Origin of the sequence: Microcoleus sp. T3_B1 (assembly GCF_036700445.1) — a bacterium.
Lineage (GTDB): Bacteria > Cyanobacteriota > Cyanobacteriia > Cyanobacteriales > Microcoleaceae > Microcoleus.
This window is the reverse complement of sequence record NZ_JAUBOX010000014.1, coordinates 43512-101182: the sequence shown is the minus strand read 5'-3', so window position 1 is coordinate 101182 and position 57671 is coordinate 43512. Positions and strand designations below refer to the sequence as shown.

53 protein-coding genes, 1 tRNA gene and 2 pseudogenes (1 of these 56 only partly in view) are annotated in these 57671 nt (G+C 45.4%); 28 read left to right on the top strand and 28 right to left on the bottom strand.

Annotated elements, in window-relative coordinates; all coding sequences use genetic code 11:
• A protein-coding gene (locus tag QT990_RS10510; RefSeq protein WP_333465215.1) for an AAA family ATPase crosses the window boundary here: on the top strand, nt 1–2101 show its 3' portion. Its footprint begins 185 nt before the window's first position; the window shows 2101 of its 2286 coding nt (coding positions 186–2286); the start codon falls outside the window, past its left edge; the stop codon is at nt 2099–2101.
• A gap of 463 nt (nt 2102–2564) precedes the next feature.
• Here the strand turns inward: QT990_RS10510 and QT990_RS10505 are convergent, their stop codons facing one another.
• On the bottom strand, nt 2565–2843 hold the full coding sequence (locus tag QT990_RS10505) for a hypothetical protein (RefSeq protein WP_333300336.1): 279 nt from the start codon (nt 2841–2843) through the stop codon (nt 2565–2567).
• A 445-nt stretch (nt 2844–3288) separates the two neighbouring features.
• Between QT990_RS10505 and lpdA the strand changes: the two genes are divergently transcribed.
• The 3 genes from lpdA to QT990_RS10490 all read left to right on the top strand — a co-directional run bounded on the left by lpdA (nt 3289) and on the right by QT990_RS10490 (nt 6081).
• Nucleotides 3289–4725 (top strand): dihydrolipoyl dehydrogenase, encoded by a 1437-nt coding sequence (gene lpdA, locus QT990_RS10500; protein WP_333141562.1) that lies wholly within the window; start codon nt 3289–3291, stop codon nt 4723–4725.
• Nucleotides 4726–5011: 286 nt separating this feature from the next.
• A complete protein-coding gene (locus QT990_RS10495; protein ID WP_333141564.1) occupies nt 5012–5503 on the top strand; it encodes a DUF4365 domain-containing protein in 492 nt (163 codons plus the stop codon).
• Entirely contained in the window at nt 5500–6081 is a 582-nt protein-coding gene (locus QT990_RS10490; RefSeq protein WP_333141567.1) for a hypothetical protein, read from the top strand. The genes QT990_RS10495 and QT990_RS10490 overlap by 4 nt, the downstream gene beginning before the upstream one ends.
• Before the next feature lie 4 nt (nt 6082–6085).
• Here the strand turns inward: QT990_RS10490 and QT990_RS10485 are convergent, their stop codons facing one another.
• Nucleotides 6086–6445: a nucleotidyltransferase domain-containing protein gene (locus tag QT990_RS10485; protein ID WP_333141569.1), complete on the bottom strand. Its 360-nt coding sequence runs from the start codon at nt 6443–6445 to the stop codon at nt 6086–6088.
• A gap of 89 nt (nt 6446–6534) precedes the next feature.
• Between QT990_RS10485 and QT990_RS10480 the strand changes: the two genes are divergently transcribed.
• Nucleotides 6535–6858 (top strand): hypothetical protein, encoded by a 324-nt coding sequence (locus QT990_RS10480; protein WP_333141572.1) that lies wholly within the window; start codon nt 6535–6537, stop codon nt 6856–6858.
• Between the two features lie 16 nt (nt 6859–6874).
• On the top strand, nt 6875–7264 hold the full coding sequence (locus tag QT990_RS10475) for an SCO4402 family protein (protein WP_333141574.1): 390 nt from the start codon (nt 6875–6877) through the stop codon (nt 7262–7264).
• A gap of 43 nt (nt 7265–7307) precedes the next feature.
• Here the strand turns inward: QT990_RS10475 and QT990_RS10470 are convergent, their stop codons facing one another.
• The 3 genes from QT990_RS10470 to QT990_RS10460 form a co-directional block, all read right to left on the bottom strand.
• A complete protein-coding gene (locus QT990_RS10470) occupies nt 7308–7748 on the bottom strand; it encodes a hypothetical protein (protein WP_333306614.1) in 441 nt (146 codons plus the stop codon).
• Nucleotides 7749–7763: 15 nt separating this feature from the next.
• Nucleotides 7764–8072, bottom strand: coding sequence for a hypothetical protein (locus QT990_RS10465; protein WP_333306616.1), 309 nt, complete (start codon nt 8070–8072; stop codon nt 7764–7766).
• Between the two features lie 91 nt (nt 8073–8163).
• Nucleotides 8164–8565, bottom strand: coding sequence for a prepilin-type N-terminal cleavage/methylation domain-containing protein (locus QT990_RS10460; RefSeq protein ID WP_333306618.1), 402 nt, complete (start codon nt 8563–8565; stop codon nt 8164–8166).
• A gap of 680 nt (nt 8566–9245) precedes the next feature.
• Between QT990_RS10460 and QT990_RS10455 the strand changes: the two genes are divergently transcribed.
• The gene (locus QT990_RS10455) at nt 9246–10727 is read left to right on the top strand and encodes an NB-ARC domain-containing protein (protein WP_333465214.1); all 1482 of its coding nucleotides are present in this window, start codon (nt 9246–9248) and stop codon (nt 10725–10727) included.
• A 254-nt stretch (nt 10728–10981) separates the two neighbouring features.
• Here the strand turns inward: QT990_RS10455 and QT990_RS10450 are convergent, their stop codons facing one another.
• The 4 genes from QT990_RS10450 to QT990_RS10435 form a co-directional block, all read right to left on the bottom strand.
• Nucleotides 10982–11341 carry a DUF5615 family PIN-like protein gene (locus QT990_RS10450; protein WP_333465213.1) on the bottom strand — a complete coding sequence of 120 codons (360 nt, stop codon included), beginning with the start codon at nt 11339–11341 and terminating at the stop codon, nt 10982–10984.
• A complete protein-coding gene (locus QT990_RS10445; RefSeq protein WP_333090952.1) occupies nt 11338–11673 on the bottom strand; it encodes a DUF433 domain-containing protein in 336 nt (111 codons plus the stop codon). The genes QT990_RS10450 and QT990_RS10445 overlap by 4 nt, the downstream gene beginning before the upstream one ends.
• A gap of 157 nt (nt 11674–11830) precedes the next feature.
• Nucleotides 11831–12223, bottom strand: a complete 393-nt coding sequence (locus QT990_RS10440; RefSeq protein WP_333141586.1) for a XisI protein — start codon at nt 12221–12223, stop codon at nt 11831–11833.
• Nucleotides 12208–12627 (bottom strand): element excision factor XisH family protein, encoded by a 420-nt coding sequence (locus tag QT990_RS10435; protein WP_333141588.1) that lies wholly within the window; start codon nt 12625–12627, stop codon nt 12208–12210. Before QT990_RS10435 ends, QT990_RS10440 begins: the two co-directional genes overlap by 16 nt.
• Before the next feature lie 147 nt (nt 12628–12774).
• Here QT990_RS10435 and trpC point away from each other — a divergent pair, with 147 nt between their 5' ends.
• The 3 genes from trpC (at nt 12775) to QT990_RS10420 (ending at nt 15510) form a co-directional block, all read left to right on the top strand.
• A complete protein-coding gene (trpC, locus tag QT990_RS10430) occupies nt 12775–13674 on the top strand; it encodes an indole-3-glycerol phosphate synthase TrpC (protein ID WP_333141590.1) in 900 nt (299 codons plus the stop codon).
• A gap of 349 nt (nt 13675–14023) precedes the next feature.
• Nucleotides 14024–14269 (top strand): DUF5340 domain-containing protein, encoded by a 246-nt coding sequence (locus tag QT990_RS10425; protein ID WP_333055069.1) that lies wholly within the window; start codon nt 14024–14026, stop codon nt 14267–14269.
• Between the two features lie 83 nt (nt 14270–14352).
• On the top strand, nt 14353–15510 hold the full coding sequence (locus QT990_RS10420) for an alanine--glyoxylate aminotransferase family protein (protein ID WP_333141592.1): 1158 nt from the start codon (nt 14353–14355) through the stop codon (nt 15508–15510).
• Between the two features lie 62 nt (nt 15511–15572).
• Here QT990_RS10420 and QT990_RS10415 read toward each other — a convergent pair whose 3' ends face one another.
• The 4 genes from QT990_RS10415 to nblR all read right to left on the bottom strand — a co-directional run bounded on the left by QT990_RS10415 (nt 15573) and on the right by nblR (nt 17942).
• On the bottom strand, nt 15573–15785 hold the full coding sequence (locus QT990_RS10415) for a DUF2949 domain-containing protein (RefSeq protein ID WP_333141594.1): 213 nt from the start codon (nt 15783–15785) through the stop codon (nt 15573–15575).
• A 115-nt stretch (nt 15786–15900) separates the two neighbouring features.
• On the bottom strand, nt 15901–16113 hold the full coding sequence (locus QT990_RS10410; RefSeq protein WP_333141596.1) for a hypothetical protein: 213 nt from the start codon (nt 16111–16113) through the stop codon (nt 15901–15903).
• A 493-nt stretch (nt 16114–16606) separates the two neighbouring features.
• Complete coding sequence (locus tag QT990_RS10405; protein ID WP_333141598.1) at nt 16607–17122, bottom strand: DUF192 domain-containing protein; 516 nt, start codon at nt 17120–17122, stop codon at nt 16607–16609.
• A gap of 124 nt (nt 17123–17246) precedes the next feature.
• Nucleotides 17247–17942: a response regulator transcription factor NblR gene (nblR, locus tag QT990_RS10400; RefSeq protein WP_333141600.1), complete on the bottom strand. Its 696-nt coding sequence runs from the start codon at nt 17940–17942 to the stop codon at nt 17247–17249.
• Between the two features lie 317 nt (nt 17943–18259).
• On the opposite strand from nblR, the gene rbsK reads away from it, so the two are divergent.
• The gene (rbsK, locus tag QT990_RS10395; protein ID WP_333141602.1) at nt 18260–19180 is read left to right on the top strand and encodes a ribokinase; all 921 of its coding nucleotides are present in this window, start codon (nt 18260–18262) and stop codon (nt 19178–19180) included.
• A gap of 68 nt (nt 19181–19248) precedes the next feature.
• Here rbsK and QT990_RS35805 read toward each other — a convergent pair.
• A pseudogene (locus tag QT990_RS35805) lies at nt 19249–19458 on the bottom strand (TRADD-N-associated membrane domain-containing protein); the annotation flags it as partial.
• 12 nt (nt 19459–19470) lie between these two features.
• Nucleotides 19471–19656, bottom strand: coding sequence for a hypothetical protein (locus tag QT990_RS10390; protein ID WP_333141606.1), 186 nt, complete (start codon nt 19654–19656; stop codon nt 19471–19473).
• On the opposite strand from QT990_RS10390, the gene QT990_RS10385 reads away from it, so the two are divergent.
• Together QT990_RS10385 and QT990_RS10380 are read left to right on the top strand one after the other, a co-directional pair.
• On the top strand, nt 19655–20728 hold the full coding sequence (locus QT990_RS10385; RefSeq protein WP_333141608.1) for an ATP-binding protein: 1074 nt from the start codon (nt 19655–19657) through the stop codon (nt 20726–20728). The genes QT990_RS10390 and QT990_RS10385 overlap by 2 nt on opposite strands.
• A 714-nt stretch (nt 20729–21442) precedes the next feature.
• Nucleotides 21443–22972: an AAA family ATPase gene (locus tag QT990_RS10380; RefSeq protein ID WP_333306626.1), complete on the top strand. Its 1530-nt coding sequence runs from the start codon at nt 21443–21445 to the stop codon at nt 22970–22972.
• A 400-nt stretch (nt 22973–23372) separates the two neighbouring features.
• Here QT990_RS10380 and QT990_RS10375 read toward each other — a convergent pair whose 3' ends face one another.
• Nucleotides 23373–24650 (bottom strand): ribulose bisphosphate carboxylase small subunit, encoded by a 1278-nt coding sequence (locus QT990_RS10375; RefSeq protein WP_333141612.1) that lies wholly within the window; start codon nt 24648–24650, stop codon nt 23373–23375.
• Nucleotides 24651–24778: 128 nt separating this feature from the next.
• Between QT990_RS10375 and QT990_RS10370 the strand changes: the two genes are divergently transcribed.
• The 3 genes from QT990_RS10370 (at nt 24779) to QT990_RS10360 (ending at nt 31702) form a co-directional block, all read left to right on the top strand.
• Entirely contained in the window at nt 24779–26050 is a 1272-nt protein-coding gene (locus tag QT990_RS10370; RefSeq protein WP_333465212.1) for an aspartate aminotransferase family protein, read from the top strand.
• A gap of 701 nt (nt 26051–26751) precedes the next feature.
• On the top strand, nt 26752–27981 hold the full coding sequence (locus QT990_RS10365; RefSeq protein WP_333465211.1) for an RNA-guided endonuclease TnpB family protein: 1230 nt from the start codon (nt 26752–26754) through the stop codon (nt 27979–27981).
• Nucleotides 27982–28021: 40 nt separating this feature from the next.
• The gene (locus QT990_RS10360; RefSeq protein WP_333465210.1) at nt 28022–31702 is read left to right on the top strand and encodes a CHAT domain-containing tetratricopeptide repeat protein; all 3681 of its coding nucleotides are present in this window, start codon (nt 28022–28024) and stop codon (nt 31700–31702) included.
• A 361-nt stretch (nt 31703–32063) separates the two neighbouring features.
• On the opposite strand, the gene QT990_RS10355 is transcribed toward QT990_RS10360, so the two are convergent.
• Nucleotides 32064–32498, bottom strand: a complete 435-nt coding sequence (locus tag QT990_RS10355) for a CAAD domain-containing protein (protein WP_333141683.1) — start codon at nt 32496–32498, stop codon at nt 32064–32066.
• A 348-nt stretch (nt 32499–32846) separates the two neighbouring features.
• Nucleotides 32847–34289, bottom strand: a pseudogene (gene gltX, locus QT990_RS10350) (glutamate--tRNA ligase); the annotation flags it as partial.
• Between the two features lie 351 nt (nt 34290–34640).
• Between gltX and QT990_RS10345 the strand changes: the two are divergent.
• The 3 genes from QT990_RS10345 to QT990_RS10335 all read left to right on the top strand — a co-directional run bounded on the left by QT990_RS10345 (nt 34641) and on the right by QT990_RS10335 (nt 36750).
• Nucleotides 34641–35138: a DUF393 domain-containing protein gene (locus QT990_RS10345; RefSeq protein ID WP_333465209.1), complete on the top strand. Its 498-nt coding sequence runs from the start codon at nt 34641–34643 to the stop codon at nt 35136–35138.
• A gap of 97 nt (nt 35139–35235) precedes the next feature.
• Nucleotides 35236–35445: a hypothetical protein gene (locus QT990_RS10340; RefSeq protein WP_190735803.1), complete on the top strand. Its 210-nt coding sequence runs from the start codon at nt 35236–35238 to the stop codon at nt 35443–35445.
• 108 nt (nt 35446–35553) lie between these two features.
• The gene (locus QT990_RS10335) at nt 35554–36750 is read left to right on the top strand and encodes a DNA cytosine methyltransferase (RefSeq protein ID WP_333465208.1); all 1197 of its coding nucleotides are present in this window, start codon (nt 35554–35556) and stop codon (nt 36748–36750) included.
• Nucleotide 36751: 1 nt separating this feature from the next.
• On the opposite strand, the gene QT990_RS10330 is transcribed toward QT990_RS10335, so the two are convergent.
• The 6 genes from QT990_RS10330 to QT990_RS10305 form a co-directional block, all read right to left on the bottom strand.
• On the bottom strand, nt 36752–37252 hold the full coding sequence (locus QT990_RS10330; RefSeq protein WP_333465207.1) for a phospholipase D family protein: 501 nt from the start codon (nt 37250–37252) through the stop codon (nt 36752–36754).
• A complete protein-coding gene (locus QT990_RS10325) occupies nt 37249–39090 on the bottom strand; it encodes a DUF1998 domain-containing protein (RefSeq protein ID WP_333465206.1) in 1842 nt (613 codons plus the stop codon). The genes QT990_RS10330 and QT990_RS10325 overlap by 4 nt, the downstream gene beginning before the upstream one ends.
• A gap of 3 nt (nt 39091–39093) precedes the next feature.
• Complete coding sequence (gene drmA / locus QT990_RS10320; RefSeq protein ID WP_333465205.1) at nt 39094–43077, bottom strand: DISARM system helicase DrmA; 3984 nt, start codon at nt 43075–43077, stop codon at nt 39094–39096.
• A gap of 124 nt (nt 43078–43201) precedes the next feature.
• Nucleotides 43202–43275, bottom strand: a tRNA-Asp gene (locus tag QT990_RS10315).
• Between the two features lie 56 nt (nt 43276–43331).
• On the bottom strand, nt 43332–44414 hold the full coding sequence (locus QT990_RS10310; protein WP_333306636.1) for an esterase-like activity of phytase family protein: 1083 nt from the start codon (nt 44412–44414) through the stop codon (nt 43332–43334).
• A gap of 258 nt (nt 44415–44672) precedes the next feature.
• Entirely contained in the window at nt 44673–46523 is a 1851-nt protein-coding gene (locus QT990_RS10305) for a TM0106 family RecB-like putative nuclease (RefSeq protein WP_333306638.1), read from the bottom strand.
• Nucleotides 46524–46618: 95 nt separating this feature from the next.
• Here QT990_RS10305 and QT990_RS10300 point away from each other — a divergent pair, with 95 nt between their 5' ends.
• The 3 genes from QT990_RS10300 to QT990_RS10290 all read left to right on the top strand — a co-directional run bounded on the left by QT990_RS10300 (nt 46619) and on the right by QT990_RS10290 (nt 48840).
• Nucleotides 46619–47974: an aminotransferase class V-fold PLP-dependent enzyme gene (locus QT990_RS10300; protein WP_333465204.1), complete on the top strand. Its 1356-nt coding sequence runs from the start codon at nt 46619–46621 to the stop codon at nt 47972–47974.
• Nucleotides 47975–48211: 237 nt separating this feature from the next.
• The gene (locus QT990_RS10295; protein ID WP_333141635.1) at nt 48212–48436 is read left to right on the top strand and encodes a DUF2281 domain-containing protein; all 225 of its coding nucleotides are present in this window, start codon (nt 48212–48214) and stop codon (nt 48434–48436) included.
• Entirely contained in the window at nt 48436–48840 is a 405-nt protein-coding gene (locus QT990_RS10290) for a type II toxin-antitoxin system VapC family toxin (protein WP_333141637.1), read from the top strand. Before QT990_RS10295 ends, QT990_RS10290 begins: the two co-directional genes overlap by 1 nt.
• Nucleotides 48841–48960: 120 nt before the next feature.
• Here the strand turns inward: QT990_RS10290 and QT990_RS10285 are convergent, their stop codons facing one another.
• Nucleotides 48961–49233, bottom strand: a complete 273-nt coding sequence (locus QT990_RS10285) for a hypothetical protein (RefSeq protein ID WP_333141639.1) — start codon at nt 49231–49233, stop codon at nt 48961–48963.
• A gap of 579 nt (nt 49234–49812) precedes the next feature.
• On the opposite strand from QT990_RS10285, the gene QT990_RS10280 reads away from it, so the two are divergent.
• The gene (locus tag QT990_RS10280) at nt 49813–50172 is read left to right on the top strand and encodes a hypothetical protein (protein WP_190744682.1); all 360 of its coding nucleotides are present in this window, start codon (nt 49813–49815) and stop codon (nt 50170–50172) included.
• Between the two features lie 924 nt (nt 50173–51096).
• Here QT990_RS10280 and QT990_RS10275 read toward each other — a convergent pair.
• On the bottom strand, nt 51097–52326 hold the full coding sequence (locus QT990_RS10275; RefSeq protein ID WP_333141645.1) for a ferrochelatase: 1230 nt from the start codon (nt 52324–52326) through the stop codon (nt 51097–51099).
• Between the two features lie 54 nt (nt 52327–52380).
• Here QT990_RS10275 and QT990_RS10270 point away from each other — a divergent pair, with 54 nt between their 5' ends.
• From QT990_RS10270 to QT990_RS10260, 3 genes are all read left to right on the top strand, one after another.
• The gene (locus tag QT990_RS10270) at nt 52381–52515 is read left to right on the top strand and encodes a hypothetical protein (protein ID WP_333306642.1); all 135 of its coding nucleotides are present in this window, start codon (nt 52381–52383) and stop codon (nt 52513–52515) included.
• 523 nt (nt 52516–53038) lie between these two features.
• Nucleotides 53039–53623, top strand: a complete 585-nt coding sequence (locus QT990_RS10265) for a hypothetical protein (protein WP_333411508.1) — start codon at nt 53039–53041, stop codon at nt 53621–53623.
• On the top strand, nt 53616–54341 hold the full coding sequence (locus QT990_RS10260) for a DUF3120 domain-containing protein (protein ID WP_333465203.1): 726 nt from the start codon (nt 53616–53618) through the stop codon (nt 54339–54341). The genes QT990_RS10265 and QT990_RS10260 overlap by 8 nt, the downstream gene beginning before the upstream one ends.
• Nucleotides 54342–54465: 124 nt before the next feature.
• On the opposite strand, the gene QT990_RS10255 is transcribed toward QT990_RS10260, so the two are convergent.
• Nucleotides 54466–54936, bottom strand: coding sequence for an aspartyl protease family protein (locus QT990_RS10255; RefSeq protein ID WP_332983681.1), 471 nt, complete (start codon nt 54934–54936; stop codon nt 54466–54468).
• A 227-nt stretch (nt 54937–55163) separates the two neighbouring features.
• Here QT990_RS10255 and QT990_RS10250 point away from each other — a divergent pair, with 227 nt between their 5' ends.
• Together QT990_RS10250 and QT990_RS10245 are read left to right on the top strand one after the other, a co-directional pair.
• Nucleotides 55164–56012 (top strand): alpha/beta hydrolase, encoded by an 849-nt coding sequence (locus QT990_RS10250; protein ID WP_333141652.1) that lies wholly within the window; start codon nt 55164–55166, stop codon nt 56010–56012.
• Nucleotides 56013–56120: 108 nt separating this feature from the next.
• Entirely contained in the window at nt 56121–57278 is a 1158-nt protein-coding gene (locus tag QT990_RS10245) for a pentapeptide repeat-containing protein (RefSeq protein WP_333306646.1), read from the top strand.
• A 166-nt stretch (nt 57279–57444) separates the two neighbouring features.
• On the opposite strand, the gene QT990_RS10240 is transcribed toward QT990_RS10245, so the two are convergent.
• Entirely contained in the window at nt 57445–57585 is a 141-nt protein-coding gene (locus QT990_RS10240; RefSeq protein ID WP_333306649.1) for a hypothetical protein, read from the bottom strand.
• Nucleotides 57586–57671 lie beyond the last annotated feature (86 nt).

Below are 57671 nucleotides of genomic sequence, written 5' to 3'. Positions count from 1 at the left end.
TACTACTAAAATTCAACAGGAAGGACAAGAAATAACTAAAGATATGCTGCTGAATAAAATGGTGGTTGAACCAGCAGCAAAAAAACTCATAAAAGCAGAAAAAAAAATCAGCCAAAAAGAAGAGGGAACAGAAATAGAAGTTTTGACGGACAAGCTGGTAAAAGACGTGCAGATCAAGATGCCCAGTAAGAATAATGACCCCAGCGCTTTGATTCAAGTATTGTACAAAAATGGCGATCGCCAAAAAGCAGAAGCGGTAGTAAAGACGCTGATGTACGAAATGGTGGAACACAGCAAAAGTATTAATACTTCTAGACTGCGTGACACGATCGCCCAAATTAACAAGCGTTTGCCGAAAGTAACGCAGGAACTCAGAGACACGGAAGCAAAACTTGAAGCCTACGAAAAACGAGAAGGAACTTCAATTTTAGCAGCTCAGAGCGGTGCTTTGCCGCTAGCGATTACCAGCAGCCAACAGCAGCAGCGGCAACTCCGCGTGCAGTTGGGAGGAATTGAAGCTCAAATTAATAGTTTGCAGGATCGCTTGGGATTGAATGTGGAGCAAGCTTACGTCGCTCAAGCACTCTCTGCCGATCCAATTATTGCCCAACTGCGAGTGCAATTGTTTTCGATCGAATCTCAGCTCAAAATTCTCCGCAGCGACTTGCAGGAGGAACACCCGAAAATTGTAGAATTGCTCAAACAAAAACAAGCTTTTGAGCAGCAGTTGCAGCAGAGGCAATCTGAGGTACTCGGCGGTAACGGGGTGGCGGCCCCGCTCAGAAGTGCTGATCGAATTCGGGTAGACTCTTCTTTAGATCCGGCCAGACAGCAGTTAGCTCAAACTTTGATTGCTTTGCAAACGCAGCGGGATACGGTGCAACAGCAACTCCAAGGAATCGAGAAAACTGAACAGCTATTGCGTCGGGAACACGCGACAATCCCCAACAAGCAGTTAGAACAAGCGCGGTTAGCCCAGCAAGTGGGGTTCAAAAAAGCTCTCTACGACAAGATGCAGTCGGCTTTGGTAGATGCTGAGGCGGCGGTAGTTGAGACAACGGGGAGTTTGAGAATAGCCCAATTGCCCCAAACTGATGACGTTGAGTCAAACAAGAGAGGTTTGCCCGTGATGCTGGCGGTGGGCGGCTTTGTGGGATTCCTGCTGGGCGGGGGCTTGATATTTTTGTTGGGGATGCTCAACGGCAAGTTTTATAGTTGGGAAGAAGTGCGGGCGGCATTGGTGGAAAAAGAAGTGCCGATACTGGGAGTTTTGCCTGAAGTGACGGTGTTTGATTCTTACGGCGATGAAATAATGCCACTCGCCTTGGAGGCAAATTCTCCCTATTTGGAATTTTACGAGCGGTTGCGTACTAATTTGCGCCGGATCGGGAACAAACCGGTGAAGGTGGTGTTGCTGACTTCGGCGGCGCCTTTGGAGGGGAAAAGTTTTAGTGCTTACAATTTGGCAATTGCATCGGCTCGATCGGGTAAACGGACTTTGTTAATTGAAGCAGATTTGCGATCGCCTTCTAACGTTGAATCTTTGAAAATTTCTGCTGATCCTCTGGCGACTGTGGAACCTTTGCACTATTACGGCAATATTAGCGAGTGCGTTCTTTTGGTTCCAGAGGTAGAGAACCTATACGTCGTGCCGAGTCCCGGCTTTTTGCGGCAAGCCTCCGCCGTACTAGAATCAAGCGAAATGCGGAGATTGTTTGAGGATGTTCGCAACCGCTTTGATTTTGTGGTTGTGGATTCTCCGGCTTTGAGCGAGTGCAACGACGCGCTGACGCTGGAACCGTACACGGACGGTATGATTTTGGTGGCGCGGCCTGGTTACACTTTGTCTAGTATGTTGTCTGAGGCTGCAGATCAGTTGCTGGAATCTGAGGATGAGGATTCGCATAAATCTGGGCCGCGGCTGTTGGGAGCTATTATTAACGGTGCTGATATTCCGGTGAAGTTCCGCAATGATATTGATATTGATGAATTGGAGTGGCCTTTGAGTGCGATCGGCGATCGTGCGATCGAAGTGCGATCGAGGCAATTACCGCAGCACTCAAAGCCTAAAAACAAGGCTATTAATAGTAAATTGAGATGATTTATCTGGCTTGATTCTTGTAAAGCAATCCTCAACGAAATATGAATATATTGTAGGCTGCGACATAAGCAGCTTAAGCTGAAAGCACTGTTAACAGCCCGTCGATTTGAGATTTTAGATTGATATCAATTCCGGTGGCATTGGAATGATTAAACCGCAGAGGACACAGAGAACACAGAGTCAGAGAACAGAGAGATGAATCATTTCTATGCTATTAGATTTGAGATTTGAGATTTGAGATTGATATCAATTCTGGTTGCTTTGGCCTGATTAAACCGCAGAGAACACAGAGAACACAGAGTCAGAGAACAGAGAGATGAATAATTTCTATGCTACCGAATTTGAAATTAAAAATTGACTCCACAGATTCATCTGGGAGGGTAAACATTAATCTAAAATTTTTCACTTGTCAACCGTCAACAGTCAACAGTCAACAGTCATTACTTGAAAATGTGTCATCGCACTATTGATTGGATTCCGGGCGTTTCTGGTGTTTGCTCTGGATAAACTGTTCCAAATCGGCGATCGCATCTTCAAAATCCGACAAATTAATTTTCGCAGGTCTAGTCTTCTTCGGCAAACTCGAAGACTGACTCGAAGACTTAGCCGGAAGCGGTGGAGATTTAGGTTGTGCAGCTTGAGTGCTGTTGGACTCTATAGAATCGAACAATTCATCCAGGGACTCAAAAAATGATTGAGCCGAGGCCCGGCGTAAATCTTTCTGGTCGTCGTCATCCGTCATAAGCCACTCCATAGGGTCTAAAATTTGCCAACAAACTCTGTCCGCCCCGGCGCGTGCAGATATTAGACATGAAAACCGACTAAAACAAGCAGGAGGACAGAATTTAACCGGGCGATGGGAATGCCTGTGGCTGAACTTGCTGCCCCATATAAAACCTGCCGCGGGCATTGTCAGCCTTCAAACTATATTTAACTGTACACCCGCCTACTGAGTGATTTGAGACTTTGTGTAGACCCAGCTCAAAATCCTTGACCCTGAAAAAATCTCAGTTAGGGCTCTTTCGTTGTCTAATTAACCCTAGTCTAGTCGAGAATAAGGAAACAGGACTTATGCAACTATTACCGCTGTTCAAGGGTTGCGATGGCAACGCGCCACCCCGAAAGGACCCAGAGACGGTGTTTTTTGCTTGAGTCCTAAGATTTCACAGGCATTAGGAGATTTTAAGGTGACTCAGGGATTTGATTACGATTTAGCAATTATCGGCGCTGGCGTGGGCGGACACGGCGCGGCCATACACGCGGTTAGCTGCGGGCTGAAAGTGGCAATTATCGAAGCAGGGGACATGGGGGGGACTTGCGTCAACCGCGGCTGCATTCCCTCGAAGGCGCTCTTGGCGGCTTCCGGGCGCGTGCGAGATTTGCGGAATGCCCACCACCTGAAGACTTTGGGCATTCAGTTGGGGAGTGTGGATTTCGATCGCGGGGCGATCGCCAATCACGCTAATACTATTGTTAGCAAACTTCGTGGCGACTTGACCAACAGCCTCAAACGTTTGAACGTCGATGTCATCCAAGGTTGGGGCAAAATTGCCAGTGCTCAAAAAATTACCGTGGAAACCGATAAAGGCGAGAAAACTATTACCGCCAAGGATATTATTCTCGCTCCCGGTTCGATTCCCTTCGTCCCCCCTGGGATAGAAATTGACGGCAAAACAGTATTTACCAGCGACGATGCTGTCAGGTTGGAATCGCTACCGAAGTGGATCGCAATTATTGGCAGTGGCTATATCGGTTTGGAGTTTTCGGATATTTACACGGCCCTGGGCTGCGAAATTACGATGATTGAGGCTCTAGACCAATTGATGCCGACTTTTGACCCGGATATTGCTAAGTTAGCAGAACGAGTGTTAATTGCACCCCGCGATATTGAAACAAAAGTAGGTGTTTTGGCGAAGAAGATTACTCCTGGTTCGCCGGTGATTATTGAATTAGCTGATTTCAAAACTAAGGAAGTTGTCGAAGTTTTGGAAGTAGATGCTTGTTTGGTAGCAACTGGCCGAGTTCCGGTAAGCAAGAATTTGGGGTTAGAAACTGTTGGCGTGGAAACGATGCGCGGTTATATCCCAGTTAACGATAAGATGCAGGTTTTGGCGGCGGGAGAACCGGTGCAAAATTTGTGGGCGATCGGCGATGTTAATGGCAAGATGATGTTAGCGCATTCTGCGTCGGCTCAGGGAATTGCTGCGGTGGAAAATATTTGCGGCCGTGCCCGCGAAGTTGACTATTTGAGTATCCCGGCGGCGGCGTTTACTCACCCGGAAATTAGCTATGTGGGGATGACTGAACCTGCGGCGAAGGAGTTAGGAAAAACAGAAGGGTTTGAGGTCGGTTCTGTCAAGAGTTATTTTAAGGGAAATTCTAAGGCTATTGCGGAGGGTGAAACCGACGGTATGGCTAAGGTGATTTACCGGAAAGATACTGGGGAGTTGTTGGGAGTTCACATTTTCGGTTTGCACGCTGCGGATTTGATTCAGGAGGCGGCAAATGCGATCGCCCAGCGCGATTCTGTGAACACTTTAGCATTCCGAGTGCACACTCACCCGACGCTTTCGGAAGTGTTGGATGAGGCTTTTAAACGGGCGGCTGGAGCGGGTAGTCATTAATTTGTAGGGGCTGTGTCTCGATTAGTGTCAACTTAAGTCTAAACCCTTGAGAAAACTCGTTCGCATTCCAGTCTAGATCCCCCTAAATCCCCCTTAAGAAGGGGGACTTTGAAATCCATTTCACCCCTTTTTAAAAGGGGCTTGAATGCTCTTGTCCCCCCCTTGTTAAGGGGGGCTAGGGGGGATCGAAAGCCTATCGGAGCAACAAAGGACTGGTACTATGTTTGACCTGTTTGTTGACACCAATGTGCGATCGTGGCCGCCCGTTTTTGAGAATTGTGTTTAAATGGAACTGAATCAACGCAAAGAATTATTTAGCAAGGCTTATGTCCGTGCTGTGGCGGCAGTCGCCGGCTGTTCTGTAGATCAACCTGAAAATGATTATGATAGCGTGGATCTCTGTATCAAGGCGATCGGCAGCGATCCAATGCAACCGCACCGCCTGGAATTGCAGTTAAAATGTACTTCAAGAGATGTACTCGATGCTCAATCTGTGCGATATCCGCTCAATGTCAAAAATTACAACGACTTGAGAGTCACTGCCTTTATTCCCCGGCTGCTGGTTGTCGTTTTAGTACCGGAAAATATAGGGGAATGGATACAACAGTCAGAACAGGAAATGTTGCTTAGACATTGTGCCTATTGGGTATCGCTGCGGGGAATGCCTGAAACTAGAAATACAAATCGCATTACTGTTGAATTGCCCCGCCGGAATCACTTTACTCCACAGGCTCTTGAGTCAATTATGCAGCGTATTAGCAAAGGAGGTTTCCCATGAAAGTAACTGTACGGGATTTGGAAGTTTTCAAAAGTTTAGATGTGAATGTAATTATAGCATATTTACAAAAAAATGGCTGGCACGAACACAGCCGAATTTACGACAATAAAGGAGCGATTTGGGTCAAAAAAAATGATGCAGGAGATGTGTTTGATATCGGGCTACCTTTGACAAGGGAGTTTGCGGATTATCCAGCTCGGATGGGAGATGCTATCAAGACGCTGGAAGTGTCAGAAAATAGTTCTCAATTAGAGATTTTAAGCGATTTAATTACTTCGTTAGACAATACTGAGATTCAGGGATTTGTTGTGAAAGTCGATCGCGAAGATGGGGCAGAAATCGCTAAGGTGGTGATGATGGGGTTTGTGGTGAACAAGCTGCGGAAAATCTATCTTGAGATCGCAGAAATTGATTGTAATTTAGCACTGAAAGCTTATCAGGAGAGAATTCCTGTCACTTGCACGGGTGATTTGCTCAAAGTAGGTGGATATTTTGCGATGAAAAATCTGCACGATTTTGCTTTGATGGCAGAGGAAGCTAAAATAGATGAAAGTACGCGCGGCGTAGCTATCCCGTAGGGAATTACGCGTATTTAAGGCGGCGGTAGAGTGCCGATCGTAAAGCTATTCCCTCTTTGCGAATGTTCCTCAATAAAGGCCCGTTGTAATGTATAAATCGCTGTTCGTCCATAAACAGACAGCTAATGACTTCATCATTTTGGAGCGACAAATCGGCTCGAATGTGACTGGTTCTTTTAATTTCTTCGCCTGGGTTTACTTGCCCTTTGAGGACGACTAAAATATCAATGTCAGAGTCGGGGCGTGCATCGCCTCTGGCTTGGGAACCGTAGAGCACCATTGTGACAAGGCGGCTGTCGTAAAGTTGCTCGAAGTGCGATCGTAATTGCATCAGTATGTTTTTAAGCTTATCGTTGATGTTCATATTTTTTGTTGTAAATGATTGGAGGGCGATATATCCTCTGTGCTAAAATTGGTGTCTAGGAACAGGATTAAGCATAAACCAGGTGCGAGGTGATTTCAAGTCAAGATTGGACATTTCCAGAAGCAGCCAGCCAGAAAATACCCGAATCCTGGGGCGATGCACAGCCAAACAAAAAGAAACCAGGTTGGCGGTGGCAATATCCAACAAATCAGGGAAATGGTGTAAGGATTGACAAAGGGGATGCAGATAGCAGTTTTCCTTCTCAGCAGGTAGACCACGTTATTCTTAGAAAAGACGGTCAAGTTATCGGTAAACATGGTCAGCCGATCGCAGGTAGCATCAAAAATAATCCCACAGAAGCCCACATCCCTTTAGATGAATGGTTGCAATGGTCAACCTGGTACGCACCTTAGTAAAGGAGAAAGTTGTATGGTAAAGTATCCGAAAATGAGAGAGGAGTTATTAGAAACTCTCCGCAGTTTGGCAGATAGAGAATATCAACATAAAGTTTGGTTAGAAAGAGATTATCCGCCAGAAATTAAGTACGACTGTTTTGATGAGGTGGTTCATTTTCTTTACGACGATACTGTGTTGGCAGAAAACCCATATCTGGCAATTGGAGCAATTATTGAAGATGAAAAAGAAGCCCGTTTGATGTCAGCAGTTTGTCAGGCTATAGACTTAGTATTTGAGGCGTTGGGGACAGGAGTTTCTGATGAGGAGTATATTAAATCTTGTGAGTGGACAAAGGTAGTTGAGGCTGCATTGAGAGCGTTGCAGGCGATGGAAATTCAATCGCAGCAAGCGGTTAAGATTTAAGTGAGAGTGCGATTCCCTACGGGATAGCTACGGTTTACGCACTTTAGGCAGAATGCTGCAAATCTGGCTGAATTTTGGCAACCACAAAAGGGGATTCGAGATCGATCGACCAGTTTTCATCAATCACTTTTAGATTGGTATCTAAAATCAGAGTCAGTTCGCCAATTTCATCATCCCCATCATCGCTAACCAGGTTGTTTTCGCCACCAGATAAATCGGCTTTGAGTAAAAATTTAAGTTTAATCCAGTGAGAAGTGGAATGCTTGTTGATAATATTTGTCCCTATCGAGCGACCGATCAACTCAGCACAGATTGGATGAATGAAAGCTATCTCTTCATAAAACTTATTACTATCCCAATAACCGCGTATTTTGTAATTACAGGATTCTAAATGTTTTATGATGAGGTGATTCAGGGCGATCGGTGCTAAGAGTTGAGCAAGTTCATCCCAAATTTGGTGATTTGTCACAGTTACTGCATTCATCAGCTTAATTCTCCCTTAATGACTTGTCTTGACACCTGAAAAGTGTAAAATTCCCTCAATAAACTTTGCATGATAGCGGTAATCTCCGCCTTCTCCTAACACCTTAGATTTGAGATCGTATCCTTCTTCTTCTGAAGGAATAAGACCTATACTACCATCAGGCGGTACTCTACCATTTTGAATGGCTTTAAGATGTTTATTGTTTTGATCGTATCTCTTGCCGAGGCGGATTTGCTTTTTACTAAAAGATACTAGCATATCAGCCAGCGTTTGATATATGATGTCTGGCTGAATATCCCCCCAGTTATTGGGGAGATATTCCATTTGGCTGTCTGCGATCGGAATTTTTTGATTATACCAAATATCGCACTCTGAGTAAGGAAAGGGCGATCGCTCCTATTATATTACAAGCACTTTAGCCACCAGATGATGCACACATAAACACCATATCGCTACCGCCTCCCTTTTCCCCAGCCATACAACAAGCTAATGTTTCATTACCGTCTTCAGGCTTTGTGGGAGAGAATATATCTACTTTGAACATATAATTGTTACTTTCCTTTGGCAATCCTAGTAGTTCTAGGGACTCTGTAAACTGATTGTTTTCAGCATAGTAAGCTAGTTGTTTTTTTTGACAAGTATTAACGTAAGTAATCCCCTCTACTTGTTTAGCTTTCTTGATGAAATTAAACATCGTGCCCAGAGAGATAGTAGCGAGAATACCTATAATGATGATAACCACTAACAACTCTACAAGGGTGAAGCCTGAGTTTTGCTTGCGAGAAAACCGATTAAATATCCTTAATATATATTCCATTTTACCCTAATTAAACAGTCACATTAACTAGGCACAAAGACTTCCTACTGAAAGCCTATGTTCTTAGTAGAAAATCTTGGTGCCTTATGGATATTGGTGTATATCCTGCCTAACTAACAAATATAAGAATGTGAGCCACAACAAGATGACGGTACAATTACTGCCAAAACCATCGCCAACGATAACAATTTGTTTTGTAAAAGTTCTGACCCCAACCAACACCCTTGCCCCATACATTGTTATTACCATACCTCCATTGACAAAGCTGATTCCGATTGGGAGGTTGAAAGTTTCTAGACCATTGGCCCTGGGCTCGCCAATAAGCAGCATTGTCATTTTCCGAAAGTTGACCCAGCCAGGTGTCATGTCTAAACCAGGCTGCATCGGCTGGCTGAGTGTGAGAAAAAAGAACTACACTACCAACTAAGGCAGCCATCGCTATTTTACTAAGTTGCGCTGGTTTTATCATCAATTATGGTCTCCTATTTAAATAATTAACCTTTGAACACTTTCTATTAATATTATTCAACTAAGCTGTTAGAAATGCCAATTACAATATGTCAGAATAAGTAACTAATTTATTCAGCCCAAATATCAGCCAATGTCATCTACTATTGCTAATGTCATCAAATGTCAGATATTTGTGATAATATGATATAAATCATTGACAAATCAAAGCAATGGACGTAAAAGATATATTGCAGTTTACAGATAGTCTATTTTTTGCGGAGACGGGTAAACATATAGATCGTCTGCAAGAGACTATTTTGAAAGGAACCTGGGATGGTCAGAAATATAGCGAGATTGCAGAAGAAGAACATTGTACAGAAGGCCATGTAAGAAATGTCGCATCGGAATTATGGCAAATTATCTCAAATGCTTTAGGTCAAGAAGTTAATAAGTCTAATTTTCGACGTACATTACAAAAATCTTATTTATCTATTAGTTCATCAACTTTTACAACAGAATTTACAAATGTTAGGAATGTTAATTTTTGCAATGGTAACATACAACAATCAGAAGAAGTTATGAAGAATCGATCGCCTACCTCTCTCCAAGACACCCAACAAACCCCCAAACGACCCCATATAGACTTAAGCGACGCACCCAAAATCTTCACCTTTTACGATCGCACATCCGAACTCACCACCCTCAAACAGTGGATTCTCCACGAAAACACCCGCCTACTCGCCATACTAGGCATAGTCGGCATTGGCAAAACCGCACTCGCCGTACACCTAGTAGAACAAATCAAACATGAATTTGATTTCATCATCTGGCGAAGTCTCGCCACATCTCCACCCCTGTCAATACTTCAAACAAATATAATTCAATTCTTCTGTAGGGGCGGCGCCCCCGTGCCCGCCCCAAATGCCGACGGTGTGCCCGCCTTCGGTAGGGGCGGTGCCCCCGTGCCCGCCCCCTCCCCAGAAGAAGGGGCAACCACGGGGGGTTTGCCCCTACTGGACTACTTGCAAAAATACCGCTGTCTGCTGATACTCGATGACGTACAAATGGTAAATAGCAGCGCACAACTCGCTGGTATTTACAAACCTGGATATGAAGATTACGGCACACTCTTCAGACAGGTAGGAGAATTATCTCACAATAGTTGTTTAATCCTGATAGGTTCGGAAAAGCCTAGAGAAATCGCCGCATTAGAAGGCAAAACTCAGCCAATTCGCTCATTACAACTCAATGGTTTAGGTGTTGAAGCGGGGGAAATCCTCAGAGAAAAAGGTTTAGCTGAACATGAAAAATGGTCAGAACTAATTGAACAATACAGAGGGAATCCCTTGTGGTTAAAAATAGTTGCGACAATGATTCAAGATTTATTTAACGGCAGCCTATCGGAATTTTTGTCGGATGATACACTATTTTTAGGTGATTTAGAATCTTTACTGCATCAGCCATTTAATCGCTTATCAGACTCAGAAAAACAGGTAATGTCATGGCTAGCGAGTGAAACCGCGCCTGTTTCCCTCTCAAAAGTGCCAGAGAATCTGCAATTATCTCGATCGCAATTTTTGAAAGTTATGCAATCCTTGGGACGGCGTTCATTAATTGAAAAAATCCCGGAGGGCGATCGCACATTTTTCAGCCTTTGCCCGATACTAAAAGAGTATGTCAAAACCAACTATTCCCGCCCCAACGGTGAGTAAGAAAAAATTATATTGTCGTCAAGTGAACTATCTTGAACTTAGAAATGTGCGATCGACCTTTTGGTAAAATTTGGGAAGGCGCGATCGACCTTTGTTTACTGAATTGGCTTTTCAGTCCTCTTTTAGAGGACTTTAGCTATGAGACGGGGGTTTTCAACCCCCGGCGGACTTGCGGGTTAGCGAAGGGATTTTAGCCGCAAAATGTGCGATTCCCTACAGGATAGCTACGCTTCACGCACTTTATCAACAATTTTTTATAATGGAATCCAATCCAATTTATCAATCCATTCTTCAGCTTCCGAAGTCTCCCAAACTATCACAATTTCTTCTGCCCATCTGCCTAAACTTGCACTTGGACGCACCCAAAACAGTCCCCAAATTTGTCCTCCCGTTGCCCAATATTCCTCCAAATGTCCAGGAATACTTTTGCGGTTATCAGTTACCAATAGCCTTTGCGATGATTCCAAATAGCTGATGATTTCTGGATCGAGGGTTCCTAATGGCGGTGCATTGGCGTCGCCCACCCGCAAAATATCTATCCCCGGCTGGAGTTTTAAAACAGCACTTTTCAGCTTAGGAGGCAAATTTTCATCGAGTAAAAAACGAATTTTCACTTGAGTAGAAGTAACTCCTGTTCTCGCTGTGCTTTGATTGCTCTTACACGCTTTACTACATCAGAAGGTTCCTTAGCCAACCATTCCTGATAGCGTTCTTCCCGCCACTTCGCCAGCCGCAACATATAAGCATCCATCTGCCTCCGATTTTGCAGATAATAGGTTAGCGTCGCGTAAATTTTCTCTAAATTCAAACTTGGTAATTCTTCCAGAATTTGGTCGGGCGAATATCCATCCAAGTAATATTTAATTACATCGTCAATGCCGATCCGATGTCCTTTGATGCGGATGTCATCGGGGTCGAGAAATTCAAAATAGTCTTCTAGTTGCATCGGTTTATCTCCGAATACTTAGTTAATCGCATTTTATCATAAATTGAAAAGGGCGATCGACCTTATATAATAGAAACTTGTTGCGATCGCCCTTTATCCCCCTATCATGCTTCAAATCCGTCGCCGTCCCCCCAGCACATCCGTCTCCGTACTCTACTTAGGCCGATCGCACAGCAGCAGATTCAGCAACAATTTCTTCATCTTTCTCACTCAAACCAGTTCCAAATTCAGTGTACTGCCGCACTTGAGGATGCCTAAAACCGAGTACAATATCTTCTTTAGGAACACCGGCGGCCAGTAAATCCGTCGCCACTCCTTCTTCGGTATCATCATATTGAATCCAGATTTTATCGCCGATTAAATTGATGTGGATTGGTGTGGCGTGAAGGTAATTGTCATCATTCCAACCTATATCCAAAACTAAATATCCTCCTCGTTCATCATCAAATAACAGTTGAGAATGATAGCCGTCAGGTATAGTATTGCGGTATTTAGCGTGTTCCTGAAGTATGCTTTTGATAATTTCTTGGTATCTCAATCGGGTATCCATTGAAGTATTTCCTCACTTTTTACATCAAAAACAATCAGTTTAACAATTTGATTTTTTAATAACACTTGCCCTAGTTCTATGGTAAATACGCTCTTAAAAGCAGGCTTAGAAATAGCAAGATAGAGTTTTCTATCGCTCTGCATTTCATTAAGCACTTGGTGGTAAAGAACGTACTGTCCCAAAGCCTGTTCCAAATCTTTTACATCCGATCGTCCTACAAAACTCTTGACCTCAACAACTATTTTTTGGGTGTCTTTTTCAGCATTAATTAGACGTTCTGCACCCAAGTCAGCAGATAAACGCTTGCGACCAATTTGCATGGAAAATGGATCGTGAGTAATTGTCCACCCATCCTTTTGCAAGGCACGCTTAACTGTATCGTGATAAATATCTTTAGCTGGCACGCATTAGCTCTCAGGCTAGGAGGATTTACTGTAACCATTATATAATAGGTTGAAACTTGTTGCGATCGCGGTAAGGTATAAATCCCCAGCCTAAAAACCTCGCTGTCAACTGTCAACTGTCAACTGTCAACTGTTTATCCCCCTATCATGCTTCAAATCCGCCGTCGTCCCCCCAGCACATCCGTCTCCGTACTCTACCTCAGCTACCAAATCGCCGTACCCGACGCCGAACCCCAGCACATCCTCGAAGAAATCGTCTGGGAAAAAGAAGCTGAAGTGGCCCAAAAGCGCGATCGCACCCCATTAGCCGATCTTCACAAAAAACTCCCCTTTGCACCGCCCATCCGCGACTTTCTTGCCGCCCTTAAAAACGGCAAAACCACACCCGCTATCATCGCCGAAGTTAAAAAAGCTTCCCCCAGCAAAGGCGTAATTCGCGAAGATTTCGACCCAGTGGCGATCGCCCTAGCTTACCAACAAAACGGCGCTAGTTGCATCTCCGTACTCACCGATGAAAAGTTCTTTCAAGGCAGCTTCGACAACCTCGCTAAAATCCGTGCCGCCGTCGATTTACCCTTACTTTGCAAAGAGTTTATTATCTATCCCTACCAAATCTATCTCGCCCGGATTCACGGCGCAGATGCTGTATTGTTAATCGCAGCCATTCTATCTGACAAAGACTTACAATACTTTGTGAAAATTGTCAAGACGTTGGGCATGACAGCTTTAATAGAAGTTCACACTCTCGAAGAACTCGATCGAGTATTAACCCTAGAAGGCGTCAGCCTAATCGGCATCAACAACCGCAACCTAGCAGACTTTTCCGTCAGCCTAGAAACCACCGGTCAACTATTAGCCTCGCGCCAAACCGAAATCCAAGCAAAAGGCATCCTCACCGTCAGCGAGTCAGGAATCCACACTCCCGCCGACCTCGCTAAACTTGCCAGCGCCGGCGCCGAAGCCGTCCTCATCGGCGAATCTCTGGTCAAGCAGCCCGATCCAGGCGCAGCTTTAGCCTCCCTTGCCGATCGCCCTCCGAGCCTCTGAAAGGCGAGACCGCTTGACAAACCACCCTTAATTCTGATAAAAAATGATTAAGTAGGTAAATAATGAGAATTTCTAGCCTGCATCGACTCAAGCGCTACTGTAAAAAAGAAATAGCACTGAAAGCTATATTGCATAGAAATATTTTGCCAGAAAGCAATTAAATCTATTCTGTAAGCCTGTCGATCGCAAGATTTAGCGTGTCCAACGCACCCAGCCCCGAATATTCGATCGGCAAAGCAGGGTTTATTGGACGGTTAGAAAACAAATAAAAAATCGGGCATCTAATGTTCACCGTGATGCCTCATGCAATTGCAATGGGGTATCGGTTCGCTGAGGTATGTTAGCTTTCATGGAGCCAATCCCCCTTCCTTCGTACATTCATTATGAATTGCTACTTCAATTGTTAGAACGCAAAACGATGTTTGCTGTCAGTCCACAATCGCCGCAGCAGCAACAAGTTCACCAACTTATTATTACACTGCGTAAAGCCCTTGCCATTCAAAAGCAATTAGAACAAAGCTGCGAGCGATCGAACTTAGCGGTAGAACATCGCTGGGCTCTAAATGAAATTAACCACAAGGGAGTTAAAAGTTAAAAAACTTAGAGTATCGACGCGACGTGACGTATCGTATTTGATTTATTCTATATAACTCCCACAGAAAAACTTAGGACAATATCATGGACAACAAATTAATGCTGATGATTCCGGGCCCGACGCCGGTGCCTGAAGCGGCATTGTTAGCGATGGCAAAACACCCGATGGGCCACCGCAGCAAGGAATTTGACGCGATTTTTGCAGAATGTACCGAAAACCTCAAATGGCTGCACCAAACAAAAAGTGACGTGCTGAGTTTAACGGTTTCTGGTACCGGGGCGATGGAAGCTGGGATCATTAATTTCTTGAGTGCGGGCGATCGAGTTTTAGTCGGTACTAACGGCAAATTTGGTGAACGTTGGGCTGAAGTCGCCGAAGCTTACGGTTTAAACGCCGAAATTATTAAAGCCGAGTGGGGCCAACCTTTAGACCCCGAAAACTTCCGCGAAAAACTCGAAGCAGATACAGAGAAGCAAATCAAAGCTGTCATCATCACGCACTCGGAAACCTCCACCGGCGTCCTCAACGACCTCGAAACCATCAACCGCCACGTTAAAGCCCACGGTGAAGCTTTAATTATGGTCGATGCTGTCACTAGCTTAGGCGCTGTCAATATTCCGATGGACGCTTGGGGCATCGATGTCATTGCTTCGGGTTCTCAGAAAGCTTACATGATTCCTCCAGGTTTGGGTTTTGTGGCCGTCAGTCCGAAAGCTTGGGAAGCTTACAAAACTGCAAAACTGCCCCGCTATTATTTGGATTTGGGCAAATATAGCAAAGACGCTGCCAAAAATACCACTCCTTTTACTCCCCCTGTCAATATGTTTTTTGCCCTGCAAGCATCGCTGCAGATGATGAAAACAGAAGGGTTGGAAAATGTTTTCGCGCGGCACAAACGCTTAATGACAACTACTCGCGCTGCTGTAAAAGCTTTAGGTTTGCCGTTGTTTGCGGCTGATGATGCCGCCAGCCCTGCGATTACTTCGGTTATGCCGCCAGAATCCGTAGATGCTCAAAAAGTGCGGACTTTGATGAGAAAGAGATTTGACATTGCTCTCGCCGACGGACAAGACCATTTGAAAGGTAAAATCTTCCGAATCGGTCATTTGGGCTTTGTGTGCGATCGCGATATTCTAGCAGCAATTTCCTCTTTAGAAGTCGTGCTGAGCGAATTGGGTCATGAAGGCTACACTCCTGGTGCCGGCGTTGCCGCTGCTGCCAAATTCTTGGCTGAATCCTAATCTCAGTTGTTAAAGGATTTTAGATTTTGGATTTTTGATACTCTCTAAAATCTAAAATCCTTTTAGTATGCTTCGGATAACCAATCAAAGATTTTATCCAACTGTTCGAGAGTGACTAAACCGTATTGCCACAGAACCATCGGCAAGGAATTCGGGTCTTTATCGCGCTGGCGCTGTTTGTCACCGCCACGTTCGGCGACAGCAATTGACGCGGGAGAAATTGCCAAATCTTCTTGTAAAAATCGAATTAATCTAGTGTATGTAGCGGGTGCCATGTGATTTCACCTCTAAGTATAGGACACCATTTTCTGATGTGAACCTGATGTTTTTGATGAGTAATAAGCCAGTTTTAAATTTGTCTTGTTACCGTCGATAGGTTTTAAAACGCTATTAGCGGTTGAACTGCCAAACGTAATGCTGAGTGCGAGCGCACAAGCTAACCTTTCCCAAAAAGTGAAAGGTTTTGCAATTTGGCTGATGTCTGCCCGATCGACTGGTAATCGCGATCGAACCTAAACTGAATACCTCGGCATCTCTGCAGCGCGAATCAGAATAAATTCTGCTACCTAAAACTACTAAACCAAGTTCAGAGTTTAACTTCATCTGCCGAAATGCAGAATCCGCAAAACTACTTCGGCAAAATTAGTTAGATATTTCGATCAAACCTGAAACTGCTACCAGAAGTTAAGTTTGCCAATTACAGCCAATTAACTTGGCTCGTAGCATATTACTTTAGATAGGTTTAGTAGATTTAGCTCGATCGCCAGAACTTCCAGAGAATTTCTTTTCGTGTTGCTACACCTTGAGGCTGAGTATCGTCTCTCAGGATTGGTAACGAGTCGCTGACTCGTCTCATACCTGCGACCAAGAATCTACAGCTTCCGGAAACAAGCTCAAGTCCTGACTGACTGAGATCGACATCGTAGCAAATCTTTCGGTGTTTGTACTGAATGTTACATTAATATTCTAATAGATTTTATCAATTTTTGTAAAGTTTCTAAATTTTCTTGGGTAGTCCGAAGGCAGAGGGCTCTCTGGGCGATGGAAACCGGGGGATTATCTCTGTCTGCAGGTTTTACTGAAACAGTCCGAAGTTTTACTGGAAAAACTCGATTTCAATACGATCGCCCTTTTTGACACCGAGTTCAGCAGCTCGCCCGCCCCGGAGTTCAATAACTCGATCGACAACAGTATCGGGCCCGTAGGTAGGACAAGGATCTTCAGTACAAGGAGGTGCAGAAACTTGTATCGCCTCAACCACCCCATCTCGCAGAAAAATCATATCCAGAGAAATCTTGCAATTTTTCATCCAAAAATTGACCCGCCGCGCCGGTTTAAACTCAAACAGCATTCCTCTGTCATCCGGCAAAGAAGTTCTGTACATTAAACCCATAGCCTGCTGTTCCGGTGTTTTCGCCACTTCGAGTTCGATTGGGCGATCGCCTATCCGAGCTCTAGCAGAAACAGGCAGCACTTGACCCGATGTTGTCGCCGTCGGAGACTGCGAGGCCAAAATACCAGTAGCACCAGCATTCGCGATCGGTAAAGTCGGCGAACATCCCAGCAAAAATATACTTACTCCAATACCGAGCAAATTAGTTAAATAATTCATAATGATTTTAGATTGTTGACTGTTGACTGTTGACTGTTGACTGTTGACTGCGTTGAGTGATGACAACTGACAACTGACAACTGACTAATGACTAATGACTAATGACTGATGACTAATGACTTCTTCAAGCTTCCCGCATCACATAGCCAACACCGCGCACCGTCTGAATCAAACGCTTTTCGCCCTCATCTTCAATCTTGAGCCGCAGATAGCGGATATAAACCTCAATCACATTCGACTCACCCAAAAAGTCGTAACCCCAAACATTTTCCAGAATTTGTTCCCGAGTCAAAACCTCGCGGGGATGTTCCATCAAATACTTTAGCAGCTCATATTCCTTCATCGTCAGGTCGATCGCCCGTCCATTGCGTAGGGCCCGCCTAGAGGCTAAATCCAAAACTAAATCGCCAAACCTCAATTGTTCGTTGCTGCTGTTATCCGGCTGCAAATACAAGCGCACCAACTGCAAAAACTCCTCAGTGCGGTAAGGTTTGAGAAAATAATCATCCGCGCCAGCTTCCAGACAAGCTACGCGATCGTCAACTGTATCACGACCGACCAATAGCAGCACCGGCACCCGATTGCCAATACTTCTGAGGTGAGAACACAGTGACAGCCCCGACTCAGCGCCAAGTATGCGATCGATTACAATCAAAGCTGGCTGCAATTCATGAGCTAAATGTTGGCCAGTGGCGGTATTAGAAGCCACTACCGGTTCGTAGCCGGAGGATTTTAAGTCGAGACTCAAGTGGCCGGCGAGAACTTCGTCTGTTTCAACTAGCAGGACACAGGGATTGCGATCGAGAGTAATTGCAGCCATTGAATTGACCGGTGGAGACCATAACTGTTCTAGCACGTTTGATGGCCGTTGGTTGTTAACTGTTGGTTGTTGGCTGTTGACTGTTGGGTGTTGACTGTTAGCTGTTGGCTGTTGTTATTTGTTATTTGTTGTTATTAGACTTCTCCTAAAAAGCAGATTTTGAACAGGCATCCTGCCTGTTCCACGATAATTATGGGAGATGTCTATTCGTTATGGGTTATTTGCGAGTTGCTACCCATTACCAATTCCCAATTCTATAATGCCCCATGCCCCATGCCCAATGCCCCATGCCCAATGCCCAATTCCCAATTTAAATTATGACCATTATCGTATTCGGTAGTATCAACATCGACCTAGCAGCAAAAACTCCCCGGTTGCCGCAACCAGGCGAAACTATCATCGGTAGCAATTTTTTCACGGCCGGCGGTGGCAAAGGAGCAAATCAAGCCGTCGCCGCCGCCCGTCTCGGCACTTCCACCCACATCATCGGTCGCGTCGGCAACGATAAATTTGCTGAAGAATTATTGACAAATTTACAATCTTATGGTTTAAGTACCGACAATGTATTAATAGACCAAAACACTCATTCAGGAGTGGCAATTATCGCGGTAGACGAGACAGGTCAAAATAATATTATTGTGATTCCGGGCGCGAATAACAATGTCGGTGAAGCCGAGATAGAACGTCTCAAAAAACTTTTAACAGCAGCTACATCTTTGCTGTTACAGTTAGAAATTCCCCTGGAAATTGTCCAAAAAGCTGCGAAAGCTGCTCGTCAAGCCGGGGTGCGAGTTATTCTCGATCCAGCACCGGCTAGGGCGGATTTGCCGATCGAACTTTATCCGCTAATTGACATTATCACGCCGAATGAAGTGGAAGCGGGCCAGTTAGTCGGTTTTCGGGTGAATGACACCGAAACAGCGATTGTAGCTGCCAAACACTTGCAGGATCGTGGGGTCAAGAATGTTATTGTCAAGTTGGGCGATCGCGGGGCTGTTGCTGTTACGGCGGATGAAACCTTTTTTGTACCGGCTTTTGCTGTGGAGGCGATCGACACTGTGGCTGCTGGCGATGCTTTTAACGGCGGGTTAGCCTCTGCATTAGATGCCGGTCTGTCCTTGTCGGAGGCGGTGCGGTGGGGCGCAGCAGCGGGCGCTCTGTGCACAACTAAAGTGGGTGCTCAAGGTGCTATGCCCGATCGCGCAACCTTTGATAAATTTTTGCAGAATTTAATTTGAATTTGTCAGGTGCGTATTAGTTGAATTTGTCAGGTGCGGAAGGCGCACCCTACTTTGACTATTTTTGTTTAATTGTCGTCTTTGAATTCTTTGGCTAGGCGATCGAGTCTGTCGTTCGTTTCTTTTGTAAACTTGAGTAACCCAACGCTCACAATATTTGATGTTAATCCGCCAGCGGTGGCAACTGAGCCTTCTGTGACTTTTCCAGAAAACAACAGTCCGATGCCTAAAATATTGACTAAAGCGCTGGTGATGATGAATCCAAAAGTTGCGTTAGAACTAAAACGAGCTTAACGCCAACTATCTTGAATCATCTCCCAACGACGAGCGATCTTGGAAGAATCATCAGAGGACGATCGACCATCGTTCTCTAAATTTAACGTGAGTTCAGGGTTGAGCAAAAAGGTTGAGCGAGTTGACTTGTAGTTGAGATCGAACCTATAATCTAAATTAGTAATTTTCTCTAAAGGCATCATGGGGCGATCGCTCAAAGTTTCTCCAGGGTGTATCGAACAAGTCAAATCGGCTTTAGGACGCAACGGCTTTCCGACTCAGAAGGCTTTGGCTGAAGAATTAGAAATTTCCCTATCCACCGTCAAGAGCTTTCTGACGGGTAAACCTGTTGATTATAGAAATTTTGAGGAAATTAGCGGGAGATTGGGGTATGAGTGGAGAAATATCGTACATATAGACGAAACTATCCCTAAGCCTATCTTCGAGGAAACCTCAGCTTTCATCACTGGAACTCCCATCACCCATCCGCATCACTTTTTCGGGCGGCAGAAAGAACTAAAACGCCTATTCGACTTACTGAAACGCCGTCCCCTGCAAAATGCTGCCATTATCGGCAAGAGGCGCAGTGGCAAGACTTCTTTGCTGCACTACTTAAAAAATATTACCACCACCCCAACAGAACAGTTGCGTCCCGGTCAAAAATCTGACTGGTTGCCCCATCCAGAAAACTATCGTTGGATTTTCGTAGATTTTCAAGATGCGCGACGGCAGAGTCGGGAAGGGCTGCTGCGCTACATTTTAGAATCCCTAAAAATGTCAGTACCTAACCCTTGCGATTTAGATAAATTTATGGATGTGGTTAGCAGTAATTTACGTCAGCCTACAGTCATCCTATTAGATGAAATTGGCGCAGGATTGCAACGCTGTCCCGAATTAGATGATGGGTTTTGGGAGAGTTTGCGCTCTTTGGCGACTAACCAAACAAATGGAAATTTAGGGTTTGTTTTGGCAACTTCTGAATCACCAATGGAATTAGCGCGTAGCACCGGACATAGTTCGCCTTTTTTCAATATCTTTGGATATACCACAACTCTGGGAGCTATGACTGCAGCCGAAGCGCGGGAGTTGATAGCCAGTTCGCCCATGCCTTTTCCTGATGAGGATGTCGAGTGGATTTTGAATCAAAGTAAATGCTGGCCTCTGCCGCTGCAAATCCTTTGTCGAGAACGATTATTTAGCCTGGAAGATGGGGAAACTGAGGATAATTGGCGTGAAGAAGGTTTACAACACATAGAGCCATTCGCTGATTTTTAAAAGGTAAATGCCATGAAAACTAATTTGCCCTTAAATTTGAAACGGGATCTTGCCTGTGGGGGGCTGGTAATCGGTCTTGGGCGAGCTAATTTATGCAAGCATTTAATTGTTTACCAAAAGTCACTCCTAAATCATCCATAAGTCAGCCATAAATCAACTTTGCTCAACCTTTAACTCAATCACGTCTTAATGTACTATACAGATATGTATAGACGTAAACAGTTGACGTAAACAGTTGACGTAAACAGTTGACGTAAACAGACTGTATTCGTTTAAAGCGATATAGTCGTTTAAAACAAAAAAGCCAAGTAAGTTGTCACCTTACTTAGCTGTTCTTGATTAAAAAAAGTAGTTCAACGATTCACACTGTTGCTATTCATGCTTGTCCTCATCCTTGCCCTTGCTCCTGTCCTCCATAGGCATGAGTAATTGGATGATAACGGGAAACACGACTGGATCATTAAAAGGTACGTCATTCAATATGGCGCAGGCCATCAAAGCAACAGCCAAGAGTAGTCGATAAAAAATACTCATCGAGTTTTCCTTCAAAAGTTTGATCAAGGCTTCTGAACGGTAGCTCCAGGGTAATGTTCAGGGGGAGCGTGGGTGTCCAGAGTCTAACCGTACTGGGCACTCTATTCTCTTTTTCCCTAACGCAAATGTAACACACCAATTTTAGCGAGCTGCATTAATTTATTGCTCGCTCATATTTTAATGTTTTATATATTTGCACTCATTTGTGCATTTTTACTTATATTTTTGGGATATACTAGCTATCGGCGATCGTCCGATCGGCTCACAAAGATTAAACAGGATGTACAAAGGCTAGAAATTTGTGCAGACGTAACAACCATAAGTAACGCTCACCACAGTATATCGATCGGCGAATTAAACAGTCCAGTCAGCGCCCTACTGAATAGCTTCAGTTATATCAGCCAAGACGTAGATGCAGCCCTCAACCAGCAAAGTCCTTACAACCAGCGTTTAGCCCTCAGTGCAGTAGCAGAAAAATTAAACAGTTTAATTCGAGAATTGACCCGCAGTGGTGACAAATATGCAGTACGCTTTCGCCCCATTGCTACCAGTTGGTATGAAATTGTCACTGACTATGTGCGGGAACTAGCAGAAGTTGTCGAACTGCGACAAGAAATCGACAACCCTTATATAATCGGCGTACCCCTGACAGAACAACAGGAAATCTTTGTCAAACCCGTTGACTTAAGTGGAACTTACATCAGTACGCGCATCGAGCAATTACTGCTAGACCGCCGCCGCCTTCCCTTGCTACTCTACGGACAGCGGCGCATGGGCAAAACATCCCTCCTCAACAATTTGGGACGCTTGCTACCCAGCACTATCATTCCCATGTTTGTAGACTTACAAGGGCCAGTTTCATCAGCGAGTGATTATGCTGGTTTTCTCTACAATATCGCCCGGAGTATGGCAAACTCAGCCCAGCGCCAAAGTGCCTTCACTCTCCCATCTCTTAAGCGCGAAACACTGCAAGATGACCCTTTCACCCGCTTTGATGAATGGCTGGACGAAGTAGAAGAAGCCCTACAACAAAATATTGCCCTGCTTGCCTTCGATGAATTCGAGGCGCTAGATAATGCCATCACAAAAGGACGCTTTGATCGGGAGGATGTTCTGGGAATGTTGCGTCACCTGATTCAACATCGTCCCCGCTTCAAAGTGCTGCTAGCTGGTTCCCATACAATAGAAGAATTTCAGCGTTGGGCTAGCTATTTAATCAATGTCCAAGTCGTTCATATCAGCTACCTGAAACAACCCGAAGCGCGTCAACTAATTGAGCAACCAGTCAAAGATTTTACCCTGCGTTACGAACTCAATGCGGTTGAGCGAGTCTTGCAACTCACCCGCTGTCACCCTTTCCTAATACAACTCCTCTGCGCTGAAATTATCGCACTAAAAAACGAGCAAGATCCATCTATCCGCCGACTAGCAACTTTAGCCGATGTAGAAGCAGCAATACCAGAGGCTTTAAGTGTTGGCAGTTTCTTTTTTGCCGATATTCAAAGCAATCAAGCAGATGCAGCAGGATTAGCTATTTTGCAGTTTTTGGCAGCACAAGGAGAAGGGGCAATAGTCAGCCGATCAACTATTTTGCAACACTTTTCCAATAAATTCGATGCTCTCAATTTACTTTTGCAACGCGAATTGATTGAGGAAGTTAGTGAGGGCTACCGTTTCCAAGTTGAATTAATTCGCCGCTGGTTTGCATAATCTCTGTCTGTCCTGTAGTCTACGGCGAGAGTAAGAAGATATTGCCTGTAGGGACACAACAGTGTTCATTGGTGTCAACTTAACGTTAAACCGATAGTCCGACAGTCCGACAGGGGTTGAAACCCCTGCCTCAAAGCTAAAGTCCTCTAAAGAGGACTGAGAATAAAAATTTTTAAACTCATTATATCATGTCCGATCGATTAACCATAATATCCCGGTCGGGGCGGGTTTTTGAGATGGTCAATTATTGGCAGGTATTGTTGGTGAACCCGCCCCTACAAAAATCGCTATCGCTCGACCGGACATGATATGAGAATAAAAATTTTTAAACTCATTAGTCCTCTTCAGAGGACTTTAGCTATTAGACAGGGAATTCATTCCCTGGCGGACTGCTTTAACTTTAACCCTGCGGCCGCTGAATAATTGTTTCAACTACCCGTCGCTTGACTTTTGGATCGATACCAATCAGCCGCACGTATTCGCCGCCGTGTTCCGCCAAACAAGTTTCTAAAGATGCAACCACATCTTTTTCTTGTTCAGTTTTAATCGTCGCGCAACTTTGCCAAGAACCAGTTTTAAATCGGCGATTATCTGCATATTCCATGCCAATTTTGCAGCCTCTTGCTAACAACTGCTTTACTTGTTCCAATACCTCGGAACTCAGCCGCGCCGCATGACCGTTACCCACTTCAGAACTTGGCTCCTCGTAAGCCTTATAATATTTCGAGGAGGGGTCGTTTAATTGACTTTGCGTGGGCGCAGCAGCAGGGGCATTGGGCGTTCCTTGAACGTTAAACAGGCGCGATTGGTTGTATTCATCTACTAAGCGCATTTCCTGAATCCGCTTTTGTTGACCCACCATCAAACTGCCCATTTCTAATAAATGAGCGAGGCTGAAATTCGGGTTATGGAAATCGGGCGCTGCTTCCAAAGTATTTACCAAACGCTTGGAAACTCGCTCGATTCCTACTTTGTGAATGAATTCGCGGATTTGTTCGTCATAAATGCGCGATCGCAGAGCACTAAAAAAGTCGATCGCCTGATCGGCAAAATTATCGACTAACGCCACAATATCGGTTTTTGACAATTTGTCTGACTCAAAAATTCCCCCAACAATGCCAATTTTATCATCCCGGCTGGGTTCCCAATAAAACTTTTCCATCCGCCCGTCGCGAATCAGCGGCGCGTAAAGCGTAGAAAAATCATTTCCCGTGACAATAATCGGCACTCGGTGCAGAGGCGTACTGTCATAACTTCCCGGTAACTGCACATTAGTTGGATTATCAGCAATATTCATCAGAGTCGCATTGACCATCTGAGTATTGACAGTATATTGAGTAGTAGTATCGAACCTGCCAGCACCAGCATCCAAATCGTTAATAAAGATGGCGCACATCTCGCCGCGCACGCGAATTTGCTCCGCCGCTTCCCGGTAGCGCAAGCGAATTAAACGCGCCGGATCTCCTGCATCCGGGCTTTCTAATTCCCCACCAGATATCATCACCGGTTCAAAGCCCATCCGCCGAAAAACCAGTTCGGTTTGAAAAGTTTTGCCTTCTCCTTTGCGGCCGTGAATTCCCAAAATTAGGGGGACTCTTACTCCGGGCAAATTTAAAAAGTTCTTAGTGACGTGCACCGCAACTTTATCGAGAAAGTTAGGAGAAATGTAATAACTCATCAGTAGATTTGTGAGGGATTAATTGAAGTTACTGTTATGATTTTATGACAAAACTAACAGCCTGCACCGCTAACCTGGATTTTTACCGTACAATCGAGGTCTACATATTATGTGTTAAGGAGCGATTCGTGAGTCCAGAAACCTTATTAAAAGAACCAAGCGTGCAAGCCGAAGCCAGTCCCTTCAGTTCTGAAAGCTTCGACAGCTATGTAATGACAACTTACGGGCGTTTTGCGATCGCCCTAGAACGGGGCCTCGGCTGCCGCGTTTGGGATACCGAGGGCCGCGAATATCTCGATTTTGTGGCCGGTATTGCTACCTGCACTCTGGGACACGCCCACCCGGCAATGGTTGCAGCGGTAACTCAGCAAATTCAGACCCTACACCACGTTTCTAACCTTTATTACATCCCCGTACAGGGCGAGCTGGCGAAGTGGCTTGTAGACCATTCTTGCGCGGACAGAGCCTTCTTTTGCAACTCCGGCGCGGAAGCTAATGAAGCGGCAATTAAACTCGCCCGCAAATACGCCCACGAAAAATTAAATATCTCGAATCCGACAATCATTACCGCCGTTGCGAGTTTCCACGGGCGGACTTTGGCGACAATTACGGCAACGGGACAGCCTAAATACCAGAAGGGTTTTAGCCCCTTGGTGCCGGGATTTCACTACGTGCCTTATAACGATATTAGTGCGATCGAAACGGCGATCGAGCAACTCGACAAAGACGAACGCCAAGTAGCTGCAATTATGCTGGAAGCGCTGCAAGGCGAAGGCGGAGTTCGCCCCGGAGATATCGCCTACTTCCAGCGCATTCGGGAAATTTGCGACGAAAAAGGCATTTTGCTCATTCTCGACGAAGTGCAAGTCGGGATGGGACGCAGCGGCAAATACTGGGGCTACGAAAACCTCGGCATTGAACCGGATATCTTTACCTCTGCCAAAGGATTGGGCGGCGGTATCCCGATCGGCGCTATGCTGTGCAAATCTGCCTGCGATGTATTTGAACCGGGAAGTCACGCCAGCACTTTCGGCGGCAATCCTTTTGCTTGCGCTGTAGCTTTGTGCGTTTGCCAAACTTTGGAACGGGAAAACCTTCTAGAAAACGTGCAGCAGCGCGGGGAACAGTTGAAAGCAGGCCTCAACAAGTTGGCGGCCGAATATCCGCATTTAATTGCTGAGGTGCGCGGCTGGGGTTTGATTGTCGGGATGGAATTGCAAGCCGACATCGAACTTACATCGGCGGATATCGTCAAATCTGCCATCGCCGCAGGAGTTTTGTTGGTTCCCGCAGGGCCGAAAGTGCTGAGATTTGTCCCGCCACTGATTGTCACTTCCGCTGAAGTCGATCGAGCTCTGCAGGCAGTGGAATCAGCCTTGCGTTCTCAAGCGGTAAAGTAAAATTTACTGAGTTGATTTTTGTTAGCTGTAGCGCTGAAGCTGGCGCAATATCCTAGATAACTCACTTAGTCCAAGACACACTCTTCCTCAGAAACCGGGTTTCTTTCGAGATTTCTCGTTACTAAACCCAATAGTTTCCCAGAAACCCGGTTTCTTAGGATCGTCAATTAAATAATTTCCCTTTTTTCTTGTGGGATGGGCGTCCCGCCCGTCTATCGGGGACGGGCGGGACGCCCATCCCACAACAAACAGGAAAAGTGGATTTTATTTAATTCTCATTCCTTAGCCTAAGTCCGATCGGGGTAAAAGTAAACCCGTCCCGCTGCAAGTCTGTCGGGGCGGGTTTGTCAATTTTAGAAAGGCCTGTGAAACCCGCCCCACAGGGTGACAGCGCCTTTAACCGCGATTTTACTCAAGAGGCACGCGCAAAATAATACTATTAGCGATCGTAGGTGCTAGTTTCGCTATCTGCGTATCTGTTGGGACTGGTGAATCCTGGTTTAACTATTTCGCGCCCTTCCCACTAAACCGAGTACCGTTATAGTGGGAAGGGCGGGTGACGACGATTGCATCCTCAAGTAATTTTGCTTATCGCTTTCAAGAGAGAAAATATGTAATCCTCGTCACAAAATTTTTTCGTAATGCTTTGATAATCAACTGTATATTGTGAGAGAATAGAAGAACCAAGGAGGTGATGTTGATTGCTACACAAGGCTATCCAAGTTCGTTTGTATCCTACCCAAAATCAACAAATACAAGTAGCTTCAACTTTGGGGTGGGCGCGTTGGTGGTCTAATTATGGTCTAAATAAATCAATTGAAGTTTATAAAAAAACTGGTAAAGGACGTGGCTGCTTCGGGTTCAACACACTTTTACCGACTCTCAAAAAAATCGATAAAAGTGGAGGGTTAGGTGAGTTTTACAGCAAATTTTGGGAATTAACTACGCTCAATTTAACCACTGCCTACAAATTTTTTTTTGATAGATTGGCTGGTTTTTATAAGTTCCCATCTCAAGAGAAAAAACAGTCATTTCAGTATCCTCAAACCGTCACATGGGTAGCGGATACTAGAATTTTCCGGTATAGCGAAATAACGAAGCCCCAAATAAATAGATATAGATTAAGTGAGGGTAAAATTCCTAATTCAATTATTAGTAAAAAATATTCAGGGAAATATCTTGCATCTATACTGACTGAAATTCAAGCTGAAAACCAGACAACAAAAAAAGGTAGGATTGCGGGCATTGATTTAGAAGTGAAATACTTTGCTATTGTCCCCGATGATGAAAAAAAATCTAAATATGACTTTAATGCTAAGCATTTGGCCAAGCACGAGAAGAACTTGAAGCGCAAGCAGCCAAAGTTAACAGACTTGCAGAAAAAAAGTAATTCTGAATACAAATATAGAAAAGCTGTGGCCAAGGTATGCGAACGGTTTAGGAAGTTGTGGCAAAAATTTCTACATAAACTTAGTTATAAGTTGATCAGCGATCGCCTCGCGGTCATAGTAGAAAAATTCCATTTCTGGGACATGATTCGCAATTCCAAGTTGGCGAAAGCAATATCAGATGAGGTTTGGGAAAGTTTTACAAACTTCTTAGCCTACAAGTGGGAACGCAAAAGCGGAAACTTAGTCGAGATTGATAGAGGGGTTTCCAGTTCCAAACTCTGTTCTAATTGTTTCGATAAAATGACCGAGATGCCCTTAGATATGAGGGAATGGACTTGTCCTCACTGTGCTACAGATCGCGATCGGGAGGGGAACGCAGCGATAAAGATGAAAGCAGAAGGTATCAAAATACTAAAGGCGGAAGGTTCAGCCGTTTCTGCTTTAGGATGCGAGGTAAGACCAAAGCTGGGACGAAAGTCTCCGCTAAGGCACTCGCCTATGAGTACAGAAGCCCCTACTATATTCGGTACTACGATTTAGGGGTGGGTAGTTCACTTGGTTGCAGGGAAGCAGCGCTCCTATGGTTAATAGTTTGGCGGAATGCACGATGGACGAACAGCGTCGCAAAACAGATGTTAATATGCTCCAAGCGCTGCTGGAAAATCCTGGGGACTCAGGAATAGATTTGATTTTGAGGACGAACCCAAAGTCGATCGACTTTGAGTTCGTGCAAACGCTTTATTTAGAAGAAGTGGCACTGACGCGAGAAAGCTTGCTCAAAGCTGCAAAATTTTTCCAAAGGGCGATCGCACCCTTAGAATCTGCAAAGGGGAATTATAAATTGCCTGCAACGGGAGCAGCATATCTGGCTTTTTTAGCAGAAGTATTGCAAGCAGTCGCGCGCGACGCTGATTCGCAGCACCTGTACTCGCTGCTGAGAAACAATTTAGACAAACTCGACCAGAATTTCGCAGAACTGCTGCGCCACTGGGCCAATTTGGTGTTCTCTGCTGCCAAAGAATCAGAGACTAGGCGCATTGCAGCCTTAATCGGCAATCTGAGCAACAAAATTGGGCGGTTTCCCCTCGGCAGCAAGGCTCATAACTTGGAAATCGAAATTGCCGGTTACGAAACAGTTGCTAAGGTGTTTACCCGCAAAGACTTTCCCCAAGAATGGGCGGTGATGCAAAACAATCTGGGCAACGCTTACACCGATCGCCCCAGAGGTGATAAGGCTCAAAATATCGAACAGGCCATCGCTTGCTTTGAAAATGCCCTACAAGTACGCACGCCCGAACAGTACCCGGAACAGTGGGCGACGCTGCAAAATAATCTGGGCAACGCTTACAGCGAGCGTCTCCGGGGAGATCCGGCAGACAATCTAGAACACGCGATCTCCTGCTATCAAAACGCGCTGCGAGTTCGCAGCCGCGAGGCTTTCGGGCAAGAGTGGGCGAGCACTCAAAACAATCTCGGCCGTGCTTACAGCCGCCGGCTGCAGGGCAACCGATCCCAAAATCTGGAACTGGCCGTCGCTTGCTACCACAATGCTTTGCAAGTCTACAACCGCAAGGTGTTTCCCCGGCGTTGGGCCACCACTCAAAATAATTTGGCAAATGCTTACTGCGAGTTGCTGCAGGGCAACCGAGCTGAAAATCTCGAATACGCGGTTACGTGCTATCAGAGAGCTTTGCAGGTGCGGACTCGGGAAGCTTTTCCGCTGCAGTGGGCGACGACTCAAAGGAACTTGGGCCGGGTGTTTGTCGATCGCATCAAAGGCGATCCGGTGGAAAATTTGGAAATGGCGCTCGCCTGCTATCAAAATGCTTTACAAGTCTACACCCGCATCAAATTTCCCGAAGCCTGGGCTTCGATCCAAACTTACCTCGGTAGGATCTACAGTCGGCGGGTGAAAGGGGAAAAAGCCGAAAATATGGAAATGGCGATCGCCTGCTATCAAAATGCTTTGCTGTTTTGCAACCGCCAAAAAACTCCCGAACGTTGGGCAATCCTGTGTGCCTACCTCGGCCGCGCTTTCTGCGAACACCTGAAAGGGGAAAAAAACCGCAACCTCAAAAGCGCGATCGCCTGCTATCAAAATGCGGGCGAAGTCTACACCAGGCAGGCATATCCCAACCGCTGGGCCATGCTGCAAATTTATCTCGGCAGGGCTTATTCGCAACTGACCGAGGCGGAAAACTTGTCCCACATGGAAAGCGCGATCGGCTGCTATCAAAACGCCACCCAAGTCTACACTCGCGAAACCTATCCCCACCGCTGGGCTGAAATTTTATTTTATTTGGGTCAAGCTTACCGAGTTCGAGGCGACTTGCTTCGCGCCTACGGGGTTTTTACTGCTGCTGTCGATACTGTGGAATTCTTGCGTAGCGAAGTTGGGGTTGATACAGTCGATTTTGGCGATTCCCTACGGGATAGCTACGCTTCACAGACGAGTACCGCAAAAGTCAAATTAACCCGCACCTGGGCTGCACTCTATAAATGCCTGGTGCAAGTTTGCCTGGAACTCGGCGCCACCCAACCTGAATATTACGCTAAGGCTCTGGAATACGCCGAACGCCACAAAAATCGGAATTTGGTAGAACTGCTGGTTAAATGCCACTTGACTCCGAAAGCCGAAATTCCCGCAGGGGTGCGAAGCGAGTTGGAGTCGCTGCAACTGGAAATAGCGGGGGAACAGCAGCACCAAGAAGAGGGAGAACCTGATCCCAACACGACTTTGATTTCTGAGGGCGATAGCCCAGGTTTGAACAGCGGTTCTCTGCTGTCGAACTCGGACTTCATGCACTTAAATCAATTGTGGAAGCAGTTTGATAGGTTGATTGCACGGGAGGTGCAGGCAAACGATCCTTTCTTCAGCCTAGCTCACAAAGTTGAACCGATCGCTTTCGAGCAAATTCGCCAATTGTTGCCTGATGACAATTGCGCTGCTGTGGTGTGGGCGAGTTTGGGGGAGTTGCTGGTTGCTTTTGTGGTGGTAAAGAGTGCACAATATCCCGCCGTTCACCTGTGTTCGTCGGAAAATGCTTTGGCTGCCGAAAGTTGGGGCCAGGAGTACCTCACCGCTTATTCTGAACAAAAAGGTCGCTGGATCAATCATCTCCCGACTCGCCTCAAACGCTTGGCTACGATGCTGGAAATCGATCGAGTGGTGGCGCTGATTCCCGACAATTGCGATCGGCTGATTTTTGTGCCGCACCGATTTTTGCACGCTTTGCCACTCCACGCTTTGCCTTTGGCGGGGAGAGACGGGTTTGAGGATGGTGGGGGAATTTTTAGGTCTGGGTGGAGCGATCGCAGCGGTTTTGATGTGGAAACCTACAGCCTTTCGGATTTTTCTCAAAGTTCGTCTTTTGGCGACGTTGCAGCGCCTGCTGCTTATTTGATCGATCGATTTACCGGAGGAATTCGCTATGCTCCTAGCTGTCAGCTATTGCTGTTGAGACAAAGTGCACACGGAGCGGCTATTGGTCGGTACAAACCCGGTTTGCAGCAGCTTTTGGCAATTCCAACTTTCACCAGAGATGCGTTCTACAGCAACATTGAAATCGGCACTATTTCCCAGTATTTTGCCAGTACAGAAGTTGTGCGCCATAAGCCGGCAATTAAAGAGGCTTTTTCCCAAGAAATGTCTGCTAATAATGGGAATTTGCCGCAGAAAATAGGGCAGTTGCAGCATAAAAAATGCGCTCACTTTGCTTGTTTGAGTTTGCTTAATTTGGCTTGGCCACTGAAATCCGCAGTGTTTTTGAGAAATGATTCTCTGAGTTTGGAGGAAATTTTTAATCTGGATTTTAGGCAATATTTTTTAGTTACTTTATCTGGTTGCGAAATTGCCGCTGGCGGAGTTAGCGGTGCTGGAGGAGATTTTGTGGGTTTGTCGGCGGGTTTGTTGTATGCTGGCACGTCTAGTGTGGTTAGCAGTCTTTGGAAGGTTAACGATGTTTCTACGCTGCTGCTGACGAGCAAGTTTTATGAAAATCTGGGACGGTTTTCTCGGTTGCAGGTGGGAGATGTGGCGATCGCGCTGGGGGACGCTCAAAGGTGGCTGCGGGATTTGACTAGCGAGGAATTGGAGGTGTTGCTGGCGGATTTTCAACCTCAAATTTCGCAAATGTTCGATCGGCTTTCTCAAAGTTCGCGCCTGATTGCGGAGGCTTCTTTGCAGCAAATTCGCAACCGCAAACCCTATCCTTTTGCTAATCCTTATTATTGGGCGGCTTTTACTGCGACTGGGGTTTAGTGATTAGTCATTAGTCATTAGTCATTAGTCATTAGTCATTAGTCAGTAGTCAGTAGTCAGTAGTCATTAGTCATCAGTCATTAGTCAACAGTCATTAGTCAACAGTCATTAGTCATTAGTTATTAGTCATTTAAAAACCAGGGCGGTTTCATTCTCAGAAAAACCAGGATTTTGTAGGGGCGGTGCCCCCGTGCCCGCCCAGGCCCAGACACGATAAATTGGGCATTTCAGCGATCGGGGCAACCACGGGGGGTTTGCCCCTACAAAAGAATGAAACAGCCCTGATTTAAAAACCCGACACTAACAACTTATTTAAAGTTATCAATGTCGGGCACAAATTCAACAAATTACCAGCAAAATTTTAGGACTTTTTGCCGAAAACTTGTTCTTTCAATGCTTGAATTTCTTGACCTAATTGTTGCCGATTGGACGATCGCAGCAAATAGCGGTAGACAAACCACACGGTGTATCCGATACCAATTAGCTCGAATGTGGGTGCTAGCAGGGGGATGTCGTTGAGTTCGTCTATTACGCCCAAAAGCACTTTCAAAGAGACAATCGAGGCTACAATTACACCGATAACAGTCAAGGGACTTTTGTACTGTTCGTAAAAGCTGCCGATGTAAGCGGGAAACTCGGACAAAATTGAGATAATTTGTTCTTTGATCTGCTGGCCCTGACTTGGCGGTTCTTCGGTAATTATGACTTTTGTTGTACCGCTTGAACTGTCTGCTTCATTTCCGGCAGGAATTTCGGTGATGATAACGGTTGTTTCTGGTTCGTTTGATGAAGTCATTTCTCCACTCGCAATAGTTTTTTGCTGGTTGGCGGCAGGTTTTTCAACTGCTGCTGCGGCTGTTTCAAGAGCCGGTATTTCGACTGCTGCAACCTCCCCGTCGGTTGGTTCAAGAGCCGACACTTCGCCTGTTTCTGTAGTCGGTATTTCGACTGCTGAAACGGACGCCGCCACTGCTTCAGGAGCCGATATTTCGACTGCTGAAACCTCTGGTTCTGAAGTCGGTATTTCGGCTGGTGAAACGGACGCTGCCGGCTGTTGTGCGACAGAAGTTTCGGTTGCAGTTTCCGCGTTTTGCTGTTCTGGGGTTGGAGTTTCGGCCGCCACACCAACACCAGGCAAATTCAAGTTGCTAATGGCATCAAGCAAACGGGTTTTAGCCGTTCCTCGCTGGTGAAGGATTACCCAAGATTCTATCAGGTCGGGGCCGTGCATTGCACCTGTCAGAGCGGCTCTGAGCGATCGCATAATTAGCCCTTTGTTAAGATTTTTCTCTTTACTGAGCTTTTTAGTGATTTTCTGAGCTTCCGCTGATGTCAGGGATGAATGACTTTCCATCGCTTCTACAACTGCTTGTAAAGCCTGTGCAGCCCCTGTTTGCTGCAATTGTGCGAGTGCTTCTTCTTCGTATTCCACCGTGGTGGAGAAGAAAACCTTACACATATCCACAGCGTCGGTTAAGCGAACGAGACTCGGGCCGATTAAAGCAGCTATTTGTTCGAGCCAGGGGCGATCGGCCTCCAAGTCAAACTCATAACCGCCTTTCTGCCACCAATAAGGTATCAGCAAATCTGTCAATTGCGGCACTGGCATTTTGTGCAGGTATTGACTGTTTAGCCAATTGAGTTTATCCCAATCAAATTTTGCACCGGCTTTGTTGACTCGATAGAATGTAAATAATTCTGCTGCTTCCGACAGTGTAAATATTTCCTGCGTTGAATCCGGCGGAGTCCAACCGAGCAAAGTCATGTAATTAACTAAAGCTTCGGGCAGGTAGCCCATATCTTTGAAGTCAGAAATCGAGGTTACGCCGTCGCGTTTAGAAAGCTTTTGTCCTTGGGAGTTTAAAATCAGCGGCGTGTGGGCAAATTCTGGGATTGTCGCGCCCAAAGCTTCGTAGAGCAATATTTGTTTCGGAGTATTGCCGATGTGATCTTCGCCGCGGATGACGTGGGTGATGCCCATGTCGATGTCATCGACAACTACGGCGAGGTTGTAGAGGGGTTGGCCGATGACGCCGCCGCTGGATGCACGGGCAATCACCATATCGCCGCCGAGGTCGCTACCTTTCCAGGTTACGGTGTCGCGTACCATGTCGTTCCAAGCGATCGTGCGATCGTCGTCGATGATAAACCGAATCACAGCTTGTCGCCCTTCGCCTTCAAAAGCTGCGCGCTCTTTGCTTGTCAAGTTGCGGTGCCGGTTGTCGTAGCGGGGGGCTTGTTTGTTGGCTTTTTGTGCTTCCCGCATTTCGTCGAGTTCTTCCGACGTGGTGTAGCAGCGGTAGGCGAGTCCATTGTCGAGAAGGGTTTGGACTGCTTGGCGGTATATTTCCAGACGCTGTGACTGAAAACTCGGGCCTTCGTCCCACTCCATACCCAGCCAGGTGAGGCCTTCGAGGATGTTATCGGTGTATTCGCTTTTAGAACGTTCTACGTCTGTGTCTTCTACCCGCAGGATGAATTTGCCGCCTTGGTTGCGGGCAAACAGCCAGTTGAATACGGCGGTTCTGGCGGTACCGATGTGTAGGTTTCCGGTGGGACTGGGGGCTAGACGGACTCTGACATTCATGTAGATTTTTGCTTTTAGATTGGGGGCGATTTGCTGGTTGGGGGAATAGCTGATGTTTAAGACTTTAAATTTTATTATATTTTGTTGCCGAATTAACAGTTGTGCTTGGCCGGTGCTTTGCCTCGAATTGTTGGATATTCGACTATCGGGCGATCGGGCGTAAAGTCTCCGGCAAGGCAGGAGAGGGCATCTTGATGATAATAGCTTGCGGGCGGCCAAGACAGGATTCACCTTTGGGACTATTTTTCACACCACAAATAACTGCTTTAGGACTACCCAAGCCGCACCTGATAACTATTGATGCTTGTAAAATGTTTGTGTGCGATCGACGACATTAAAATATATTTCCCTATGTCTGCTACTAAAACCGAGTTTTCCGAATCTGTTGCGCCCTCACCAGAGTCTGTTGCGCCTGCTTGGCAGATTGAGTTGCTGTACGACGGTGAATGTCCTCTGTGCGTGCGGGAGGTTAATTTCTTGAAAAAACAGGACGCGGGGCGAGATTTAGTGTCGTTTGTGGATATCGCGGATGATGGCTACAACCCGGAGGCCCACGGCGGAATCGACTACGAAACGGCGATGGGTCGGATTCACGCGGTGTTACCCGACGGTACGGCAATTAAAAATGTGGAGGTTTTTCGTCGCACCTACGAGATTTTAGGGATGGGATGGATTTATGCAGTTACTAAGTTACCAGCGATCGGGGCGATCGCCAATTGGCTGTACGGAATTTGGGCAGACTGGCGGCTGAAGCTGACGGGAAGGCCGGATTTAGCAACTATTATGAGCGATCGAACTCAGCGGATCGAGTGCGAAAGTCAGGGCCGCTGCCAACCCAACTCGAAATGAGTAATATTTAATAAGTTCGATCGACCTATCAGAAGATGTCACTCGAAACAGACTGCAACTAACATTAAAGATGGACTACTATTAAAGGTCAAAAAAAATGCAAGATGCAGGCTATACAGTCTTCATGGGTTTCGGTGGTCTCTGGATACTTATGGGAATTGCCGCTGTGATTTTCCTGTTAAAATCGGACGGTCAAAAACTTAGGTTTGGCAAATGGGGACTGCTAGTGGCGATTCCGATACTCGTGCCGATCGTCCTGGTTTTGACATATCAGATCGCCCGACCCTTTATTTCCTCGCACCTTTGAGGGCTGCTGGGAGTCGATCGTAACTGCAAGCAGGAGTTTTTTTGCCAGCCTTTTCGGGTAAACTGTACCGCGTAGTAGTTAGTTTACCTAAAACACTTTCTCCATCGAATGCCTAAGCCAAGTAAGCCGACAACCAAAGCTCCGACTGTACTCGATCTCTTCTGCGGTGCAGGTGGGATGAGTTTAGGTTTTCAAAATGCCGGCTGTGAGATTCTAGGAGGTATTGATAAAAATCCCCATGCCATCAGAACCCATCATAGAAACTTCCCTAACTGCACGCTTAAGCTTGATGCCCAACCGATCGAATCCATTACTGATTTAAGTGAACTTGGTCTACAGCCGGGAGAAGTTGATATTTTAATTGGCGGCCCGCCGTGCCAAGTATTTTCAGTAGTTGGCAAAGGCAAAATGAGGTCTTTAGGCAAGGATATTGAAATCGATAGGAGAAATTTTTTATACGAACACTTTATTCGATTTCTTGAATATTATAAACCGTATTTTTTTGTAATTGAAAATGTTAATTATCTCCGCAACCACTGGATATTCCCTATTTTGATAGGAGATTTGGAAAAAGGACGGCACACAAAAAATTGCGATTATCCAGGCTATGATATTAGCTCAAAAATATTAGTAGCTTCAGATTACGGCGTTCCTCAAATCAGAAAACGCCTGTTCATCGTCGGCAGGCGCAAGGGTTTAAACCTAGATTTTGAGTTTCCCGAAGTGAATACAGCTTCTCCTGTTTCTGTGGGAGAAGCAATTGAAGATTTACCAGAATTAGAGCCTAAAATTTTGTCTTTGAAAAGGAAAAATACGGCATCAAAGCAACCTGACTCTGCCACACAATACAAGTGTTTCGCGGAATCAGAGTATCAAAAGCTGATGAGAAGCAAATCTGACAAAACAGTAATGAATCATCTTTGTCGCGCTCACAATGACAAAGATTTGTATATATTTAGCATCATGCCTCAAGGAGGAAAATATAAAAATATACCTGACGAGCTTAAACGCTATAGCGATAAGATTTTTGAGGATAAGTACAGACGATTGGAATCGCATAAACCTTCATGGACGCTAACAGCACATATGCAGAAAGACTGTTTAGCTTATATTCATCCAACTCAGACTAGAAGTATTTCTGTGAGAGAGGCTGCAAGACTGCAAAGTTTCCCCGATCATTTTGTATTTGACGCACCTATGACTCGGATGTTTGAGCTAGTTGGCAATTCTGTGCCACCTCTTCTAGCGGAGGCAATCGCCAAACCAATTGTCGAGCAAGTACAAGCGTACCATGCAAGTCTTTAGCTCAATTATCCCTACCATTTATAGGCGAAACAGATGCGAAATTAAGCAGGCTGTCAAAGCACTTAGAGATAGTGCTAACCTCGGCATCGCGGAGAACAATACCCAATTCGTAATTTTGTTTCATGCCCCGCATACTTAAATTAGCAGAACCAATCAGAGCAACTGAGCGATCGACTACAATTAGTTTTGAATGCAATTCCTCAACCGAGTCATTAAAGTTATAAACTTGACAATAAGGATAAATTTTCACTAAATTGAAAAAATATTTTTGAATGTCTTGAGGCTGCTGGTGAAAGCGGTTAATAATTACTTCAAACTTGATGCCGCGCTTCAGGCAATCTTCAAACTCTGCAAGGATTTCGTCAGCACCACCGGTTACAGAATACGCACACAGTAAAACCTCGCTTTCTGCATTTCTCAACATATCTGTCAAAGCCGATCGAACAGAGCGGACACCGCTCCCCATCCAAGTCACTCCAGTAACTACTGTTTGAGCTTTCACGGTAAATTGTCCAGTAACAATCGCCTGTCGAGTAAAGTATTCCTGTGTTCGCAGGAAGTTTCAGAAATTAACTGGCAAGCATAGCAAGCAGCACCGTTTACCTTGTCTTCTCCAAATTTTTCCTCAATGCAAATGGGGTCATTGGAACAAGCATCTACATTGCGAAGAGCAGATTTAAGGATGCGATCGAAATGGGGAACTAATCCAATTAATCCTCCCAGGGTACCGTCGCCACCCGACTGTGCTGTGTAAAGCAGCAATCCTCCTGATGTTTGATTGTTAGTTGTGCAAATATAAACTCGTTCTCGGATGGCCGCTGAAGAGTAGCCAGAATCAACTGAAAGTGCTGTGATTAAACGGTGAGATAGTGTGTGCCACCAGATAAACACAGGATGTAAATATTCTTCTGTAGTTCCTGGCATAGCCCTTATTTTTCGGTAGGGTTCGGGTGAATTATACGCAGCTAGCCAGCGCTGGTAGGCTTCTCCCTGTAAAGGAAAGTGTTCGGGAATTCCTTTAGGTTCTTCATCAGATATAAAATCAATAAAAATCCCTTCGCCAAATAACTCAACGCCTGGATGCCAAGCAATACTCTCATTAGGTGGCAGGTACTCAACCGGGACAATTTTAGGCTGATTCTCTTCGTTATCTGTATCAATAGGCCGGGTGTAGCCAATTTGTACCATGACCACTCGCAACCTGCTTAGGGGTGTTACCCTCAACGTTCGACCTGAATCTAAGGTGAAGTTTCTAACATTTTCTATATACACTTCAAATTGATTCGGGCCTCCTGGTTTATCAGCTCTCTGAGGTGGCGCACCATAACAAGCAGCGTTCCGCAAGCTGATAAATTCATCCTGTCTGAGTGTCGCTTCTGTCAAATCTTTAGGATTGTGTATTTCACCTAAAATGTCGGAGATAGCCCCAAGAATCTCAGCTTCATCATATTGCTTGATAGTTGCAGCAATTGTCGGGTCAAGTCGCTGTCCTTTGACTAAATTATCCAAAAGCTGAACTAGCATATTTTTTGAGTTTACAGGCCAAGCCACAAGAACATCTAAAACAGCGCGACTCTGAAGCAAGCGGTGTAAAGCGGTGTCTAGAGGAGGAATTGTGAGTGCCGATCGAATTTCAGACACTCGCAAGTTAGCAGCACCGCGTTGAATTATTTTAGCTGTTCTTGCACAGACTCCACCATCTTCGGAGCCTCGTTCTAGAAATCTACCTCTACATGGAAATCTTCTAGAGTAAGCATTTCCAAAATTTTCCCTAGCATCACAATTTGGACAAGTAATCTGAATGTTTCCAATGGCACCTCCACCGCCTTCCCATTTGTAGAAGTTTGAACCCGAACATTTACCCCTGTGTTTCATTAGCGAACCCCAAGGAACTTCATCTAGATGGCCGTGAGAGCAAGCCAAAACAAAACGCACAGCTTCTTCGCGAGATTTAGCCCATACTTCTCCCCAATTATTGCTCGGACGCTGTTGGTGACAGTTGGGACAGCCAATTAAAGACTGAGGTTCGTATCTGTAGAGAATGCCGTGAGTAGGACACAGCGACCACCTCGGAAAATTGTAGGCATTATGTACGACTCGATTTTCTTTGCATCCTAATTCAGCATTAGAGGGAATCCGAAAGATTTTTTTGTTATTCAATAGAGTTTGTGAAAGTCGCAAATCTCGAATTTCATAAGCATCAGGATGGCTATTATCAAATAGCCCGGAGTGGCTGGGAGCAGCGATAACAAGCGGGCCATCTGGCGTTTCCAGAATGCTGCTCGGCCCAAAAGTTGTAATGTACTGTGAAGGCCGCAGAGATTGACCTTTAGCTGCCATAAATTAACCTCGTTGATTTTTTGGGTTGGGCTGATTGGAGCGAATACTGCCAAAGCGTGTCATTCCTTCTACTTCACGCAATGACTGGGGAGCATTCCGATAGACGACTGTAAAGTTTCGTTCTTGGTGTTGTTCGTCTCCCAAGACAACCGGCAAAGTTGGGTCTTTATCGATCGCAGGCTCTTGATAAACAAGATTGTTCTCATTTTCTGCGACAGTTTGCCAGCGATCGAACCCTCCTCGCACTTCGCGGTCAACTTGGTCTTCTGGCGGACGGCGGATCGGCAGTTGAATTTGCGATCGCCTGTTAATTACTTGATTAATCCTCTGTAACTCTGTCGCTGAGTTGCGGTTATTTTGCATGACAGAAGCATTGGTTTTTGCCGCCCATTCTGGTGCAACTAATTCTCCCTGAATTTCTCTCGCTTGTCGCAGCAATGCGACTGCTACCGGCCCCATGCCTCGCTCTCTAGCCCTAGCAGCGAATGGTGTTACTGTAATTGGCTCAACATATCTATAAATTGCCCTGTGATACCCGGTAAAAAACTCGTAGTGGTCTAAGTCTCTCGGACGGCTAGCCCTAAAGAAAGTAATGACTAACCCTCCTTGAGAACGACCCACGCGACCCGTAGCTTGAATATAGGATGAAGTTGTTTTGGGCTGCCCATTTACTATCATTAAACCCAGGCGATCGATATCAACACCTGTCCCAAACATTGATGTACTTAAAACAATATCTTTAGCTTCGGGCAATTCTTGTCCAAGGCTAGTTAATAACCCCGGCAATTCAGTAGAATCCTTACGGCTAGAAAGCTCGACTTCTTCACCTAATTCTCGTTCAGTCACTTCTCTACTACTTGCCACATACCTCAGTCTTTCAGGAATATCTTGACGGTAAAGGGTCAAAGCTCCTGCTAACTCTCTAATCGCATTGAAATAACCTACCAGCGTCCAAAAAGGATCGCAATCTGTATCATTATATTCTGCTTGTCTTAATTCCCAAACACTTTGGAGCATTGATGAATAAAGCCGAACGATCGGAGTTTGAGCACCTTTGCCGGGAGCACAAACTCCAACATAAAGGCGACCGCTAGGATGCCGAGAGTTTGCGTCAGTATCTATCGGGTGAACATTCGCTGGCGTTCTGGCGAAAAAGCTATCTGCTGCTGACAAGCTAAGAGGTGGAAATTGAAAAACACTGCGATCGAACAGGCATTGTATTTGCGATTCAGACTGCCGTACTGTTGCAGTAGAGGCAATATATTTAGGGCTGACAATTTGACCGCGACACATTTGTTCGCATAAAGTATCAACTGCTGTTTCGTAAAGCCCTACCATGCTGCCTAGTGGCCCTTCAATCAAATGCAGCTCATCTTGAAGAATTAAATCTGGCGGTGCGAGGTAATTTACATTTTTAATATGCGTTCGTGGTGACGGATCGCCAGTCCCTCCATTATCGCGGTAATAGCCTGTTCTGCTGTGATAATGATTAATGTTGCCAAAAAGCGCTCCGGCTCTTGGCTCAAATGCTAAACGGGCAAATTTATCAACTGTCGCAACCAGTAAAGAAGGAATTCGAGAATAAATTTGGTCATCCGCTGTAAAAGCTGATATTGGTATTTTTAAAGAGTAACAATTTTGTGAAAAAGCGTCTATTGGTTTTTCCCAAACAAAATTATTAGGAGCATCTAAGAGAGACCCTCTATATTTATTGTTTAATTGCAGGGGAACTTTCTCATTCCATTGTTTTTCATTGTTTAATTCGCACTTGGGGTTTGAACAGTAAATTTCAAAATTTTCGATATTTTCAGCACCTCCCGTTCCTGTATATACTTTCTTAAAATATCCAGATCTACTGATTCTAAAAGCAACTAATTCAGCACCCACCAAGTGAGGCTTTACCTGATTTCTCCACCAATCGTCTAATTTTCCTGAAAAAACTCTAGCACTTGCTTTTAATTTAAAATTAATTGAAAGTGTGATGTAACCTTCAGCCGTGCTGTTGTTAGACACCGAAAAAACAGGAGCCTCTGTCATCTCTTCTAAAGGGTTCACTTGGCGAGAAAGGAATTCGGGATTCACATCACCTTTCATTACCACATGAATAGTATGTCCCTCTTGCTTTGTACCCAAACCATCTTTCGGAACAGCCAGAATTGAGCTGCAACAAGGACAGTTAAGAATTTGAGCAGGTTCTCCCTCTGCTTTTTGACCTTTTAGGGCATCAATAGCACCAGTAATCTTGAGGTGTGGCAATCCTTTTAGACTATTGGGCGTAACACTTCCACCAACCCACAATCCCGCCGAAAAGCGAGTAGTTCCCCAAATATTACTATCTTTCCAACTGCAATTTTTAGGTCGCCAGCCGACAGGACGACCTTTCCCTAAATTTTCAACTCGCAATACTTCACAAGCAACAATTAAACCCAAAGCTCGACGAAACTGTTGAATAGTTAGGAGTCGGAGAGTATATCGGGAGATGACGCTAACACCGTGTCCAGTACGATCGCCATTAGTATCTTTCTCAGACCTCAATCTCCTCAATCCCATCGTAAAAGCAGCTAAACCCAAATAAGCCTCTGTTTTGCCACCGCCAGTAGCAAAAGCGAGTAAATCGCAAGTTCTGCGATCGGGATGCAGGGGGTTAGCAATTGCTGGAATATTCATCAAGACAAATGCAAGTTGAAACGGCCGCCACCTGAAATCCCCTCCTCTTCCCTTCCAAGATGCCTGCAAATCGATCGCTTTATTAGCCAAGCAGAAAGCCAGTCTAACTTCCTCATTTCCAACAATCAAATCAATGGCTTCTTGCATTCGCTGCAGCGCGCGATCGCAACTTTCTAAGTGTCTGTTACCAGCTCTCAGATATTTACAATCTAACTCATTAACTCTAGCTTGTTGTTGACTTATCCAGACTCCATACCCATCTACAAGAGGTTGAAGAGCCTCGCGCATTGCAGTATGATTCCAAGTTTCTGCGAGTTGTGCCGTGCTGAGTTCTGGTGTCTGTCCTGTTAATTCTAAATTCCAGTCAATTTCAGGAGATTGGATGGGGTAGCAAGGGACATATTCTGTGCGACAGTCAGGCTTTACAAACTTTTGCCCTTGCTGTTGTCCATATTGAGAATCGACAACTTCCCCGTCAATCCACCGCAAGGGATTTTCTCCCTGACAAGGACGTTCTGGGTCTATCTCTTGCCAGACAGCAGCGCACAAATGACCCCGCGCATAAGCTTGATACTGTCGATAAATTAGTGCTAATGACTCATCTTCTTCTTCAAGACTTCCGGGTTCGGGAACTTCCGCTGCAGGCTCGAAACTATCGAAAGGCAAAAGCTCTGTATTTTCTGCACAAACCACTCGAATTTGAGGTTGAAAAATCATGTCACTTGTCTCAAACCGTCGCTTTCCCGATTCTGCCATCGGGTCGATAAGACAAGTCTCATTGACTAAGTAAATCGATACTTTGTAAGTATTTTTACCCCGCTGTACGCTGCGAATACTAATTCTAACCGCGTCTATTTCTGGTATTGGTGAAGGTTCTGCAACAGGAATTGGTTCTGGTGTGAGATAGCAGTTGGGAATTCGCCTGAAGACTTGCTTGCCGCGCGGATCTTTCTCATCTTTATATCGCGCCCAAGTTGCACAAAAAACTATCTGCGGCTGATGTTCATCAGTAGCCCGAACAATAAAAGAAATCCCCATAGAACGGGGTAGAGATTTTGGATCTAGAACTGGGGCGGAGGCTGCAACTGGTACTTCTTCCTCCGAGTCGTCATCGGCATATTCGTCTATCCCAGTCCCTAAAGTTTCAGCTTCCCCCTCAATTTCTCTGGCATCTTCCTCGCTGGCATCTCTGGGGATCAGGACACCCGTGATGAATTCGTTGCGGGGTTCTTGATTGCTTGGCAGAACCTCGTAACAAGACTGTCTGGGGCCAAGAATTTCTTGTCTGAGACTCAGTAGCAGTTCTGTGCGTGCTGACACAATTTACCTTCTGATGTTGATCTAGGCTTTGTGAAACAAACGCTTGTACTGTGAAAACTCAGTACAAGCGGTTATTTTTCAGCATATCGCCTTTTTCAGCAATCTGAACATTTTCTATTTTGAACGGGACAGACGGGGCTCGAACCCGCAACTTCCGCCGTGACAGGGCGGTGCTCTAACCAATTGAACTACTGTCCCTCGTTTTGCCGTTTTTTCAGGCACAATTTCTATTATGCCTATCACTTCACCTTTTGTCAAGAGGTTTTTTGAACTTTTATTTGGAAGCCCAAAATTTGAGTCTCTTGCAACGGGCTGAAGTTGTTGTCGCTCACCAAAATCAGACCTCTGCTAGCATCCGCCAGGGCGGGGCCAAATGTCAACCCCTCAATGTTGTCTAGGGGAATTTTCAGCGTTTCCAAATCCAGCAGCAGGCGTTTTTGAGCGGGAGAAAGCTCGCCCAGACGGCTTTTGAGGCTTTCGAGTGCTTCAATACGATCGCCCTTTTCCAGAGAAATCTCAAAAATTCTGATAGTTGTGCCGGTTTCCAGGGAGAAAGCACGCTCTAAACTCAGTAACCGATTATCGTCGATCGCCAATAAATCCACTAAACCGTTAGTAGTTAATTTTCCCACAGGATTCGCACCAGCGGGTAGCGGTTCGGTGATGTAGAGAAACGACGCTTCTGGATTGCCGCTCACCGCATCGTAGCGCAAAATCCGGCACGGGCTCCCGGTTTCCAGGGAAGGTACAGCGCCATCTTGAACCAACGCGTTTTCGGTAGCGGTGAATAGGTATTTGCGATCGGGCGTTAAAGTTAAACTTTCAAAAGCGAGATTGTTGCGGATGCCTTTAGTACCCTTGTCATCCGGCAAAAATAGTTCAGGAATTGCCAGCGTTTTCAGGAGTTTACCATCGAGGGAGAACTCTTTGATAAAAGGATTTATTTGGCGATCGACATCTCCCTCAGAAGAAACAAACACGCTATTGCCAGTAAAAGCTATCCCTTCCGGATCTAAACTTAATTCAGGAAAACCTTTGCCGTTTTCATCTAATAAAGTAGTGACACCAGTAAAAGTAATTTGCTCTTTTTCCAGTTTCCCAGATTGCAAGTTAATTTTGAGAGTATAGAAGCGCGCCGGAGCCTTGCTGCTGCGGTCATCAGAAATGGCATAATAAACTTGTTTCTCGGCATCATAAGTAATGCCCGAAAGTCCGCCAATTTCCGTCCCCTGAAACGGAGAACCTGTAGGAAATATTGCTCGGTCGATAAAATTTATTTTCGTAACGGCGAAAGATTGAGCTGACTGGTTTACCCAAATAGCAACACTTGCTGCCATCAAAAAACAGAAAATAAATATAGTTGCTTTTATTAGATTTCGCATTTGATGAATAAGTAGGCTATTAAACTATTTCACTTTGAGCCTGCATATTGGGGCGGGCAAGATGCCCACCCCACAATAATTTTACAGGAGGCCGAATACAAGAAGTGTAATATTTTTCAAAATGCCAACCGAATATTTTTTAGCTTAACTACCTTCTTCTTCCCTTTCTTCTTTCGCGCCCTTCGCGCCTTCGCGGTTCATTACATCTAAAAATCACGGCTCATGATTCAGCAAAAAATTGGTCAACCAATCTTTAACTATGTATGTAGCCCGACAGTCGTCCTCATTGTACCGGACGATCGCCTCCAAGAGCGATCGATCGCCAGTTTTGAGCCAATCGTCGTACCAGCAGACGCACTGAGCACCATTAGCCTTAGCATCTCGCCAGTCAAAACCCAACCAGCGGGCAATTGGTTTGAGTGCGTAACTTTCCACCGGCATAATCGCCTTTTGTGTCACTTGTTTGTGAATATCTACAAACCGTTTCAGCACAGGTTTCCACAAATAAGCGGGAGTATTGTAAAGTTTAGCCAGTCGCTTAAAAGTCTTGACTTCGTAGTCGCAAAAGTGGAAAATCGGAGCAATAGGATAAGCCCACATTAATTCTAAAAATTGCTGCCAGATTGCACCTTCCTCTGCTGCTGATTCTGCTAAAAAACCGTGGAATTTTTCCGTATTGTTGTACCTGTCAACAACTAAGACTCCGTGGAGGTAATCTAAGTTTAACTCGGGTTCGGCTTCAATATCAAAGTAGAGTTCGATTGGGGCGATCGGCAAAAAGACAGATTGGGAATAGGGAATTGGTTTCTTGCGGAGGATTGGCGCAGGTATAGAAGATGTCGCAGGCTTATTTTCTCTAATTTTTATTTCCTCAACTGCGATGCCATTCAAGATATTGTCTACAATATCTGGTACTATTTCAGATGAGTTAAGTTCTTCTGAATTCTCACTTCTACGTTCTTCTCGATCGTTAATCCCTGTATCCGTGTCAAAATCCGTGTCTTGCCTTCCTTCTTCCTTCTTCCCTCTTCCGACTTCCATCGGACTGACATCCGTTACATCCGTTACAAAATCCGTTGCCGAACTTCCTTCTTCCCGCAACAGCGGTTGATTTAGCAAGTGCGATCGAGCTTGCTGCACCACATCAAAAGCAACTCTGTCCGGGAATTCTGGATACTCAGCAAGCAGTTCGGAACTAGCATTAGCGAGAGCTTCTACATCAGTAATTTCGAGAGTTTTTAGTCTAGCATAGCGGCTGGCAGTAACTCCCGGCAATAAGGAAAGATGTTTAATAGATTCTGCTTCGGCGTGACAGATAGTATACCAACCGCAAAGATTGCACTTTTGCCGGGAAATAAACACCTCTGGTTTATCCCGATTTTCTATCATCTGAATGCAATCATCTAAAATCTCGAACATCTGAGGAGTTCGCTGGTCGAGATTCACCTGCCACCACCCTTTTTTTCGCAGCATCAGCCACGCAGCCTCGGGCATTGTTTCCTGTACGGAAGCTAAAACTTGGGCGTGAAAAGCAGCGATAATTTGATACTCTTGTTTTGGTCGCTTGCTAAGCCAAATATCCGCAGTAATATAACTCCAATTGCCAAATTTTGATTGTCCCGGCTGTTTGATTAATAAATGGGGGCGGCTGATCAGGGTAATGTTTGAAGAGGGAAGATTGGAGGATGAAAAATGAACGGGAGTTTCGGGGATTTCGCCAAATTCGGGGAAATATTGACTGTCAATTCCTACCAGAGAAGTTGTTGCGCCGTTGGTTTGACCGAATTCGCCCTGGATCAGAACTCCTCGGTAAATGCGATCGACCCCTTGCTGCATTAAACTCAATGTAGCGGCCGCGCCGGCTTCCCAATCCCCTCTAGGATAATATGGTTGTTGGTAAGTCTCGTGTTCCAAAGCTTGCTGCTGGTATGCGGCGCTGTCGCGCATCAGTTTCAGCAGAAAGTCGCTGGGGGGGTCGAGTTGTTTCCAGTCTCCGCAGGTATCTAAAAATGCTCGGAGATGGCATCGCTGATAGGAAAGTAGTAGTTTGTCAGTTATTAACATTTAGTATTCGCAAGGCATAGAGTATCAGGCAAAAGGTATAAAATTCACAGCATTACTTATTCAATATTAACGCTATCAATAATTCGCCAGAAAAAATGACAAAGGACAATCACCGGCAACAATTCCCAGCTTTGGCCAATAAAGCTTATTTTAACTACGGCGGACAAGGGCCGCTGCCTGAGCCTGCTTTAGACGCGATTTATCAGGCTTACAAACGGGTGCAGCTTGGGGGGCCGTTTTCGGGGGAGGTGGGGGCTTGGGTGGTTCAGGAGGCGATGCTGACGCGACGTGCGATCACATCTGAGTTGACCGTACCTCCTGAAACCATTGCCCTAACTGAAGATGTCACCGTCGGCTGCAATATTGCGCTGTGGGGCATTGACTGGAAAGCAGGCGACCATTTGCTGCTTTCTGATTGCGAACACCCCGGCATTGTAGCTAGTGTAATGGAACTTCAGCGCCGTTTCAACATTGAGGTTTCGATTTGTCCGTTGACGGCTACTTTGAATGAGGGTGATCCGGTGGCGGTGATTGCTGATAGTTTGCGGCCAAATACTCGCTTGTTGGTAATCAGTCACATTTTGTGGAATACTGGCCAAGTTTTGCCTCTGGCTGAGATTGTGAAATTATGTCATGAACCCCCCCTAACCCCCCCTTGCCAAGGGGGGGGACAAGAGGGGTTTTCCCTGATTCAAGGGGATGGGGAAACAGATATAAAACCCCCCCTAACCCCCCCTTGCCAAGGGGGGGGACAAGAGGGGTTTTCCCTGATTCAAGGGGATAGGCAAGAGGATTTTTCCCTGATTCAAGGGGGGAGACAAGAGGATTTGTCTGCAAAGAAGCACAAAGTTAGGGTGTTAGTTGATGCGGCTCAGTCTGTGGGGGTTTTGCCTTTAAATTTGATTGAATCAGGGGTTGACTTTTATGCTTTTACTGGTCACAAATGGTGGTGCGGCCCGGAAGGTTTGGGGGGACTTTATGTGAGTGCTGAAGCTTTGGCAGATTTGCATCCGGTGTTTATCGGTTGGCGGGGAATTGTGACGGATGCTAATGCTAAAGTTCTTGGGTGGAAGCCTGGATCGCAGCGCTATGAAATTGCGACTTCGGCTTATCCTTTGTATGCGGGTTTGCGGAGTGCGATCGCCCTGCAACATGAATGGGGTACGATTGAAGAAAGGTATGCAGAAATCTGCCGTTTGAGTAAGTATCTCTGGCAGCGTTTGTCGGAACTTCCCGATGTGGAATGTTTGCGAAAATCTGCGCCGGAAGCTGGTTTGGTTTCGTTTCGATTAACTAATGGGATGCCGCACAAAAAGCTTGTCGATTTGTTGGAAAAACAGGGGATTATGGTAAGGACTATTCTTAATCCTGATTGTGTGCGGGCTTGTGTTCACTATTTTACAACTGAGGCGGAGATTGATAGGTTGGTTGGGGCGATCGCCATAACGTAGGGTGCGTCGCCTTGAGCTATTTCAAATAGCTGGAAAATCTCATAGCGACGCACCTACAAAATTAGAGGCGATCGCACTCCAATCCGAAAAATATTATTTCAAACTAGGATGCAAGAGGCGTTAGTTTTTTGTGGGATTTACCTTATAATATGGTAAGTAGGTTGCAAGCACATTTTTTGAATTTGGTAAGTAAAAGCGTGAAGATAATTTTAGAGTAATTACGGAGGGCAATAAACGATGAATTTAGAGCAAGCAGTTTTAGATAAGTTGCGGGCATTGCCCCCTGAACGACAGCAAGAAGTTTTAGATTTTGCTGAATTTCTTCAACAAAAAACTATGGCTAAACGACCGCTAAAGAGTGCCAAAGGGTTGTGTGCTGATTTAAAAGTAGATATTACGGAAGAAGACATCGCCCAAGCCCGACAAGAAATGTGGGGAAATTTTCCCAGGGATATTGTTTGATGCCCTCAGTCGTAGCAGATACCCATACCCTAATTTGGTACATTTTTGAACTGCCAAGATTGTCGCCAGCAGCATTAACAGCATTAGAGCAAGCGGTTAATGAGGGAAATTTTATCTACTTTTCCGCAATTACAATTGTAGAAATTTCTTACTTGATTGAGCGAGGGCGTTTGGCAGGCGAGGTGCTGACACGAGTTTTAAATGCTGCGGACGATCCAAATGTGGGGATTATGCTAGCACCTTTGGATCGCAATATCTCGGCAACTATTCAACAAATTGACAGGGCAACGGTTCCTGATATGCCAGACAGGATTATTGCGGCTACTGCTTTATCTTTGAGTCTTCCGTTAGTTACTCGCGACGCAAAAATTCAAGCGTTAACTACTATTCAAACAATTTGGTGAGTATGACAGGAAACTCTCTTCGTTCCCTACAGTAATACCTTCGGGTGCGTCGCTTCCCGTAGCTATTTCAACTAGCAGGAAAATCTCACAGCGACGCACCATACAAATAGCAATATTGTGTCACCACACTTCGTTCCCCACAGCAACTCCACTGTCAATCTCATTATGAAGATTCTCAGGCGCGATCGCCCCAACCAACTCCTCAAGCGAATACCGCCGACGAACGATAGGCTCGATAATTTGTTCGGCGACAATAGAGGCGTCTATTTCCTGACAGTGGACTGCATAAAAAGCGAATACATCGTTCACTTGAGCTTCACTTAAATCATACTCAGCGGCAATTTGATTTAGCGAAAAACCCCATTTATGGGCTGCAATGACTACTGTTTGCATCCGCAACCGAGTGCTAAATAGAGAGATTATGGGAGCAGGAATGTACGGACAAATAATTTTTCTTTTCCTCTAATCTCTAATCTGTAAAGATAAATTATGGATATTAATACGATGATTGTGCTTAAGGCTCGCAAATTAAATAACTTACAATTGTAATTGTTATTGTGGGGTGTCCCGCCCGCCCGTCCAAAAAGGGCGGGCGGGACACCCCACTTTCCTTGTGTAAGTTATTTAATTCTCATTCCTAAGCTTATAATTTAAGTTCCAGGCCTGTAGGGTGCTTTCATAAAGTTGTGGCTAATACGCCTCAATTAGTGTTACTTTAGCAGCACTACTCCGGACAGTTTTTGGAACGAGACTACAAGCTTACGCGGCGCAAGGATCATAAATAAAGTCCAATTAAATGCAACGAGCGGGGTGGAGCTGACATTGATTTAATTATCCACAGGGGCTGCGAAGTCAACCGAGAATAAGCCATTGGGCCATATAAAAACTGTCCGGACTATTGAGCAGGAGACGTTTAAAAAAGTATTCTGCTAAAGTTAAATAAATATCACACTTCTTGAGGTACGAGGGTAAATGATTAACAAGTTGTTAAGCAAAGTAACGATCGCTGCGGGGCTGTCACTGCCCCTGTTAGCGCTGACAGCAGCTAGCGTTTTCGCTGAGATAATCAAAATTTCGGTAATTAACAACAGCGGCAAGACGATGACAGCCATCTATATCGGCCCTCCCGATACAAATGATTGGGGAAAAAACGAGCTACCGTCCCCCATTGCCGATCGGGAAACGCAAAATTTTTCTTGGGATCAAGCTGACTACGGCGGCTCGGAAGCGGGCTGTATTTTTGATGTCAGCGCCGAATACTCAGACGGCAAATCCACTGAGTTATATGGTGTTGACCTTTGTAAAACGCCTACGCTCAACTTCAAGAAATAGATAATGTAGGCAAAAACCGAGTTTTTTCCAGTCTGATATTCACCAAAAAGATTTTGGATTGTGGAGAAACCCGGTTTTTGCGATCAACTGATTTTCAGCAAAAAATCGAAAATCGAGTTAGGAGAGAAGTAAGGCGAGCGCGATGGGAAGCTGGAAAATGGGCGCGAGCGCAACACCTATTCCCCAAGATAGTGAGTAAGAAGTTTGTTCGCCTCGTCATCCATCTGTTCACTGCTCAAAGCTATGCTTTAAGATTGTGAACAGATGTAATCCTCATCTCACAAGCCTTTCATCTCTTTTTTTGTCAACTCCTAATACTGTACCGATGCCCTAGCTAGTAATATTACTCTGAGGAATTTACCGATACTTTTTTGCTAACATTTGCTAACAAATACATAAGTTGAGATCAGATATCAACCAAGGCGTATCAACCGATGCCCGTAGAATTTTCTACAAGCACTTATATTCTTGCCTTCAGCTTGGTTATCGCTTACAGCCCCACGCCAATCTGATTATTTGCTTTGATAATGTAGAGGCAACTTATTTATATAGCGGTTGCGTACTACCAAGGTTTTTCACCTACATCTGAGTGGCTAAATTCATTCTATATGACATGAAGACCAGAAGGCAAATGTAAGTGATTGTTAGCAAATGTCAGAAAAAGTCTTACTGTTAATCAACCTTTGGTAAAATAATGTATATACAGAGTATCTACAGTGTAGCGACTAAGCGGATGTTTGACAAGCACAGAAAATCTGATAAAAAAGCCGTAAAGCATAGCTATCCCGTAGCCGATCGCCCTTTTCGCCCAAATTTCGACCTACGCACCCTAACAAAAGAAACCGGGTTTTTCACTAAATCTGCCATTTCCATGCAGTATCTTCGCAAAAAACCCGGTTTCTGAGCTCTCAGGCCCAAGTCCTATTAGTGACTGTGCCCGTGCCCGCCATGAGAATGCCCGTGATCACCATGAGAATGCCCGTGATCACCATGAGAATGCCCGTGTCCCCCATGAGAATGACCGTGCCCTTCATGAGAATGCGCGTGCTCGCGGTGCGCCGCAGCCAAACTCGGATTAACAGCGATCGCAGTTTCACTCAACAACGCTTCAATCTGCGGATTTGCCCACTCAGCGGCCATTTTCAGAAACTCTGGATGGTCGTTAACGCAAGGCAATTTGCGGTAAGTAACTCCTTGACGCTGTTTCTGCAAAGACTCAATAATGTGGTCTACATCTAACAAAGTTTCGTGATTTTCTGTCGCAAATCCGATCGGCATAAAGACGATCGCAGTTGCACCCAGATCGATCAAATTCTTCGCAGCTAATGTCGCATCCGGCTGTGTCCATTCAATCAGCGGCGTGTCGTGGTTCAGCCAACCCACCGAAATCAAAGGATAGCGATACATCAAACGTTCCCGCACGCGATCGTACAAAGCTTGACTTTCCACAATACCCGAAGTAAAGCCCTTCGCCTTGTGCGGACAACCGTGATTCATCAGCACAATCCCAATCTGAGAAGGCAAATGCGCTACAGCTAAATCGTTCTTAATTTCCTCTTCAACCAAATCCGCCATTAGCTGGATGTAAGCAGGTTCATCGTAAAAAGAAGGAATGTAGCGCTGTCCTTTTACCCAATGTTCCTTACCATCAAAGGTTTGTGCTAAAGCTTTATTCACCTGTTCGACAGCAATGCCGCTGGTGAAAACAGAATCAACTACCAACAGCGGATAAATCAGAATTTTGTCAAATCCTTCTGCTTGAATTTGCGGGATTACTTGTTCCGGCAAAAACGGCGCGCAAAAGTTAAAAGCTTTGAACACTTTTACTTTATCGCCCCATTTCTCCTGTAAATTCTTTTCAATCCCAGCCCGCTGCTGTTCAAAAATTGCATTGTGCGGCGAAACGAATTGACCGTGTTGGTGACTCCACTCGTGCAAGTCAAAGATTGCTAAAATCTTCGCCAGCGGCGGATAAATCCAAAGCGGTACTGGCGCAAACTTTGCCGTAAGCAAATTTAAAGCTTGTTCGTTGTAGTTGGCAAAATCGTCGTAGCTTTCGACTTCGCCGTAACCCATCAGCAATACAGCAACGCGATCGTTACTTGCGGGTGCTGCAGATGTTTTGAAATCGATTTTTTCTGGAGAAGCAACCACTTTGTATTCCTCAATTTTATTTATTCTAAGAGATCCAGGCAGGATGAAGGGGGAATGGGAGATTTTTCATTGTGTGCGATCGCACGACTGACGTGCGCGGGGCTGATTCCCGGTTTCTTGGCCCATACTTCCCGGTCAAACCTCTTATTTATCCTAGAAACCGGATTGATGGGCATCACTCCTAAGTAGGTTTTTTGACCAAGAATTTCAAAGGTGGTACCCGCCACGTGATTTATCCGTGGAATCAATCCCAAATCGAAAATCCTCACACCGCCGCATTTATCCGTGGGGTCAATCTAAAATCTAAAATCTCAAATCTAAAATCGATTGACCCTGACCCGAAATTCGTAGGGCAGCTAAGCTGGCAGGCCTCTAATTTTCACAATCCTGTTTCTTTAAGCTTTTGTGGGGTCAGCTTCGACGCCGCCGGAAAAGTTAAATCTAAATACAGAACAGCTTAAAACTAGAATCAGCCTTTGCTAAGCTTGACAGGGCATGGGGCCGGGGGGGATAACTTTTATGTTTTCTTAAGACTCCCTGACCTTGCCTAAGATTAATGCGGTTTGGAGCGTTCCCAGCATTTAACTTGGGGGGATACTCTTCAAACTTGACTCTATTATAAGTTTAACACCCTATCCCCTGGGGTAGTATATGATATAGTAGGCATATGATAAAGTTATGTTGCGAACTATATTAACTTTCTTGACGAACTATGAGACTGGTAATTTGCCCCGGATTCCACGAACCAAAGCTAACCGACTGTTTCCTGACGGGACTTTCGGGGCTTTGGGGACTGGTAGCCGATCGCCCAAACCAGCAAATAGTCGATCGTGTCAAGATTTTTCCCGCTCATAAATATCCACCTTTCTCGGCTCTTGACATATTGCACTTTTTGTGCACCGAAGACTTAGCAGGAGAAAGTCTAGTATTTGTCAGCTTTTCGGCAGGAGTAGCCGGGGCGATCGGGGCGGCTTGGATGTGGCAGCAACTCGGCGGCAAAGTCGGGGCATTTTTTGCCTTAGACGGTTGGGGAGTACCCCTGGGGGGCAATTTTCCGATCCACCGAATCAGCCACGATCGCTTTACGCACTGGAGTTCGGCAATTCTCGGTGGCGGTGGAGAAAGCTTTTATGCAGATCCCGCGATCGAACATTTGGATTTATGGCGAGCTCCTCAAACGGCAAAAGGCTGGCACGTCAGCCAAACCGCCGCCGGCATTGAGACTGTCGCACCCACAACCGCAGCAAAATTTTTAGTCCACCTATTGAAACAATACGGAGTCCAATCAGTTGTTTAATCTAAATTTAGTATCCTCAGCGATCGCACCTATTGCCACCATCGCCCGCCTCGACAATTCTCTCACTTCAGCCACAACCAACAGCATCAAACAGTGGTTGATATTTGGTGCCTCAGCTTTTTTAGTCTCAATTCCCGTCTTCGTGCAAGCACCGTTAGTGCGCTTATATCCAACCATCAGTTTGCTGTCAACTATCCCCTGGTTCGTTCTGAGTTTAATTCTAATTTTCCGCCCCAAAACACAACTTTGGGGAGATTTATTATTAGGATTTGCCGGATGTTGGCTCGCAGGTTCTATCTATTGGGGCTGGTTTAGATGGGAACCAATTTTACATCTACCTATAGAATCAATTGGCTTGCCTTTTGCTATTTGGTGCTTGGGCAAATCTTGGGGAAAAGTTGGCAGCTATTTTTACTTGGGTTCGCTATTCGGTACTGCCATTACTGATTTATATTTTTATTTAACTGGGTTGATGCCCTACTGGCGGCAAGTGATGCACGCGGAACCGGAATTAGCTATGCCGATTTTTCAAAGTGCGATCGGTCAAATTGAAACTCCTTGGGGCATAGGCTGTGCTCTAGTTTTAATCGCTGTGTTGCTAACAGTCGGTTTGCTGAGTTTGCGCGATCGAGAACTGCACTGGCGCGCGTTTAGCGGCGCGGTGTTAAGCACGCTTTTGGTAGATGGTTTATTTTGGCTGGCTGCTTCTGCGGCTTAAGATTTATGATTGGTTCCTATGTTGGTAATTTTTGACCGCAGATGTGGGCGGGTTGACGCAGATTAACGCAGATTTTTTTGAGATTACCGACTTTTTTAAGAAGTTGGTAATCTGGGTGTTTTTTTTAGCATCCGCCTGTTAACTTGATATAAGTTACAGGATAGTTAGGATTAGTGGGATTCCCGATTAACCGCTGATTCCTACAATCGACAAGCAAATCTAACTTCTCCAAAACCACCTGACCAATCAACACCTCATCACCTGTTACCAGAGCATCCTCGGTAGTCCTACGCCCCTCAATTTCAATTAATATAGCCTCCGTTACTCCTACGGTTTCCTGACGACCATCAGCATACTTAACAAGCTGCTGTCCTATAATTCGTAAACCTAGCTGCTGTACCATCTCTGCTGAAATTACTAGGTAAACCGATCCTGTATCTACGAGAGCTTCTGTTTCACACTCACGCAACAGCCGAGGCGCGAGCAACCCCCGACTAATTAGAGCTTCATCTATGGCATTGGTCAGCTTTACCTGAGTCTTAACTGCCCCCATGTTCTTAATTCCATCCAATTCTAATTTATTTAATTCTTTCATATTAAATTTCCTTTTAATCTTTTGCTGCTTACATTATACGAGTTCGGCTAACTGATATCGTTTCCGGTAGCATCGGAATGATTTAACCGCAGAGGGCGCAGAGAACGCAGAGGGAGAGAATACAGAGATGAATACAGGACGATGCAACCGGATTTGATATGAGACGCGATCGCCCCTCATTCCTATATGATTTAAAATTATCACTCACAACTCAAAACTACTTAATCATGTCTTTCATTTCAATTCGCGGTGTAGAACATTATTACGAGTGGATAACGGCAGATAACACGGCCCAACCTAGCGGGAAACCAGTGATGGTATTCCTGCACGGCTGGGCGGGATCAGCGCGCTACTGGGAAAGCACGGCACGGGCTATTGCTGATGATTTTGATTGTTTGCTTTACGATATGAGAGGTTTTGGTCGATCGCCCTTGCCGAAAGAGCCTCCTGAGTCCAGCTACGAACTCGAAACCTATGCCCACGACTTAGCGGAATTATTAGAATCTCTGAATTTAAGCCGCGTCTTTCTCAATGCTCACTCTACAGGTGCATCAATTGCTACTTTATTTCTGAACCTTTACCCTGAAAAAGTAGAAAAAGCAATTCTCACTTGCAGCGGGATTTTTGAATACGATGAAAAAGCCTTTACAACTTTTCACAAATTCGGTGGCTATGTGGTAAAATTTAGACCATCTTGGCTGGCATCGATCCCTTTTGCCGATCGGCTATTTATGGCCCGGTTTTTGCGCCGTTCCCTGCCCACAGAGGTCAGTCTGGCGTTTCTCAAGGATTTTTTAATGGCAGACGAGCAAGCTGCTATAGGTACAATGGTGACAGCCGTCAGCAAAAGAGCAGCCGAGGAAATGCCCCAAGAATTTGCGCGGCTGAGTGTTCCCACACTGCTTGTGGCAGGAGAATTTGACCAAATTATCCCCGCCGTCATGGGAGAGCAAGCGGCCTCCCTCAGCAAAAAAGTAGAATTTGTTATAATTCCGAATACGGCTCACTTTCCGATGCTGGAGGATGCTGCAACATACTTGCAGCGAATTCGAGACTTTTTGCCAGCAGCGGCTTAGCTGAGTTATTGTTCATCTAATGCACGATCGGACAAGCAAGCTTTGAGAACGGCTTTTGCTCCGATCTTAATTTTTAATTCCTAATTTCTTAAAGCGAAAGGTGGTACAATGAACGACCTCGACCAATACTATAAAGTGCTGGGACTGTTGCCGGGAGCTTCCAGAGAAGAAATTAGCCAAGCCTACAAGGATTTAGCGTTCATTTGGCACCCCGATCGCATCCCCAAAGACAATCCCAGACTACTACAGAAAGCTGAAGAAAAGATTAAGGAAATTAATCAAGCTCGCGAACAATTGCGATCGATTCAACCAAGAGGTCAGAATCAGAACGTTCAGCACAAACATACTCAGCACAAACACACCCAGCAACAAAACACCCAGCACAAACACACCCAGCAACAAAACGCTCAGTACAGAAACACTCAGCAACAAACTACCCAGCAACAAAACGCTCAGTACAAAAACACTCAGCAACAAAATACCCAGCAACAAAATACCCAGCAACAAAATACTCAGTACAGAAACACCCAGCAACAAAATACCCAGCAACAAAATACCCAGCAACAAAATACCCAGTACAGAAACACCCAGCAACAAAATACCCAGCAACCCAATACTCAGTACCAAAACACTCAGTACCAAAACAATCAGCAACCCAATACTCAGTACCAAAACACTCAGTACCAAAACAATCAGTACAGAAATACTCAGTATCCAAACACCCAGCCACCACCGGCCAACCCAAAAGAACCCCGCTACTCTTCTGAACCCTCTTCAGGAAAATATCCTGGAAATTATGCGGGAAACTATGGGGGAAACCCTGCAGGGCCCTATTCAGAGGCCTCCCGCTACCAATCGCAGCCGCCGCCATCTCAGTCTTACCGCCAAGCTGGCCCCCAAGCTCCCGATTTGAGCGGTTCCAACTTCCAAGGAGCTTCCTTAAAAGAAAAGGATTTTTCTGGAAGAAACTTGAGCAATGCAAACCTGAGTGAAGCCGACTTAAGTGATGCTTTTCTACACAACGTCAATCTCACAGGCGCTAATTTGCACCAAGCAAACTTGTTCAGGGCCAATTTGTTAGGAGCTTGTTTGATCAATGCCAACTTGAGAGAAACCAACTTAATCGGAGCCGATTTGAGCGGTGCTGACTTGAGCGGTGCTGACTTAACAGGAGCGAAAATCGGTTACGGCGATCGAGTTATGGTCAAACTTACCCGGACTACATTAACAGGTACAATCTTACCCGACGGTACTGTTCATAGCTAAATTATTTAGTTTTTAGTCAGTGGTTGTAGACGCGGGTTTTACCCGCAATATTTGTTGCAACTCCAAACACAAAAAAATCCGCCCTTTGCGAATTTGGGATAAAAACTTATATTCTGTCCGCTAGAACAACCGCAATAAAATTGGTTCGTAGTGAGGGCCTTCGTCGTCACAATTGTATGAGGACTTGCATTCCTCGCTGCGTACCCATAATGCTTAAATTACTTGACATGATATTACGCGATCGCGATCGCACAAACCGAGTTTTTTTTACCCGGTTCAACAACTGCAACAAGGTCTTTTCCTTCATCAAACCCCCTTTCTGTCTCCAACACGGCTAATCGAGATTCATATTACAGCAACCGCCAAAATGGTTCCTGTTCTGTTTTTTCCTTC

Coding starts and splice junctions, on each gene's coding strand:
- QT990_RS10290 (WP_333141637.1), top strand. CDS start 48,436: ATGCCCTCAGTCGTAGCAGATACCCATACCCTAATTTGGTACATTTTT.
- trpC (WP_333141590.1), top strand. CDS start 12,775: ATGCTTCAAATCCGCCGTCGTCCCCCCAGCACATCCGTCTCCGTACTC.
- QT990_RS10265 (WP_333411508.1), top strand. CDS start 53,039: ATGAGACTGGTAATTTGCCCCGGATTCCACGAACCAAAGCTAACCGAC.
- QT990_RS10255 (WP_332983681.1), bottom strand. CDS start 54,936: ATGAAAGAATTAAATAAATTAGAATTGGATGGAATTAAGAACATGGGG.
- QT990_RS10245 (WP_333306646.1), top strand. CDS start 56,121: ATGAACGACCTCGACCAATACTATAAAGTGCTGGGACTGTTGCCGGGA.
- QT990_RS10335 (WP_333465208.1), top strand. CDS start 35,554: ATGCCTAAGCCAAGTAAGCCGACAACCAAAGCTCCGACTGTACTCGAT.
- QT990_RS10295 (WP_333141635.1), top strand. CDS start 48,212: ATGAATTTAGAGCAAGCAGTTTTAGATAAGTTGCGGGCATTGCCCCCT.
- QT990_RS10410 (WP_333141596.1), bottom strand. CDS start 16,113: ATGAAGTTAAACTCTGAACTTGGTTTAGTAGTTTTAGGTAGCAGAATT.
- rbsK (WP_333141602.1), top strand. CDS start 18,260: ATGACCATTATCGTATTCGGTAGTATCAACATCGACCTAGCAGCAAAA.
- QT990_RS10470 (WP_333306614.1), bottom strand. CDS start 7,748: ATGAATGCAGTAACTGTGACAAATCACCAAATTTGGGATGAACTTGCT.
- QT990_RS10485 (WP_333141569.1), bottom strand. CDS start 6,445: ATGAACATCAACGATAAGCTTAAAAACATACTGATGCAATTACGATCG.
- QT990_RS10360 (WP_333465210.1), top strand. CDS start 28,022: ATGGTTAATAGTTTGGCGGAATGCACGATGGACGAACAGCGTCGCAAA.
- QT990_RS10305 (WP_333306638.1), bottom strand. CDS start 46,523: ATGTTAATAACTGACAAACTACTACTTTCCTATCAGCGATGCCATCTC.
- QT990_RS10465 (WP_333306616.1), bottom strand. CDS start 8,072: ATGGAATATCTCCCCAATAACTGGGGGGATATTCAGCCAGACATCATA.
- QT990_RS10280 (WP_190744682.1), top strand. CDS start 49,813: ATGATTAACAAGTTGTTAAGCAAAGTAACGATCGCTGCGGGGCTGTCA.
- QT990_RS10385 (WP_333141608.1), top strand. CDS start 19,655: ATGGGGCGATCGCTCAAAGTTTCTCCAGGGTGTATCGAACAAGTCAAA.
- QT990_RS10475 (WP_333141574.1), top strand. CDS start 6,875: ATGGTAAAGTATCCGAAAATGAGAGAGGAGTTATTAGAAACTCTCCGC.
- QT990_RS10415 (WP_333141594.1), bottom strand. CDS start 15,785: ATGGCACCCGCTACATACACTAGATTAATTCGATTTTTACAAGAAGAT.
- QT990_RS10425 (WP_333055069.1), top strand. CDS start 14,024: ATGGAGCCAATCCCCCTTCCTTCGTACATTCATTATGAATTGCTACTT.
- nblR (WP_333141600.1), bottom strand. CDS start 17,942: ATGGCTGCAATTACTCTCGATCGCAATCCCTGTGTCCTGCTAGTTGAA.
- QT990_RS10445 (WP_333090952.1), bottom strand. CDS start 11,673: ATGCAACTAGAAGACTATTTTGAATTTCTCGACCCCGATGACATCCGC.
- QT990_RS10490 (WP_333141567.1), top strand. CDS start 5,500: ATGAAAGTAACTGTACGGGATTTGGAAGTTTTCAAAAGTTTAGATGTG.
- QT990_RS10380 (WP_333306626.1), top strand. CDS start 21,443: ATGTTTTATATATTTGCACTCATTTGTGCATTTTTACTTATATTTTTG.
- QT990_RS10390 (WP_333141606.1), bottom strand. CDS start 19,656: ATGATGCCTTTAGAGAAAATTACTAATTTAGATTATAGGTTCGATCTC.
- QT990_RS10440 (WP_333141586.1), bottom strand. CDS start 12,223: ATGGATACCCGATTGAGATACCAAGAAATTATCAAAAGCATACTTCAG.
- QT990_RS10240 (WP_333306649.1), bottom strand. CDS start 57,585: ATGAAGGAAAAGACCTTGTTGCAGTTGTTGAACCGGGTAAAAAAAACT.
- QT990_RS10250 (WP_333141652.1), top strand. CDS start 55,164: ATGTCTTTCATTTCAATTCGCGGTGTAGAACATTATTACGAGTGGATA.
- QT990_RS10270 (WP_333306642.1), top strand. CDS start 52,381: ATGGGAGATTTTTCATTGTGTGCGATCGCACGACTGACGTGCGCGGGG.
- QT990_RS10355 (WP_333141683.1), bottom strand. CDS start 32,498: ATGACTTCATCAAACGAACCAGAAACAACCGTTATCATCACCGAAATT.
- QT990_RS10420 (WP_333141592.1), top strand. CDS start 14,353: ATGGACAACAAATTAATGCTGATGATTCCGGGCCCGACGCCGGTGCCT.
- QT990_RS10495 (WP_333141564.1), top strand. CDS start 5,012: ATGGAACTGAATCAACGCAAAGAATTATTTAGCAAGGCTTATGTCCGT.
- QT990_RS10460 (WP_333306618.1), bottom strand. CDS start 8,565: ATGGAATATATATTAAGGATATTTAATCGGTTTTCTCGCAAGCAAAAC.
- QT990_RS10300 (WP_333465204.1), top strand. CDS start 46,619: ATGACAAAGGACAATCACCGGCAACAATTCCCAGCTTTGGCCAATAAA.
- QT990_RS10375 (WP_333141612.1), bottom strand. CDS start 24,650: ATGAGTTATTACATTTCTCCTAACTTTCTCGATAAAGTTGCGGTGCAC.
- QT990_RS10325 (WP_333465206.1), bottom strand. CDS start 39,090: ATGGCAGCTAAAGGTCAATCTCTGCGGCCTTCACAGTACATTACAACT.
- QT990_RS10340 (WP_190735803.1), top strand. CDS start 35,236: ATGCAAGATGCAGGCTATACAGTCTTCATGGGTTTCGGTGGTCTCTGG.
- QT990_RS10310 (WP_333306636.1), bottom strand. CDS start 44,414: ATGGCAGCAAGTGTTGCTATTTGGGTAAACCAGTCAGCTCAATCTTTC.
- QT990_RS10505 (WP_333300336.1), bottom strand. CDS start 2,843: ATGACGGATGACGACGACCAGAAAGATTTACGCCGGGCCTCGGCTCAA.
- QT990_RS10455 (WP_333465214.1), top strand. CDS start 9,246: ATGGACGTAAAAGATATATTGCAGTTTACAGATAGTCTATTTTTTGCG.
- QT990_RS10345 (WP_333465209.1), top strand. CDS start 34,641: ATGTCTGCTACTAAAACCGAGTTTTCCGAATCTGTTGCGCCCTCACCA.
- QT990_RS10285 (WP_333141639.1), bottom strand. CDS start 49,233: ATGCAAACAGTAGTCATTGCAGCCCATAAATGGGGTTTTTCGCTAAAT.
- QT990_RS10405 (WP_333141598.1), bottom strand. CDS start 17,122: ATGAATTATTTAACTAATTTGCTCGGTATTGGAGTAAGTATATTTTTG.